This window comes from uncultured Peptoniphilus sp., from assembly GCF_946998875.1.
Taxonomy (GTDB): Bacteria; Bacillota; Clostridia; order Tissierellales; family Peptoniphilaceae; genus Peptoniphilus_A.
On record NZ_CAMQAY010000005.1, the window covers coordinates 1 to 57,671 of the forward strand.

Below are 57,671 nucleotides of genomic sequence, written 5' to 3' on the forward strand. Positions count from 1 at the left end.
GTAGCAACAATTTCAAATTCCATGGGATTATTTTTCAGCGCCTTATAGTCAAGGGGATACTCGCCCCTGGAAGAGCTTAAATCAGAATAAATATAATCAAGGTCAATGTAAGAGCCAGTCCTTAAATAATTTTTAAAGCTCATGTATTCACTTCTAAAGGCATATTTGTTGTAGAAGACAAAATTTCTCCTTGGCTGCTTTGCCAAAAAAGAAGCACCATTAGCAGCTCCAGCAGAGACTCCAATAAAGTAGTCGCCACTAATATTTTCTTCCATCAAGTAATCAAAAACTCCTGCACCATAAATGCCACGAGTGCCACCGCCAACATCTACAAATCCTAATTTCATAAGTCATCTTCCTTCTCTATATATAAAACCTATTATTATCCACCTTAATTATAGTATATAAAAAATTTTTAAAATTTCCTATGGACAAAAGTGTCAAAGTGTTTACCTTTCATTTAATTTCCTTACAAACTTTTAAAATAAAAGATAAATATTTTTCCAAAAAATTCGAAAAAAAATGCTACAAAAAACTCGTAGCATTAAAATTCTAATTAAATCAACCTGGTGGCCAATTTAGGCTTCTTCCGCCAAGTACATGGAAGTGAAGGTGATCAACGCTTTGACCTCCATCTTCTTTGCAATTATTTACAATTCTGTAGCCCTTAGTAAGTCCTGCCTCAGCACAAAGTTTTTTGGCAACTAAAAATACATGGCCAATTAAATCCTTGTGGCTATCATCAAGGTCATCTGCTGATGCAATATGTTCCTTTGGCACAATTAAAAAATGTACTGGCGCTTGTGGGTCTATATCCTTAAAGGCATAGACAAGTTCGTCTTCATAAATTTTGTCTGAAGGGATTTCTCCACTAATTATTTTACAAAATAAACAGTCCATTCTTACCTCCTTTTTGCTTCAACTTCTTTGCAAAGCTCATTCCACTGACAAGCTCTGCAAATTTCATCTCGCCTATCTTTACTAAATATTATATCACAGCTTAAAGCCCTAAGATCCTCCCAAAAATATTTTTCATCATCCCTTAAATTTAAAAGCTTTAAAACTTTTTCGTCGTAGGATTTTACTTTCTCCTCACTCTCACAAACTTCTCCAAGATTTTCTGGGCAGTATCTGCAAATATCATCCAAATCTTTTAGAAGCCTTACCTCTGGATTTTCTCTAAGTTTTTTTATAACTTCAGTCATATTTTTTGAAAAGTCATCGTTATATCCCTCGCCCACAAAATTTTCTGTGCACAAGAGATGATGTGCTCTTATCTTTAACATTTAATCACCAATAATTTCGCAGTTGGCAATTTCGCCTGTATCTAAAATTTTTACACTCTTAATTTTATTTTTAAGGTCAATCTCACTTTTTGCCTTAACTCTAATGTAGTTTGTAGTGTAGCCGTAATACTCGCCCTCATGTTCTTCTTCAAATAAAACGGACTGAGGGGTCTTCATATTTTCTCTTTCAAAAATTTCTTGGTATTCTTCTCCAAGGGCAATTAATTTTTCTGACCTTTCCTTTTTAACCTTGCCGTCAATTTGATTTTTCATGACAGCAGCCTTAGTATTCTTTCTCTTGGAATACTTAAAGACATGAATCCTTGAAAAGCCAACTTCTCTTACAATGCTCATTGAATCATGAAAGTCTTCCTCACTTTCGCCAGGAAATCCAACTATAATGTCCGTTGTAAGGCCTGCATGAGGCATATACTTTCTTATAATATTTGCCTTTTCAATGTATTCTTCACGAGTGTATCTTCTATTCATTGCCTTTAAAATGTTATTGGATCCAGATTGTAGGGACAGGTGGAAGTGGTCGCAGAGCTTTCCAGTTTTCACTGCTCTCTCCATAAAATCATCTGTAATAATTATTGGCTCAACGGAAGAAAGTCTTATCCTCTCAATGCCATCAACTTCTGCAATACTTTCTATGAGATCAATTAGTCTCATGTCGCCCATGTCCATGCCAAAAGACCCTATGTGAATGCCCGTCAAAACTATTTCTTTAAAGCCACGATCTGCAAGAGTTCTTGCCTCTCTCACTGAATCTTCAATGGTCCTTGACCTAATTGGTCCCCTGGCAAAGGGAATTATGCAGTAGGTACAAAATCTGTTGCAGCCATCTTGAACCTTCATATAGGCACGAGTTCTGTTATTGCTGTCAAAATTTGTGGTGTTGGCAAACTCACGAACATTTTTTAAGTCCTTAACAATATTTATTTTTTCGTGAGACTCTTTTGACTCTTCAATTAAGTCCACGATTTTATTTCTCTCAGTGGTTCCAATTACAACATCCACACCCTCAATTTTTTTAACTTCATCGGGACTCACTTGTGAGTAACAACCTACAACTGCCACCACAGAATCTGGGTTTTTCTTTTTTGATTTTCTAATAAACTGTCTTGATTTTCTATCTGATAAATTTGTAACTGTGCAAGTATTTACTATATAAACATCGCTAAATTCATCATTTCCAACTTCTCTATAGCCTCTCTTTTCAAAAATTTCGCTCATGGCTTCTGATTCGTATTGGTTGACCTTGCAGCCAAGAGTTAAAATTGAAAAAGTTTTTTCCATTACTCACACTCCTTTCCATGTATTATATAAAAAGACGCAGTGATTGCTGCAGTCTCGGCTCTTAATATTCTTTTGCCGAGGCCAACTTTTTTTGCATCCTTTAAAATTTCAAGTTCCCTTTCTGATATGCCGCCTTCAGGTCCAATTATAAGACCAATATTATCGCCAAGCTCATGAATAATTTCTCCAAGCTGAGTCTTGTCTTCATCTTCATAGCAGAGGACCAGGTCGCCCTTAAATTTTAAAATGTCATCGGTCTTAATTATGTCGTGAACCATGGGGATTACGTCCCTCTTAGACTGTTTTGCAGCAGACTCAACAATTTTTTGGTATCTTTCCTTCTTCTTGTCCTTTTTCTTTGAAATGTCAGAAATCGTCCTATCCATTAAAACTGGGTAAAAGTCGCTGACACCAATTTCTGTGGCGTGCCTTAAGACATCTTCTGACTTATTATTTTTTAGGACTCCAAAAAATAGGGATAGCCTAACCCTTGATTCGTTAGATTCATCTACCTCTCCCATTTTTTTAAGCTTGTCGTCATAAAAAGCAAAGGAAAAAATCCCATCATAAAAGACAACTTGAAAGACTTCTCCATCTTCTATCCTAATTACATTTTTTAAGTGATGGATTGTCTCTTCCTTTAAATTTGTATTTCCCTTAAATTCTCTGTCTTCAAAAAATCTATACATTTAATTTTCCCACTATTGCTAGCCAATTATTTTTTTCTATTTCGTCAATTATTTCAAAATTATTTTCCACTAAGGCATCCATTACCATTTCTCTTCTCTCTTTAATAATTCCTGAAGTGATAAAAATTCCGCCAGGATCCATGTGATTTTTTAGATTTTTTATTTCATCAACGATTATTTCTGCAATGATGTTGGAAACAATTAGATCTGCCCTTCCCTTTACTACATCTAAGAGATTTCCCTTTTTGATTTCCATCTTGTCTTCTACATCATTTAATTTTGCATTTTCATGAGATGCGTCAATGCACTTGTCGTCGATGTCAATGGCAAGAGCCCTCTTTGCACCAAGCTTTAAGGCAGCAATGGCAAGTATACCTGAGCCGCAGCCAATGTCAAAAATTTCGTCGCCTTCATTTACATATTTTTCTAAAAGTTCAAGGCACATGTAAGTTGACTCGTGAGTTCCAGTTCCAAAAGCCATACCTGGATTTATTTTTATAATTTTTCTATTGCTCTCATATTCTTCCCATTCAGGAACAATGGCAAGACTATCTCCAATTTCAAGGGGCTTGTAATATTTTTTCCAATTGTTAGCCCAGTCCTCGTCGTCCTTTTCTTCAATGCTTGCCTGACCCAAGGATTTTTCTTCAAGTTCAGCCTTTATTTTTTTTGCATCATCTGTATTTTCTGGATAAACTTTTATTTCAAAAATTTCTTTATCAGAATTTAAAAGAGGATAATCTATAAAGTCCCAGTCCTTTTCGTCTTGGTCCAGTTCCTCCACTAAGTGGCTGGAAACTTCTTCTGTTGTATAAATTCCATAGTCAAAAAGAATTCCCTCAATTAAATCTTTTTTGTCCTTTGAAGTATTTATTGTCATTTCAATGTATTTCATCTAATCACCTGACTTCATTATATATTACCACAAATCTTTATACAATTTAAAAAATGCGAATCAGTGATCCGCATTAATCAAATAAATCTTTTAACTTGTCTAAAAATGATTTTTTATTTTCTTCAACTTCTGGCTCAGTCTCTCTCAATTCTTCCAAAAGTTTTCTTTGGTCATCAGAAACTTTTTTAGGAATAATTATGTCGACTTTAAAGAAGAGATCTCCCCTTTGATTTTCACGATTTACATAGGGAACTCCTTCTCCCTTTAGTCTAAAGACTGTACCGCCAGTGGTGCCCTTAGGTATATCGTAGTCCACAAGTTTTTTTAGGGTTGGCACTTTTATCTTTGCGCCAAGAACTGCATCGGGATAGGAAATTGGAATATTTAGATAGATATCATTGCCCTCTCTTTTAAAGACTGCATCAGACCTAACTCTAATATAGACAAATATGTCTCCATTTTCTCCACCATTTTCACCAACAGATCCTTGACCCTTTAGTGAAATAATATTTCCAGTGTCCACGCCTTTAGGAATATTTACTTTTAATTTTTTGCTCTTTAGGACAGCTCCTCTGCCACCACATTTTTTGCAGGGCTCATCAATTACTTCGCCACTACCGTGACACTTGTCACAAGAAGAAGTTCTGACAAACCTCCCAAAAGGTGTGTTTTGCTCTGTTGTCACTTGACCAGATCCATGGCACTTGTCGCATTCATGTTTTTCTGTTCCAGGCTCCATTTTGCTGCCGTGACAATGGCTACACTCTTCCTTGACCTTTACAGAAATTTCTTTCTCCACACCAAAAATTGCTTCAAAGAAATCAAGAGTTACATCAACTCTAGTGTCAGGTCCCTTCTTTGGCATGTCCTTTCTATTTGCATATTCGTATCTATTTGATCTTGAGCCGCCAAAAATATCAAAGATGTCATCAAAAATATCAGAAAAGCCTCCAAAGCCGCTGCCAGCAGAACCGCCCATGTTGCCCTTAAGACCTTCTTCGCCATAGACATCGTAGACTTGTCTCTTTTCATCGTCTGATAAGACTTCATAGGCATAGGAAATTTCCTTAAACTTTGCCTCTGCCACTTCGTCTCCTGGATTTAAGTCAGGATGATACTTTTTCGCAAGCTTTTTATAAGATCTCTTTAATTCTTCTTTGGTTACATTTTTTTCAACTTCAAGAATTTCATAAAAATTTCTCATCTTCCACCTCAATAGTTTTATATTCTAATATAAAGTCTTGGAAAAATAAAGCTTATTTTGTAATTTCAAATTTTCTCTCAAAATTTTTTCAAGAAAATCAAAATAATTTTAAGCATAAAAAAAGTTGCAGCCGAAACTGCAACAATTTTATTTAATTATTATTCTTCGTCATCATCAACAACTTCATAATCAGCGTCAACTACATCGTCATCTTGTTTAGCATCATTAGCGCCTGCTTGACCAGATCCAGCTTGTGCTCCTTGTTGTTTATAAATTTCTTCAGAAATTGCGTAGAAAGCTTGAGTCAATTCTTCAGTCTTAGACTTAATAGCTTCAAGGTCTTCGCCATCTTTTACATCCTTTAGAGCCTTAATTGCATCTTCAATCTTAGTCTTGTCTGCATCAGAAATTTTTCCTTCCACATCTTTTAATGTGTTTTCAGATTGATAAATAATTGAGTCAGCATTGTTCTTTGCTTCAATTAAATCTTTCTTCTTAGCATCTTCTTGTGCATACATTTCAGCTTCTTTAACTTTCTTTTCAATTTCTTCTTCATTTAAGTTAGTAGAAGATGTAATTGTGATGTGTTGTTCCTTGCCTGTGCCTAAATCTTTTGCACTTACATTTACAATACCATTAGCATCAATGTCAAATGTTACTTCAATTTGTGGCACTCCTCTTCTTGCTGGAGCAATTCCATCAAGTGTGAATCTGCCAAGAGTTACATTGTCCTTAGCCATTTGTCTTTCACCTTGAAGTACGTGAATTTCTACAGAAGTTTGGTTATCAGCTGCAGTTGTAAATACTTGTGACTTCTTAGTTGGAATAGTTGTATTTCTTTCAATAAGTCTTGTTGTGATGTTACCCATTGTTTCAATTCCTAGAGAAAGTGGTGTTACATCAAGTAGTAACAAGTCTTTTACATCACCTGAAAGAACTCCACCTTGAATAGCTGCACCAAGGGCAACACATTCATCTGGGTTGATGTCCTTTTGAGGTTGTTTGCCAGTTAATTTTTTAATACATTCTTGAACTGCTGGAATTCTTGTTGAACCACCAACTAAAAGAACTTTGTCAATGTCATTTGCAGAAAGTCCTGCATCAGAAAGTGCATCCTTAACAGGTCCTTCAGTCATCTTTACAAGGTCTGCTGTAAGTTCATCAAATTTAGCACGAGTTAAATCCATATTTAAGTGAAGTGGACCAGCTTGTGATGCTGTGATAAATGGAAGGTTGATATTAGTTGACATTGTAGAAGAAAGTTCCTTCTTAGCTTTTTCAGCAGCTTCCTTAAGTCTTTGAAGACTCATCTTGTCAGCCTTTAAATCAATTCCATTTTCCTTCTTAAATTCTTCAGCAATATAATCGATAACTCTGTTGTCAAAGTCATCTCCACCAAGTTTGTTGTTACCACGAGTTGCGTGTACTTCAAATACTCCATCAGATAGTTCAAGGATTGATACGTCGAAAGTACCACCGCCAAGGTCGTAAACCATAACTGTCTGTGCATCCTTGTCCTTGTCTTCTCCATAAGCAAGAGCTGCTGCAGTTGGTTCGTTTACGATTCTCTTTACATCAAGTCCTGCTATTCTTCCTGCGTCCTTAGTTGCTTGTCTTTGAGCATCTGTAAAATATGCTGGAACAGTTATTACTGCTTCAGTAATTTTTTCGCCAAGATAAGATTCTGCATCAGATTTTAATTTTTGTAAAATCATAGCTGAAATATCTTGTGGTGTATAAGTCTTTGAATCTATTTTTACATTAAAGTCAGAACCCATGTGTCTCTTAATAGATGAAACAGTTCTATCAGGATTTGTGATAGCTTGTCTCTTAGCAGTTTCTCCTACTAATCTTTCTCCATCCTTTGTAAAAGCTACAACTGAAGGTGTAGTTCTATTACCTTCGATGTTTGGAATTATTACAGCGTCTCCGCCTTCCATTACTGCTACTGCAGAGTTAGTTGTTCCTAAATCAATACCAATTATTTTTCCCATATAAATTACCTCCTAAATAATTCACTTATTGTGAAACTTTGACCATTGCAGGTCTTAACGTTTTATCATTAATTAAATAACCCTTTTGTAAAACTTCAATTACATAGCCACTGTCGTATTCGTCAGAATCTTCAGTTAATACTGCGTGGTGATAAGTTGGGTCGAACTCTTCACCTAGTGCCTTCATCTCAACTATACCTTCCTTTTTAAGGACATCAGTAAGTTGATTTTTTATCATCAATATCCCGTCATAAGTTGAGTCCTTTTCTCCAATAGAATCTAGGGCTCTCTCAAAATTGTCAAGAACGGGAAGTAAGTCATTTACTATTTTTTTAACTCCAAGCTCAACATATTCAGTCTTTTGAGCTTCAGTTCTTCTCTTGTAGTTAGCAAAGTCTGCTTGAAGTCTCATGAACTTGTCCATTAAATCTTGGTACTTTTCATCATCAGATGAGTCACTAGTAACTTCTTGACTTTCATCTTGAACTTCTTCTTTAACTACATCTTCTATATTTTCATTTTCTAAATCTTTATTTTCATCTAAATTTTCTTTTTTTATATCATCATTTGTCATGTACTCCCTCACATTTCTTTTAATCCTCTCGTCAAAGCGTCGCTAAAAGTTTTAACGACCTTAACCAATCTCGTGTAATCAATTCTAACTGGTCCAATTAGTCCAATGCTGCCATAGATACCAAAGTCCTTGGCAAAGGGTGCCCGAATGATTGTGTTTTCTTTCATTAGACTTGCACTGTTTTCTGAACCAATAATCACTTCAACATCTCCTGTGAAGTTATCATTATTTAAGATTTGAAATAAACTGTCTCTGTCCTCAACTAAACTCATAAAATCTTTAGCCTTGTCAAGATCCCTATATTCGTCAAAATTTAAAATATTAGTGAGGCCGTCATAATAAATTTCAATGGATGAGACCTTTTTATTAAACTTGCTTGCAATTTTTACAACATTGGAAATAAAATTCCCATGCCTAATCATGTCATCGGAAAGAGAAATTTTTAGTGACTCAATTTTGTCAAAATCAATTCCCGACATCTTTTCATTTAAAACCTTCTCTATATAATAAAAATCTTCGTCAGGAATATTTTCTATTTCTAAAAAATATCTCTCAATAACTCCCTTGTCCCCTATTAGAACTAAGAGAGCTGTTTTTTCGTCGATCTTTACTAGAGTTAGTCTTTTTATCTTTGTGTCAGCCTTTTGCGGTGTAATAAGATATGCCGTACAGTTGCTGACGCTGGCAAGTAAGTTTACAGCATTTTTATAAAAGTCTTCAATATTTCTTGAAGTGTATAAAAGTCTGTCCTTGATTTTTTCTGAAGCATCCATGTCGTGAAAGTCACTAAAACTTTTAAAAAATTCATCAACATAGAACCTATAAGCCTTGTCAGAAGGAATCCTTCCCGCTGATTGATGAGGCTTATTTAAAAAACCAAGGTCTTCAAGATCTGCCATTTCATTTCTTATTGTCGCTGAACTAACTCCAAGGTCGTAATCTTTGGAGAGAGTTCGTGACCCGACGGGAGTGGGCATATCAATGTATGCCTCAATTATGGCATTTAAAATATTTATTTTTCTAGTATCCATAATTTCCTCCTTTGTTAGCACTCATTAATGTCGAGTGCTAATCTATTTATATAGTACCCTCTTCTCATAGCTTTGTCAAGGATATTTAAAAAAATTTTTTGAAAATTTCAATATTTTCTAAAATTTTTTATTTTATTATTTTTTTACTTCTAATCTAGTTCAATTAGGCCTCACTTAATATTTATTTTTTTCTTATTTTAAATAAATATTCATATAGTATTTCCATCTACAAAATAAAAATAATTTTTGTCTTAAATTTTGTTTTAAAATTTTTCAGACTTCAACAGAGATTCTATAGACAAAAAAATTTATTTGCACTCTATCTATCCTTTTAAGTTAAAAAATTTCTATTAAAAAATCTTTAAGATCTGTGACAAATTAAAATTATTCCAATCTTCAAGCTATTTATGTTAAAATTAGTAATTGGAGATGATTTAATTGAAAAAAAGTGAAACTACATCTTTTATTATCACAATTGTAGCTGCAGTTTTAATTGCACTTTTTGTGAGAAATTTTATTTTTAATATAGCTGTCGTAAATGGAGAGTCAATGCACCCAACCTTAAATGAAAGGGACAAGTTGATCTGTCTTTCCTATAAGAGATTCACTGACATACCTCGCGGCGAAATTGTCGTAATTGATGCACCAAATGACAAGAGAAACTACATCAAAAGACTTATTGGAAAGCCTGGCGACACCATAGAATTTATAGATGGAAAAGTTTATTTAAATGGAAAAGTTTTAGAAGAAGCTTATACTTCAAGTGATTATACAGAGTCTGATGAAGAAAAATTTGTTTTAAAGGATGATGAATATTTTGTCATGGGTGACAACAGACTCCCTGGCATGAGTGTGGACTCCAGATACTTTGGACCAATTGAAAAGAAGAGAATAAAATCAGCAGCAGTTTACAGAATTTTACCTCTTAAGGATAGAGGAAAAATTGAAACTTTTATAAAATAAAAATCCCCTAGAACGGAGGTAAAAATTTGAGAAATCAAAATAATATAAGAAATTTTTCAATAATAGCACATATTGACCACGGCAAATCCACTCTTGCCGACAGGCTCATTGAGTCAACGGGCATGCTCACAAAAAGAGAAATGGATGAGCAAGTTTTAGACTCCATGGATCTTGAACGCGAGAGAGGAATTACAATTAAATTAAAGGCAATTAGACTTATCTACAAGGACGACAGAGACGGCAAGGAATACATTTTAAACTTAATCGACACTCCAGGTCATGTTGACTTCAACTACGAAGTATCTCGTTCCCTTGCAGCTTGCGAAGGCGCCATTGTAGTTGTAGATGCAGCCCAAGGTGTTGAGGCGCAAACTCTTGCCAATGTCTATCTTGCCGTTGACCAAGACCTTGAACTTGTGCCTGTAATAAATAAAATAGATCTTCCAAGTGCAAGACCTGACGAGATAAAGGAAGAGATTGAAGATATTATTGGCATTGACACTGAAGGCATTCCACTTATTTCTGCCAAGGAAGGCATTGGCATTGATGACGTCCTTCACGCAATTGTTGATAAAATTCCTGCACCAAGTGGCGATAACAAGGCTCCACTTAAGGCTCTTATCTTTGACTCAATTTACGACTCCTACAGAGGAGTAATTTGTCATGTGAGAATTATTGACGGACAAGTAAAACCTGGCGATGAAATCCTCATGATGGCAACTGGAAAATCCTTTGAAGTTGTTGAAGTTGGAGTAATAGCCAATGGTCACATAAATCTTGATTCTTTAAGTGCAGGCGAAGTTGGTTACATAACTGCTTCCATTAAAAATGTAAAGGACGCAAGAGTGGGGGACACTATTACTCACAAAAATAATAGAACAAGTGAACCAATGCCTGGCTACAAAAAAGTTCTACCTATGGTATTTTGCGGTGTCTACCCTGGCGAAGGCGAAGAGTACAACAGTGTTCGTGAAGCCCTAGAAAAGTTACAGGTAAATGATGCTGCCCTTGACTTTGAGGCAGAAACTTCTGTTGCCCTTGGCTTCGGCTTTAGGTGTGGCTTCTTGGGTCTTCTTCACATGGAAATAATCCAAGAAAGACTAGAAAGAGAATTTGACTTAAATATTGTCACAACTGCTCCTTCTGTTATTTACAATGTAATGAAAAAAAATGGTGAGATGATTTCCATTCAAAACCCATCAAACTTACCTGACCCAACAGAAATTGAGTACATGGAAGAGCCAATTGTAAAGGCAGAAATTATGACGCCAACTGATTTCGTAGGTCAAGTTATGGAGCTTTGCCAAAATAGGCGTGGCGTCTTTAAGGACATGCAGTACCTTGAAGAGACAAGAGCCCTAATAACTTATCACATGCCCCTAAATGAAGTTATCTACGACTTCTTTGATGCCTTAAAATCAAAAACTCGCGGCTACGCTTCCTATGACTATGAATTAATTGGCTACGAAGAGTCCGACCTTGTTAAACTTGATATTTTAATCAACGAAGAACTTGTAGATGCCTTCTCACTTATTGTTCACGAGTCCAATGCCTACACTCGTGCAAGAAAAATCTGTGAAAAGCTAAAGGATGTAATACCTAGACACCAATTTGCAGTGCCAATTCAAGCTGCCATTGGAAATAAAATTATTGCCAGAGAAACAATTCGTGCTCTTAGAAAAGATGTACTTGCAAAATGTTACGGCGGCGATATAACGAGAAAGAGAAAACTTCTTGAAAAACAAAAGGAAGGAAAGAAGAGAATGCGTACTGTTGGTAATGTTGACATTCCACAAGATGCCTTCTTGTCTGTATTAAAATACGATGAAGAAAAATAAAATTTCAATTTATATTCATATACCCTTTTGCGAGAGTAGATGTCACTATTGTGACTTCTGCTCTTCTCTTTTAAATAGAGAAAATGTGGAAAAATATTTTTCTTATTTGGAGAGAGAAATAAATTTATATAGAAATTTTTTAAGTGAAAAAATTATTGACACAGTTTTTATTGGCGGCGGTACTCCCTCTTCTGTTGACGAGAAATTTATTGAGAGAATTTTAAAAGCCTTAAGTGATTTTGAATTTTCTGAAGATCCAGAAATATCAATAGAGTCAAACCCCAATTCTCTCACAAGAGAAAAGGCTGAAACTTATTTTTCTTCTGGCATCAATAGAATCTCCATAGGCGCCCAGTCCTTTAACGATAAAATTTTAAAAAAAATTGGAAGGATTCACAAGTCCGAAGACATTTTTAGGGCTGTGGAAAATGCAAGGTCTGCTGGTTTTACAAATATAAATCTAGACCTAATGCTTGCCCTTCCCTCACAAAAATTTTCTGACATAGAAAAATCTCTTGGTGAGATAAAAAAATTAGACATCCCTCACCTTTCTTACTACTCACTTATCTTAGAAGAAGGCACAAGGCTTTATGAAGCTCATAAAAAAAGTCCCCTAGATTTTCCCGATGAAGATGAGGACAGAAAAATGTATCACTATGTAGTAAGGGAGCTTGAAAAAATTGGTCTTCACCAATATGAAATATCAAACTTTTCGAAAAAAGGCTTTGAATGTCGCCACAATTTGACTTATTGGAAGCTGAGAGATTACCTTTCCTTCGGTCTCTCTGCCTCATCAAATATAAAAAATTTGCGTTACAGAAATTTTTCTGACTTTAAAAATTATTACGAGACTCTTGATAAAAAAGAAAAACCCATAGAATTTTCTGAGACCTTGAATAAGACCGACCGGACCAATGAATTTATAATGATGGGACTAAGGCTCAAATCTGGCATTGATTTAGGTGAATTTAAGGATAGATTTGAAGAAGATTTTTTAAAGCTTTATGAAAGTGAAATAGAAAAAAATATTAGGCTAGAATTAATTGAAGAAAAAGATAATAAAATTTATCTAACAGAAAGAGGCAGGGACCTATCAAACCAAGTAGAGCTAGACTTTTTCCGCTAATTAAAAAAAGACAAGAGCAAAAAAATAAGAGGTAGAAATTTATCTACCTCTTTCTTTTTATTTGTGAAAAATAAAAAGAGAAACTTTCCCGGGAAAATTTCTCTTAACCAGCGATCTTGCTGTTAAGTTCCTTAGCTAGTCGACTTAGCTTTCTGGAAGCTTGTTTTTTGTGAATTATATTTTTATTAGCAGCTTTCTTTAATTTTCTGTCTGCAACAATTAAAAGTTCCTTAGCATCGTCAAGTCTGTTTTCATCAAGAGCGAGTCTAAAGTTTTTAACTGCATTTTTCATTTCAGTTCTAATAGGTTTATTGTGATCAGAATTTCTTCTAGCTACATCAATTCTCTTAATAGCTGATTTAATATTTGCCATTATTTCACCTCCAATATTTAACGCTTTTGCTATTTTACCACGAATTTACATTGATTGCAAGGAATTTTTATAATAGAAAATTTAACTAATTCTTTTGGCAATATTTTATAATAAGAGTCTCAAAAATTATTATCTCGTCTACTGATGAAGTTTTAAAAAATTCATCTGCCCTTATTAATTCTTCATAAAAATCTGTCAAAAACTTTTTAGAAAAGTTTCTCTCATAGACCCTTATTTTTTTTTCAAATTCAAACTTTGACAATCCCATTTTATTCATCATTTCTGCCTGACTAATATTTTTTTCAGACAAAATTTTGTAGGACAAAAGATTTTTCACTTGCCTAATTATATGGTAAAAGATTATAGGATACTCTTCCCCTAATTTTACTATATTGTGAAATTCAACTAAGGCTATCTCGCTATTTCTTTGGAGCATGGCATCTGTAAACTTAAAAATACTTGTGTCAATATTTTCTGTAATTAAACTTCTTATGTCACTTTCACTTATAAGATTACTCTTTGCAGCTGCCGCAATTTTATCCATTTCGCTTATTAGGTCTAGTAGGACAAGGTCTTCATTTTTTGATGTGTAGCCACTTTCTTTAACAAAGAGAGCTGCCTCTCTATCATTGATTTTCTTGCCCTTTCTCAAAAAATAAGATTTTACAAATCTATTTGCATCTACTGGACTGAGCTTGCCAAAATCTATATCCCTATTATTTTTTTTGAAGTATTTGTAAAATTTTGTTGTCTTTTTTATATTCCCAGTGTCCCAAAAAATTAAAATTACAAAATCCGATAACTTGTCTAAAAATTCATAAAAGGAATCCTTTAATTCATAGAGGGCAAGAAAGTCGCCTACATCTCTTACTAATACAACTTTTTTGTCATTCATGACAGGATAGGTCTCACAGGCAGAAATAATGTCCTCTGGCTTGACATCACCGCCCTTAAATTTTGTATAGTTAAAGGCTTCGCTTCCCTTTACATATTTATTTAATAAATATCCAACAGCATTTTCCATTAAATATTTTTCCTTGCCGAAAAATAAATAAGCTCCGCTGTGAGTCTCATCTTTATAAATTTTCTTGTAGTTCATAATTTTTCCTCGCCGTAATATAAAGTAAAGTCGTATTTAAAAATATAAGTAAAATATAAAATTTATAGTCCGCTTCCTGGTTTTTCCTATCAATCCTAAGCTTGTCGCCATAAATTTTAAAGTCCACTTGACCATCTCTTGCCGTAACATAGTATATGATACCATGTTTTTCCAAGTTTTGTAGCACTTCTTCATGTGGATGACCATAGGAATTATTGACGCCAGCAGAAATTAGGGCAAATTTTGGCGAAGTATTTTCCAAAAACTCCTTAGAAGTGGAAGTCTTTGACCCATGATGAGCGACCTTTAAGATGTCTATGTCCCTATTTATTATTCCCTCAACATTTTCGGAAATGTCGCCAGTAAAAAGTGTCTTAAAGCCCCTGTGATTTATGAGAAGAACCATGGAATTGTCATTTTCTTCCTCGCTGTTTTCACTGTCGGAGAGGACTTCTGCCACTGTGTCCCCTAAAATTTTTACCTTGTCGCCTTTTTTTAGCATTACAATATTAGAAAATTTTTCTGCCTTTTCTAAAATTTCTGGATCTTCTGGCAAGTGACTTATAAAAATATTATCCACCCTATATTTTTTTAAGATTTTATTTAAATTTCCCACATGGTCTTCGTCAAAGTGGGAAATAAAAATTCCGTCAATTTTTGAAAGACCTCTGACCTTTAAAGTTGGAAATAAAAATTTTTCAGAAGTTTTATTTTCCTGCCTTGCACCACCAGTGTCAATTAAATAATTTTTGCCACTAAAACTAATAAGTGTGCAGTCACCCTGACCAACATATAGATGGCTCTCCTTGTAAGTGTTTAAATCTTTAAAAATTCCAAGAGATGTAAAAACAAAAAAGACTGCCATATAAATTTCGATAATTTTTAAATTTGGCTCAATAATTTCTTTTAAATTGTGCCTGTCTAAAACTAATATTAGTAAAATGTAGTAGATAAAAATATATTCAAACTTAAAAGCTTTTAGGGTGAGAAAAATACTTCCCTTTGCTGCAAAAAGACTTTCCAAACCATAAGTAGCATTCATTAAAATATTTAAGACTTTTCCAAGAATACCAGGTAAAATTCCAAGACCCATGATAAAACCAAGAGTAATGATTAGAGAATAAATTGGCACAATTAATAGGTTTGCAAGAAAAACCAAAAGTGAAAAACCATCAAAATAATAATTTATTAGAGGAAAAAGTGAAATTATTATTGAACTTGTCCCCAGGAGTGATTTTTTTACAAGACCACTACCTGCTATCTCGCTATCTAGAACTGGATAGACAAAGACTAGACCGAAAATTGCACCATAGGACATGAGAAGTGATATTGAATAAATTGCCATGGGATTTATAAATAAAATTATGCTAAGGCTCAAGAAATAAATTTTTTTCAAATCTAAATCTTTTTTGAGATAAATATTTCCCTTGTAGAGAAGGTAAAACAAAAATGCTCTTAGGGCGGAAATTGGCTTGCCAATTGTCACTATGTAAAAGAAAATAAGAGCAGTCACAAGAATATCTGTTAGCTTTTTATTTTTAGTAAGTCCTTTTATTATGCCCTCTAAAAAAATAAGGAGAACTCCAATGTGAAGACCTGACACTGCCAAGATGTGGCTCATGCCAAGAGTATTGAACCTATCCTTTTCACCCTCTTCCATAAGAGTTCTGTCGGCAAGTATAATTGAGGACATGAGTTTAGAATTTCTTTCATCTAAGTTTTCTCTATAAAAATTTTTTGCCCTATCTATTAAAGCATTGGAAAATTTATAAAAAATATTTGGCTGGGAAATTTTTTGAAAGCTTTTAATATTACCAAGGGCATAAATTCCCTGAGCCTTGTGGTTTTTCTCGTAGTCAAAATTCCCCTCATTCATAGCAGGAAGAGGTGGAGCAAATTCTCCAATAATTTTATAAGATGCCCCCCTATCTAGCTTTTCGTAAAATAAAATTTTTGTCACAAATTTTTTTCCATTTATGGAAGATGTCTTAAGGACAGACTTATTTTCACTTGAAGAAAGGACTTTTCCAGTGACTTCTCCAGTGAAATCTTTTAACTTGTAGTCTCTAAGGGAAAAATTTATGTAAACTGCAAAAATAAGAAGAGGAAAAATAATTAATTTGGCATTTTTCTTTTGTGCAAGAATAATAATTGATAGCAAGAGAAAAATTCCCGCAATTAATAAACTTGCTTTTGTAAAAATTGAAAGCAAAATTCCAAAAATAATTTCTGCAAATAAATACATAGGCACCCCCTCCTATTATATATCTTTTTAAAGCGCCAAGTCACGAAATATGATAATATATTAGAGGAGGTAGTTATGAATTCAAAATACAAAAACCCTTACAAAAAGAATTACAAATTAGAAATAATTGATAAAATAAATCGCGACGGCATTACTTATGGAAAGTTAGAAAATTCACCCTTCTTCACTGGCAGTGAAAATCTTTTAGCTGACGAAATAAAAATAAATGGAGAAGAACCAGTATTTTTATCTGGCAACAAAGACTATTTTAAAATTGATGAAAATAAAAATGAAATTGAAATAGAAATAAATTGGAAAAATAGACTTTTAATGATGCAGGAAAATCTTGGCAATGCCTTGGTGAGATATTTTTTATCAACAAATACAAATTCAGAAATTTTAAATTATAAGGTGGAAAAAAATTCATCCTACATTGACATTTACGCCAAGGATTTTAAATTTATGACTGTTAAAAATATTGAGTCTCTTGTAAATTATGCCATCTTTTCAAATTTATCCATTGAAAATTTTGAAGGCCACATAAAAATTGAAAGGCTGGCAGAAATTTCCTACCAGGGTCCTGCCCTAAAAAGGACTGGAGAAATTGGAATGGTCTTTATCTCTTCAGTTGATAAAATAAATTCTGCCATTAGGCTAACTCTTGTTTCAGGAGAAAATGCCTATAAGCTTGCCAGAAATTCTCTAAATCTTTTGGATAATATGAAGATGTACTTAAATAGCGACAGCATAGAAAGTGTATTTTCTGATGTAAAAAAGTTAAAAGCAAAAAATTTCCCTGACAGAGAAAAAATCCTTGTTAAAGAAAAAAATCTTCATGAAGAAAAACTTCCTAAAGAGGATAAAAAAGATGAAGCCCCCAAAAATTCTGAGTTAGAAAAAGTTAAGGAAAAAGAAAAGGCTAAAGAAAAAGAAATAATTTCTGATCCTGAAAAAGTCCTTGAAGAAGTAAAAAATTCTGAAATAAAAAATTCTTCTGACTTAGAAAAAGATTTTGTCACTGATAAAAATTTAAAAGATTCTGAAAAAAATAAAGAATCAGAAAAAGTTTCTCAGCCACAAAAAATTATTGAAAAGGCAAAAAAAGAAAAATACGATTCTAAATTCTTCCACGAAAAATATAAGCTTGAATCCTTTAAGGACTTGAATAAAAAAACTCAAGATAAAAAGGATGACGGTGAGAATAATATAGAAGCTCCTCAAAAAAATATTGAAATAAAAGATGATAAGACAAGTAAAAATAATCTTAGCCCAATTAAGACTAAGGACTCCCAAGAAAAATCACCCCTCTTTTATCAAGCTGTGGATTCCTTTAAGCGTTTTTCCACAGAATTCTCTGGCATAAATTACATTTACAAGGTTCTTGAAGATGTAAATTTAAAGGAGCTTCGTGAAATATCAAATTATATCCTAAAAGAAGACAACTTCATCCAAATTTATGGACTTAAAAATGGCAAGAGGTCAAAAATAATCTTGCTTCGCTCCATGAATTTAAACTTTGACTTAAAGAAGATTTATAAAAAATTGCAGGACCACTTCGACTTCACAGGCACAGGCAATATGTACACCTTGGACTTGGAGTGTAGAGAAGAAGACCTTACAAGAATTATGGAAAGCTTTTTAATTGAAATAAGAAGAGATGCAAAATAAAATTTTATAAAATCAAAAAAATTGGCTGCTAGATAAAACTAGCAGCCTTATTTTAATAATATTTTTCATTGATATAGTGATCTATTATAGATGTCTTCATTTTACTTTCAAAAATATTTTCTTCTTTTAAAATTCTTAAAAGCCAAGGCGCCTTTGAGTGAAAGATAGCCTCTTTCTTGTCCTCTAGGACAATTTCATAGAGTTCATTTCTAAGTGCCTTTGACTGACACTTAATGTAATAAGCCTTAGTGTTTCTAAAATCTTGTATTCTTAAAATATTTAAGACAGATCTGTCTTTTAGTTCGTAATATTTGTTTGTTAAATTTAAATAATAGTTGTAGTACTTTGAATGTTTTTTTGTATTCCTAACATCTTTTGAAAGTGCTCTATAGTACTTTGCCATTACATTGTAGTATTGGTAGTTGTACATTCCCTTTTCGTAGGAATCCACCTTGATGTAAGGTCTGGCATTTCTCATTTGAAAATAGTCGAAATTTTTTTGCAAAAATTCTCTCTTGGAGAGGTCGCCATTTGTGTATTGCATTATGAGAAAAGACCTATGCTCAAAAAAATCTTCAAAGAGTCCCTTCTTTTTCTTAAGTTCCACAAAACACCATTAAATCACACTTAGAATTATTGGAACTACCATTGCAATAACAAGTAGTATGGCAATAATTCTTACCATTGTTCTTCTATCCACTTATAACACCTTATTTTCCAGTTACTTCTAGACAGTGATCTTTTAGAGATTCAGGCATATCTTCCTTTAGATAATCAACATTAATGTAAATTTCCTTATTGTCTGCATCAGGAATTTTTGCAACCTTGTTGTATAGATGTTCTAAGTCTTCAATATTAAGTGTCAATACTTTGTAAATTCCGTCAACATAAATCTTGTGCAAGTCATAATCCATTGCAAGAAGTCCACAGATAAATCCGTAGAAACTTTCAATAGAGTTTAGTCTGTATTCAGTTGCATTAATAAGTCTTACATTGTAGTCTAAACTAAAGATGTGATCGTCATCAACTTCTACGAAAGCAATATTTCCATCGCCCTTTTTCATGTCGTCATTTGCGTTGTCGATTAACCATCTTGTCTTTCCAGAGCCTTTGCTCCCTAAAATATACTTTATCATAGTATTTCTCCTTTCACTAGATCACCTTGAGTGTATCCATTTTCATGCATAACTCCTATAATATCGTCTCTAATTTTCCACCAGGAAGTATTCCAATTGCAAAAAAGAGAATTTTCATAAGGTGCTCTTCCTATTATTCTTTCCACTATTATATCATCTTTAAGATTTCTTAAAAAGAGTATAACTTTTTCCTTGTAGTCATCTAAAGAAATTGTTTCAATTTCTCCTCTTTCATACATCTTTCCAAGAACAGTATCTTTTAAGATGTAAAGGGCGTGAATCTTAACTTCATCGATATGAAGAACATTTAAAATTTTCGCACACTCAACAATGTCTAAATCGTCATCCCAAGGAAGTCCAATAATAATGTGAGTGCATACATTTAAATTTCTCCTCTTTAGCTCTAAGGCTGCCTCGATAAATTCAGAAAGACCATGTCCTCTATTTAATTTTTTCAGGCTGTGATAATTTGGCGTCTGAAGACCAATTTCAACTGTCACAAAATAATTTTTGTTTAACTCTTCCAAGTAGTCTAAATGCCTCTTTGGAAGGTAGTCTGGTCTTGTGGATATGCTTATGCCAACTACACCATCTATAAGGGACTCTTCTATTACTCTCTTGAAGTCCTCAAAGGGCATGTAGGTGTTGGTAAAATTTTGAAAGTAGGCAATATATTTGTTGGCCTTGTATTTATTTTTTATCAGCTCTTTATTTTTTAAGAGTTGCTCTCTTACGCTTCCAAAATTATTTTCGAAAGAGCCACCTTCTTCGCCGCAAAAAATACAGCCGCCTACTCCACAAGTTCCATCTCTATTGGGACAAGTTAAATCAAGTTTGACGGGCAGTTTGTAGACTTTTTCGCCAAACTTTTCCCTGAGAAAATCAGAATATTTTCTATAAACCATTTAGAAAATTATTCTTCTTCCTCGTCGTCAAAAATTTCTTCAAAAGTCTTTGAAACTTTTTCAAATTCTTCTTCTGATTCAATGACATCAAGTTCTACTTCGTCATCGTCAACTTCATTGTACTTGTAAATAAATACATCTTCGCCATCTTCTTCATCTTCAGGAAGAAGTGCAATGTAGTCATTTCCTTCACATTCAAAGATTCCAAGTACTATGCACACCATTTCACTGTCATCATCAAGTGTAAGTGTAATAGTTTCATAGCCTTCTTCTTCGTGATCGTGTTCACAACCGCAATCACAGTTTTCGTCGTGTTCATGTAATTTTTTTTCTTCGTTACTCATAATATCCTCCAAATTTTATTTTAAATTTTCTAGTATCTTTATTAAGAAATCAAACACTCTTTCAGTTGATGAAATAGAAAGGTGCTCGCCAGGTGCGTGAACTCCCTTCATGTTTGGTCCAATTGAAAGCATATCGATATCGCCAATTGTTTCCACAAAGATTCCACATTCAAGACCTGCGTGAATTGCTTCAAGTTTAAATTCTTTGCCGCTTACTTCCTTGTAAGCCTTCTTTGCAACTTCTCTAAGTGGTGAATGTTCCTTGTATTCCCAAGCAGGGTATTTTGTAATAATTTCAATATCTGCGCCAAAATTTTCTGCTGCAATTTTATTTACAAGTCCAATATATTCCTTAGAAGACTGAACAGAAGACCTGATGTTAGAAATTATATTTACTGAATCTTCTTTATTTTCAATTACTCCAAGATTTACAGAAGTTTCAACTAAGCCCTCAATGTTTTTACTCATGACAATTACACCATTAGGTAGAACATTTATTAGACCAAGAATTTTATTTTTAAGCTCATCAGTAAAGGCCTTATCGCATTTTTCCTTAGACTTTTCAAAATTTAGTCTAACATCAGGGTCAACTTTTCCAAGTTCTGTGACAAAGTGAGAGTTTAATTCTACGATTACATCTTGAATTTTTTTGATGTCCTCATCCTTTACTGCCACAAGAGCCCTTGCATATCTTGGTATGGCATTAGGTTTTGCTCCGCCTTCTATTTCAACTAGGTCGCCATCAACTTTTTCAAAAATTCTATAAAGACTTCTGCCTAGAATTTTTACTGCATTGCCTAGACCAACTTGAATTTCTTGACCAGAGTGTCCACCCTTTAGTCCATTTACAATTATTTCATAAATATTTTTAAATTTATCTAATTCTTTGTATTCTTTTTGTAATTTTATGAGGTCTCTTTCTGCACCAGCGCAGGAAATACATCCAACGCCTTCAGTTTCAGAGTCAATGTTTAATAGTCTTTTTGAAGTAACCATTCCCTTTTCAAGGTTAGCTGCTCCCGTCATTCCACTTTCTTCGTTGACAGTGAAAAGCGCTTCAATCTTTGGATGCTTGTAGTCATCTGATTCTAAAAGAGCAAGAGTCATGGCAACAGCTATGCCATTATCTGCCCCAAGAGTTGTCTCGCGAGCTATGATAAAGTCGCCATCTATTTCATACTTTATGGCATCCTTAGAAAAATCAATAGTACATTCAGGAGTTTTTTCGCAAACCATGTCCATGTGACCTTGCAAAATTATGCTGTCCACATCTTCATAGCCTTTTGTCGCTTCTTTAATAATGACAATGTTTCCTATTTTGTCAGTTTTATATTCCAAACTGTGTTCTTTGGCAAAGCTAATTAAATAAGCTCTAATTTTTTCTTCTTCAAAGGAACATCTTGGAATTTTTGTCAATTTATCAAAATAATAAAAAATTCTGTTCTCTAATAAGGTATTTATATCTTTCATTTAAACCTCCTACTTACATTATACATGAGTAGAAAAAATATTTATAGCTTAAAAAGTATAATTATCTTCAAATATTTTAATGATTTTTTCCAAGCTTCTGGCATCACTTTTTTCAATTTCACAAAGGACGGAATTAAATTTAGATAGGGACTCCTTTAAAAGAAAATCAATGGATGGACTTTTTTTATATTCATCAATTACCTTAGATAAGAATGTATTTTCTATCTCATCTTGCTCTTCCTTTGAAAGATTTTTCTCTTCAAAAAGTTTTGTCAAAGAGGTCATGTACTCGTATCTCACAAAAATTATAAATTCTGTAAAAATTTCTCCATAGGATTCTTGTGTAATTAGTCTAATAATTTTAAATAAAATATTCCAGTCTAAGTCATTGTTAATAACTCTAGCCAAGACTTCTGTAGCACCCTTGGAGAAGGAATCATAATATTTAGGCTCCTTTTCACAGACAATGTACTCTTCTATGTTTAAGTCCTTACCTGTAACAGAATTTATCTTATTTATTAAATCTATAAAATTTTCTCCATAGCTTAAATCTTTATTTTTTGAAGATTTCATAAAGAGAAAGTCTACGACAACATCAGTAATGGTCTTAATATTAATAAAAAGTCCAAGCTCATCGTGAATCTTTCTCGTAAAGACATCGTGAAGAATTTTTGAAAGTAGAGTCTTTAGCTGACTTTCTGCTGAAATTATTTCTGAAGCATCTTGTTTTTTTACATGGTCGTATAAAATCATAAGTTGCTTATCTATCATCTTCAAGTTGTCATTAATTGAGTTCATTATTTCTCTAAAAAATCCCTCTGTTATTATGTAATTATAATTTTTGTAGAGAAGCTTGTGGTCAATTTCTCCCCAAAAGACATTTACAAAGGATTTAATTTGCAGTTCAAAACAATAGATAAAAGAGCCAGTGTCGTATTCGCCGTCAAGTTTATACATTGTGAAACCATTTGCAAGAGGTTGAGGCTGAGGGTCATCTAGCTTTAGCCTAATCTTTTTATTTTTGTTAGACTTGTAGTAACCTCTGTCAGCTTTAATAGTAAAGTCCTCTATGATTTTTTTATATAGAGCTTCTTCATCTTTTATAAAACGACATTCTACTCTAATACCAACTAGGTCTTGAATATATTTAAAGCCACGAACAGGATCAGGAAACCTCATGAAAAAATTTCTTCTAATTAATTTTTCACGAAGAGATTCCTGAGTCTTTATTCTCGTGGTAATATTTGTTAGTCTGTCGTCATCTAAAAATAAGTCGGAAAAATACTTTTTAAGCTCTTTATTAACTCCTGCAAGTTCAATTTTATGATAATCAAAAAGATCTAGTACATCGTCGATGTAATTAAAAAGCTCAAGTTTCATGTTCCACCTAGATATTCATCTTCACTTGGTATTTTTCTTTAAGTTCAGTAATTTTTTCGTTGTAAAGAGCTTGTTCCTTTTGTCTTCTAACTTGTGCAGCAATTTTGTCCTTCACTTCATCAAATTCAAGATCTCTGCCTTCATTTTTTTCATTGATTTTAATAATGTGGTAGCCAAATTGAGTCTTAACAGGTTCAGTAACTGTGCCAACTTCATTATTAAAGACAGCATCTTCAAATTCCTTTACCATTTGTCCCCTAGTGAAAGTTCCAAGGTCGCCGCCCTTTTCCTTTGATGGACAAGTAGAAAATTCTCTTGCAAGAGCTTCAAAGTCTTCCCCATTTTTAATTTTTTCGTAAATTTCCTTAGCCTTGTCTTCTTCAGCAACTAAGATGTGAGAAGCATTGGCACTTTCATTTTCCTTAAAGACTTCTTTGTTGTCTTCGTAGAATTTTTTGATTTCATCGTCACTTACAGTAACTGTAGCAAGAAGTTTTCCAAGAGCGTAAGTCTTTAGCATGCTTTCCTTAGTCTTTTCCAAAACTTGTGTAAAGTCATCCTCCTTGTCCATGCCCTTTTCTATTGCATCTTCGTATAAAAGTGCTTGGTAGACAAGTTCATTTACTACATCTTTATTCATTTCTTCGCCACCAAAATATTGTTTAAGTTGTGGGTTTAGGGAGTCTAAAAATAAATTGTAGTCCACTCCTGTAATTTTCTTGCCATTTACCTCAGCTAAAAGTTTATCTTTATCCATTATTACCTCCGTAATTAATTTATCTCAAATTATATGTTTTCTATAAGTAATGTTACCATTTGAAAAAACTTTTTTCAACTAATAGGCTTTCAAATTGCCCAGCCTTTGTGAGACAAAAATCTAAATAAAATATAAGTTTTTTGTAAAAAATATTTTATAAATCCTTCCTAAATCCTCAGAACTTCTTTAAAAGTTTACTTTAAATATGCCTTATGTTAAAATCAACTGAAGAGATAAAAATAATTTAAGCGCCTGAGCCCAAGTGGCTGACGAGGGATAGAGTTATCGAAAATCGGCGGATGCTCTAAAGGTTTCACAGCCTAAACATTTTACAAAAAATAAAAGCAATTTTATAACAAAATAAATGTAGTGAATCTCTAATAAATTTGGAGGTAGAAATATGTGCGGAATAGTTGGATATATTGGAAAAAATAATGCAACGAAATTAGTGCTAGAAGGTCTTAAAAAATTAGAATACAGGGGTTATGACTCTGCTGGACTTTCTATGATAAGAGATAATAAGCTTGTGACTTTTAAAAAGAAGGGTCGCATAAAAGTTTTGGAAGATTCCTTTGACCAAAATGAATTTTCTTCAAATATTTGCATTGGTCACACTAGATGGGCAACACATGGGGAGCCCAATGAAATAAATGCTCACCCTCACCTATCAACTGATGAAAAAATTTCTGTAGTTCACAATGGAATTATAGAAAATTACTTAGAACTTAGAAATGATTTGACAAAAAATGGCTACAAGTTCCTTTCACAAACAGATACAGAAGTCATACCAAATGTTATTTCTGACAATTACAGGGGCGACATCCTTGAAGCTGTCTTTAAGTCAACAGAAATTTTAAGGGGAGCCTACAGCCTTGGTATAATAGATGAAAATGAACCCAACAGGCTCATTGCTGTGAGAAATTCTTCCCCTCTACTTTTTGCAATCTGCGAAGATGGATACTTTGTGGCAAGTGATATTACTTCTGTCATTGAACACACAAATAAGATTATCTATCTTGAAGATGGCGATGTAGTTGACATGAGAGATGGCTCTTACACAATTTATGACAAAAACCACAAGGAAATAAAAAGAGAAATTACTGAAGTTGAAATTTCTGCAGCTGATGCATCGAAGGAAGGTTACGACCACTTCCTAATTAAGGAAATTCACGAACAACCTCGCCTACTACGCGAAGTTATTTCAATTAAACACAAGGATTACAAGATAAATCTTCCAGCTGAAGGAAGTCTTTCCCTTGATGAACTAAAAAAGATCAATAAAATTTATGTGACAGCTTGTGGAACTGCCTTTCACGCAGGAGAAGCTGGCAAGTTTGCCATAGAAAATCTTGCAAAAATTCCTGTTATTTCAGAAATTGCATCTGAATTTAGGTACAAGAATATGTTTGTAGACGACAAGTCTCTGGTAATTTTTGTTTCACAATCAGGAGAAACTGCTGACACCCTAGCAGCTCTTAGAGAAGCAAAGGCTCTTGGTGCAAAAACTCTTGCCATTACAAATGTAGTTGGCTCATCAATTTCAAGAGAAGCCGACAAGGTTGTCTATTGCTATGCCGGTCCCGAAATCTCTGTGGCATCAACTAAGGCTTACACAACACAAGTCATTTCACTTTACTTCTTGGCTATGGACATTGCCCTAAAGCTAAATAAAATCACTGAAAATGAAGTAAAAGAAATAATCGAAAACATGGAAAAACTTCCAGGACAAATCGAAGAAATTTTAAAACACAAGGACCAATTCCAAGACATTGCTGAATTAATTAAGGATGCAAAATCAATTTTCTACACTGGAAGAAGTCTTGACTATATAACTGCCAAAGAAGGAGCCCTAAAGCTAAAGGAAATTTCTTATATTCACACAGAATCCTTCCCTTCTGGCGAATTAAAACACGGTTCTATTGCCCTTATAGAAGAAGGCACACCAGTTATATCTGTTGCAACGCAAAGTTCAATTTTAGAAAAAACTATTTCTAATAACCAAGAGCTCATAGCAAGAGGAGCAACAGTAATTTCTATTGCAGAAGAAAAAAATGAATTTGTGAGAGATTCATCTGATGTCATGATTGAAATACCAGACACAATAGATTTACTCACACCCCTTCTTGCAGTAATACCTGAACAGTTAATTGCCTACTACACTTCAGTCCTACTAGGAAATGATGTAGATAAACCAAGAAACTTGGCAAAATCAGTTACAGTTGAATAAAGAAAAGAGCTGCCACGTGCAGCTTTTTTTAGTTTTCATAAAGACTTTTCGGGTATATAATATTTAATGGAGTTGAATTTTATGAATGAGTATATATACCTACTTATATCCATAGTGGCGCTTTACTTTTCCTATTTGTTTACCCTTATAGAAAATGCCTATCTCGCCCTTGGACCTGTAAAAATGTCAAAGCTTGAAGACTTGGAAGTAAAAAATCTGACACTTATAAAAAAACTTGTGAAAAAGGAAAATATTTACTCTTCCACACTAATCCTAGATTATTTTTCCAATTCCCTTGCTGTCATCTTTATGTCACTTTTTTTCTTTTATAAATGGAATCATATAGGAATAATTCTTGGAATAATAATTTCCACAATTATAGTTATAATTTTTGGACAAAGCCTTCCAAGAAATTTAGGCAAAAATAATTATGAAGGCATTGTGCCTAAGTACGCAAAGTTTTTAAATTTTTTAATTATTTTTATGCGTCCCCTTTCCATGCTAATTACCTTTTTGTCTCAAAGCATAATTAAAATAATTATTAAGGACAAAACTTTCAAGGAGCCAATTATTACAGAAGAAGACTTAATTGATGTAATGGACCTTGGCATGGAAGAAGGAATTATAAATAAAAACGAGTCTATGATGATTCAAAATGTAATTGGCTTTAAAGACAATTTTGCCAAGGACATAATGACACCAAGGACTGACATTGTGGCAATTGACATTGATGATTCCTATGAAGACATTATCGAAAAAATATCAGAATTTTCTTATTCACGGATGCCAGTCTATGAAGACAACCTAGACAACATCATTGGCATACTAAATGTAAAAGAAATTTTTCACATGGATAGGACTAAACCCCTTTCTGAAAATAAATCTTATTTCAAAAAGCCCTTCTTCACTTATGAGTACAAACCTACGGGAACACTTTTTTCCGAAATGCGACAAAATAAATTATCCGTCGCCATAGTTACAGACGAGTACGGCGGCACTGAAGGTATGATTACCTTTGAAGACATAATTGAAAAAATCGTTGGACAAATTTCTGACGAGTACGACACAGAAGAAGACGAGGACATAATAAATATTGGTCCTGGAAAATATTTAATCGATGCCTCAGTTAACATTGACGAAATAAATCAAAAATTTGGAACAGAACTTGAGTGCCAAGAATTTGATTCCCTTGGTGGTTTTATAATCGAAAATATTGACAGATTTCCAAAATTAAATGAAGTCTTAAATATCGCTGGCTTAAAATTTACCATAGCAAAGAAGACAAAAAATAGAATCGAAAAAATAATTCTCGAGTTTCCAAAAGATAAATAAAAAAATAAGAGATTCCAGTAAAAAGGAATCTCTTTTCTTTTCTCATTTTATAAATTTTTAATCAACATTCTTGAAGTTCAACGACTCTCATTTTAGAATTTTTCCAGCTTGCATTGTCGCCAAGCCTTTCCACTATATTTATAAGTAACTCGTCATCTTCCAACTCTTCTGTCAGTGGTTTAACTCTTGCATCTAAGTCGTGGGCAATAAAATCAACTTCTGAGCCAAGGTCAACACTTACAATAACTCTACTTTTTAAATGTCTGAGCTCTTCTAGGTCTTCAACCTTTACATACTTTCCATTTTTTCTAGTGTAGAAAAAAATATCTTGTCCATATTTTTCTCTGTAATACATCATGTAAGTCTCACAAGAAAATTGAAAACTTCCAAGTGGACTAATGTCAAAAATTACTTTTTTCATTACCTCACCTTGGAAGTATTATATCACAATTATAAAGTTTTATATACAATTTAGGGACTTTTGTAAATTTTTAATCAAATATGACGTACTATTGAAGAAATAACTTCCTCTCTTTTCATTTGATTCTTTGGATTAAAATTTTTCTTTTCATCTAAATTTAAGAATCCGGAGCTAAGAGCCTTATAAACAGAGTCCTTTGCGTAATCAGAAATCTTTTTGCCGTCCTTAATTTTTATATTTTTGCCCTTTTCTAGCTTAAATAAATTTGAAATTACAACAGCATAATCTTCTCTTGTAATATTTTCTTTTGGAGCAAACTTATCCTTGCCTTTTCCACTCATTATACCAAGGTCACATGCCATGTTAACATACTTATTGTCAGTGTCCTTAAAATGTTTAATTGAGCCTTGAGCACTTCTCTTGTACTTAATTTCGTATGCCTTAACTGTAATTTCTGCAAATTCTTCACGAGTGATTTTTTCTCTAGTGTTTGCTGCAAGATCCTTTGAGAATAGTTTTAAGCTTTCTGCCTTCATTAAATCCTTGTAAGCCCAGTTGCTGTAATTTCTAAAAATTGGCGCCTTGCCAAGATGTAATTCATCTGTAAAATTTGACTTGCCATCCTTTTTTGCAAATCTAAGTCTAAAGGCATAGCCAGTGGATGGTCCCACAAGTGAGTCAAGTTCTGTTTGCGAAATTGAAATATATTTTTTATTATTTTTTACAAAGACATTTTTTGTTATATTTGCTTTTGCATCATTGCCTTCGCTTTTTACTTCAATTTCAACTGCATCCCCATCCTTGGCATTTTTTATTTCAAAGTTGTAAGTTTCACTTTCCTTTACTGCACTGACACTAAGTGGCATGGCTACTTCTTTAGCTGCAAAAACGCTAAAGGGCATTGCAAGTAAAATTATCATCAATATAAATATTTTTTTCATTTTTTCACCTCGAAGTCTTATAATATCAAAAACTTCCGCGAAAATCCTTAAAAATTAAGATTTGTAATAATTTTGTAATCTTTTTGATAACAGGCTAAAGTAAACTAAAGTCCCAATTCTTTCATTAAATTTCTTTTATCTTGTAAAAGTTTTTCTTCTTCCCTTATTCTTTCATCCATTTCTCTTGCAACTTCAAGCTTGACATCTTCTTTGAGACTTTTGTCGGCAAAGGGATACACTGTTTCATTTTCCTTCTTTGCGTGATTTCTCAAAAGTTCCACATAAGCCATGGCATTTGTCAAGATGTGAAGTTTAGGAAGATCTTCCTTAGATTTTTCAAATAAATTTAAATTATTTTCAAGCTCCATAACATAACCCCTTGCCATTTGATGTTCAACGAGCATGCCGCCACGCACAACTTTTTCTGCCACAGGTCCAAGATTTTCAAGCATTGCCGCAAATAAAATGTCCTCTTCCTTTTTGTGGTGAAGACCGTCGGCATACTTTCTTATAAAATCTATGGCCCTTTTAAAAAATTCTGTGTCCACCTTTCCTCTTAAGATTTCCAAGCATTTTTCTTCCATTTTGTCGCAAAATCTTAAAATTTCTTCGTGTTCTTCTTCCAAATAAGAAATAGTATTTTTTAAAGTATCCATTTAATCACTTCCTAATTACATAATTTTCATCTATTTTTTGGTATTTTAAACTAGTGGAGCTTAAACTTCCAAGAATAAGGCTGTCCCTAAGCATCCAATAAATATGAGGCTCTACATAATTTTCCCAAATATTTTTATGCACATCAGATGCAAGTGTAAAGACAAATTCATCCTCAACATTTTTTAAAATAGCAAGAGCATGGTCGCAGGGCATTCCGTCTAAAAATTTTGAAGTAATAAAAGAAAATACTTCCATTGGAGTGTCTCCTGCCTTATAATTTTTTCCTATTTCAAAAAATTTATTTTTTAATTTTTCTAAGTCAAAGTCCCTTAATAGAAATGAAACCACTTTTGCCAGTCTATTTTCGCTTCTTATTACTCTCTCATTGAGCCAGCCGTGAATATTACTTTCATCAATTATATCTTCTAGATTTCCTCTTTCAAGTGGAAATTCTTTATCTATTTCTTTTTTTAATTCAAGACTTTTTTCTTCATCTAACAATTCCATCAACTTATCTAAAATTTCTTCTTGAAATAATATTTTATCATACATAATATAGTGAATGCGTCCCAAAAATAAACTCATCTTATCCCTCTTTTCTCCTAAAATAATATCATCTTTTATAAAAAAATAATGTGACAATTGTCACATTTGTAAAATATTTCTTTAACTTATTGATAATAAAAAAGAGAAGCAAAGAGCTTCTCCTTATCTTTTAACTATTTTAAAAATTATCCTCTTAACTCTTGTCTATTTTCGTTAAGCATTTTAATAATTTCTGATAAGTTAACTTGTGTGTTTTCAAGAAGTTCGTCAGCGTAATCTCTAGCGCCTTCTCTAATTTGAGTAGATTCTTCCTTGGCAGATTTTAAAATTTCCATAGATCTTTCTTCAGCTTCTCTCACAAGTTCATTTTCGTCAATAATTTTTTCTGCGTGAGCTCTTGCTGCTGCAATAATTTTGTCAGCTTCGTCATGGGCTCCATTAATTATGTCGTCCTTGTCCTTTGCAATTCTTTGTGCTTCAGAAACTTCTCCTGGAATTTGCATTTTTACTTCGTTAACAATTTCCAAAAATTCTTCTCTGTCTACCATTACCTTATTTGTAAGTGGTATTTGTGATGATGTTTCAACAAGATCTTCCAATTCTTCAACTAAATCAATTAAATTCATATCTTCCTCCTAAGTAATTTTTTCTTCATAGCTTCTCCTACAACAGGAGGCACGAATAAATCTGTATCTCCGTCAAAGGTTGAAACCTCTTTTGCAAGTGTTGAGCTCACAAATAAATTTTCATTTGATGCCAACAAAAAGACAGTTTCAACGCCGTCTTTGTAATGCATATTTGCCATGGCAAGTGTATATTCATTAAAATAATCAGAGGCTGATCTAAGTCCTCTTACTATTACTTTACAATTTTTTTTCTTTGCGTAATCAACTAAAAGCCCGTCAAAGGAATCTATTTCTATTCCTTCCATGCCATCTAAAACTTTGTGAAGGAGTTCTTTTCTCTCTCCCACTGTAAATAATTCTTTTTTGGAAGTGTTGTCTAATACTGCCACAATTACTTCTCCAAAAATGTCCTTCGCTCTCTTAATAATGTCTAAATGTCCATTAGTCACCGGGTCGAAGCTACCCGCATATATTGCTTTCATCTACATCCCATCCGCATATGGAAATGGAAGTATTTCCATATTTTTTATTTTTTATTTCTTTAAAACCTTCGCCAATTAATAGTGGCACATCTGTATTATACTCCACAATTAATTTTCCATCAGGCTTTAATAATTTATTTTCTCTAATTAGTTTAAAGGCTCTTTTATAAAGGTCTCGCCTATCAAAGGGTGGATCCATGTAAATGTAATCGAATTTCACATCTAAATTTCTTAGGGCCTTGTTTAAATGATCTTCAATAAGAACTGCTTCATCTAAAAATTTTGCCTTGTCTAAATTGTACTTCACGCAGTCCATGGCTTCCTTTGACTTGTCAACAAAGTAAGCTTTCTTTGCCCCTCTTGATATAAATTCAATTCCATTTGCACCGCTGCCACAGAATAAATCTAGGACAAGGTCGTCAAAAAAATTTTGACCTAAAACGTTAAAAACAGATTCCTTTACCCTATCTTCTGTAGGTCTTGTATCAAGACCCTTGGGTGCTTTTAATTTGAGTCCTCGTCTATTTCCTGAAATAATTCTCATAAAGCCTCCAAATTAGTTTTATTTTACCATAAGTCAAGAAATAATTAAAGATATTAGTTCAAATCAGAATAAAAGTCACTTATTTCTCTATTTAAATAAAAATATTTTTTACTCTCTAAGTTTGGGTCAACTTCCAAGATTTCTTTCACATCATCTGCTGCATATTTTAAAATTGTTTCATCTCTAAAGGGGTCTGCAAGTCTAAGGTTTGGCATGCCTGATTGCCTTGTGCCCAAGATATCTCCAAAGCCGCGAAGTTCCAAGTCCTTGTTGGCAATGTAAAATCCGTCATTGGAATCTATCATAATTTTCATTCTCTCCCAAGAAATTTCACTCTTGGAAAGATTGTAAAGTATGCAGTAAGACTGATGAGTGCCTCTTCCAACTCTACCCCTAAGTTGGTGAAGGGTTGAAAGTCCAAAGCGCTCTGCATTATAAATCATAATGACACTGGCGTTAGGCACATTTACCCCAACTTCCACAACAGTTGTTGATACGAGTAAATTTATTTTGTTGTCGGCAAAGTCATTCATTATTTTATTTTTTTCCTCTGCCTTCATCTTTCCATGAAGAAGTCCTACCCTAAATCCTGTAAAATATTTACTCAAATCTTCATAAACTTTTTCCACAGCCTGCAAATTTTCATAGTCTTCATTTTCTTCAATTAAAGAGCAAATTACATAGGCTTGCCTTCCCTTTTCTAGTTCAGATTTAATAAAGGCAAGGGACTTTTCCAACATATTTTCATTTATAGCAATTGTCTTAATTGGCTTTCTGCCCTTTGGCATGGTCTTTATTACAGATATATCTAAGTCTGCATAGAGAACAAGACTTAAACTTCTTGGAATTGGCGTGGCAGACATTACAAGTGTAGCTGCGTCCACATTTTTATTTTGCAGCATGTTTCTTTGGACAACACCAAAGCGGTGTTGCTCGTCAATTACATTTACTCCAAGCCTATGAAAGACTACATTTTCTTCGATTAGGGCGTGAGTTCCTATAAGTATGTCAATAGATCCCATCTCCAGGTTATCTAGGATATCTCTCTTTGCACTTTTTGTAGTTGAGCCAATAAGTAAGGCGACCTTTACTCCAAGAGGCTCTAAAAGCTCTACAAAGGACTCAAAATGTTGCTTGGCTAGAATTTCTGTTGGCGCCATTATAGATGATTGGTAGCCATTTAAGTAGGCAAGATACATTATAATTATGGCAATAATTGTCTTGCCGCTTCCAACATCACCTTGGATGAGCCTATTTATTGCCTTGCCCTTTTTCATGTCATCAAAGATTTCATCTGTGACCTTTTCTTGACCCTCTGTAAGTTTAAAGGGAAGCTTATTTATAAAATCGTAAATTTCATCTTTTATTTCAAATTTTATGGCATCTCGCCTTTGGTTTTGAAATTTATTTTTTAGAATTGAAAGTTCAAATAAAAATAATTCTTCATAAATTAATCTCTGGCGAGCCCCTATGTAATTTTTTCGGGACTTTGGATAGTGAATGGCTCTTATGGCATCATTTTTTCCTATAAAAGAATATTTTTCTAAAATTTCCTCTGGCAGGTTTTCTTCAAAAAGATTTAAATCCATAACTTGGTTAATTAAATTTTCAAAGACAAAATTATTTAAACCCTCCGTTAAATTATAAATTGGAGAAATTTTCCCTAGCTTTTTTAATTTATGTATATCTTCGATTTCTGGACTAGATAGGCTGACCCTCCCCCTGAAAAAATCTGCCTTGCCATAGACTAGATATTCTCCGCCAATTTTTATGAGAGAGTTTAAGTAAAAGGCATTGAAAAAAGAAAGCTCCACTTCTCCACTTTCATCTTCTGCCAGAAAACTTGTGAGAGTAAGACCCCTTCTTATTCTCCTATTTTGAAGTTTTGATAGGATCCTCACCTTGAAGGCATTTTTTTCTCCAATCTTTGCCTGGGAAATCTTTACAATTTTTGAGCTATCTTCATACCTTCTTGGATAGTACAAGAGTAGGTCCTTAACTGAATATATTCCAAGCTTGTGAAAGAGCTTTTCCCTCTTTGGTCCAATTCCCTTTAAATTATTTATAGAATCACTTAACTTAAGCATTTTCTCACCTATTATAAAAGCCCAAAGAAAAACTTCGGGCTCATAAAAATTCTAATTATTCTAATGAAAGGATGTAATAATAAATTGGTTGATCTCCCTCTATTACATCTATGTCAATGTCTGGATATTTTTCTTCAATAGCCTGGCAAGCTTCTTCAGCATCTTCCGCTTTCACATCTTCTCCATAGAAAAGTGTTACAAGAGAAATGTCCTCGTCCATAAGCTTATCCACTGTTTCTGTGACAACATCAAATACAGTCTTGCCGCTTGAGATTATTTCCTTAGCTGCAATACCTATGATGTCATCCTTGTGAATTTCTTTTCCGCCAATAGTAGTGTCTCTTACAGCATAAGTTACTGATGCGTCAATAACATTTCCTATGGCTTCTATCATATTTTCCTTATTTTCATCTTTATCTAATTCACCATTAAAGGCAAGCATAGCTGCAATACCTTGTGGCACAGACTTTGATGGAATTACAATAACATCCCTATCAGAAATGTCTCTTGCTTGTTCTGCTGATAAAATTATGTTGCTGTTATTAGGAATTAGGTAGATGACTTTTCCGCCAACCTTGTCTATGCCCTTTAAGAAGTCTTCTGTTGATGGATTCATAGTTTGTCCACCAGCTACAACATAATCTACACCAAGGGATTTGAAGGTTTCAGTCATTCCATCGCCCATGGAAACAGTTATAAAGGAATAATCCTTTTCTTCAATTTTTTCTTCCTCTTCTTCCTTCTTTTTGGCTTCAAGAACTTCACTGTCGTCAAATAGAACTTCCCTATGTTGGTATCTCATGTTGTCGATTTTAATATCTTGAAGAAGGCCAAGCTCACAAGCGTGTTGCAAAACAATTCCTGGGTCATTAGTGTGAACGTGAACTTTAATTATATGACTTCCGCCACCACCAACTACAAGTAGACAGTCTCCAAGAGGAGCAATTTTTTCTCTAAAAGAATCAATGTCTTCGTAATCAGTATTTATAATAAATTCAGTACAATAGCCATATTTAAGAGATTTGTCAGCTTCAGTAAATTGAATTTCCTTTTGTGCCTTTTTCTTTAAAGTTTCATCATCTGATTGATCAGCTATGTCTTCACCCTTTAAAACTTTAAGAGCACCTTCAAGTAATACAACAAGACCCTTGCCACCAGCGTCAACAACATTAGCTTCCTTTAAAACTTCAAGAAGATTTGGCGTATTGTCAAGTGACTTATTAGCTTCAACAATTACATCTTCCAAAAATTTTATTGGGTCTTCAGCCTTTTTGTAATGTCTTATAGCAAATTCTGCAGTTTCTCTACCAACTGTAAGAATAGTTCCTTCAATTGGCTTCATAACAGCCTTATAAGTTGTCTCACTTGCCTTTTTAAAAGCATGAGCAAGTTCAGCAGTGCCAGCTTCATCTATACCTTCTAAACCTTCTGAGAAACCTCTCAAAAGTTGAGAAAGAATTACACCACTGTTACCTCTAGCTCCCATAAGGGCACCACGAGCTGCAGCAGCAGAAACATCTGCCACTGAAAAATCACCTTCTAAACTATCAATTTGTTTTAAGGCAGATTTTGATGTAAGGCTCATATTTGTACCTGTATCTCCATCGGGAACTGGGAACACATTTAGGGCGTTAACCTCTTCCTTTCTGGATATTAGATAATTTACAGCACCCTTAAAAATTTCTTTTAATTTGGCGCCATTAATTTTTTTTATTTCCAAAATCTTACCTCCACTATTTAAGTCTAATACCTTCTACCAGAACTTCTATATTATCAACTTCAAGTCCTGTCAAATTTTCTATATTAAACTTAACTCTTTCTATAATATTTTCACCCACTGTAGAAATTTTTACTCCATATTCAAGAACAACATGAAGTTCAATAGAAATTTCATTTTCTTCAGTGTTTACAACAATTCCCTTTGATAGATTTTCAAATCTCAAAAGTTCAAAAATTCCATCTGCGGCATTTTTTGATGCCATTCCAACAATTCCGTAGGATTCCATTGCTGAAATTCCTGCTATATTAGCAAGTACGCTATCTTCTATCACAATATTTCCAAGTTCTCTATTTATAATTGCCGGCATGAGGGCACCTCCTTATCTCATCTATTATAACAAATTTTACAAAAGATTACGAGATTTTGAAAAATTCCTTTGTAAAAAAAGTGAAATTAGTGTAAAATAAGAACATATTGAAAAAATTATTTGCACTTAGCAGCATTTTTTGATAAAATACTTGTTGCTTAATGACTAAAGGAGGTGCGTTATGGCTAAAAGATGTGAAATTTGTGGAAAAGAAAAAACATTTGGAAATAAAATATCTTTCTCTCATTCTCGTTCTAACAGAAGCTGGTCTCCTAACATTAGAAGAGTTAAGGCTGTAGTTAATGGAGCAAACAAAAGAATCAATGTATGCACTAGATGTTTAAGATCTGGTAAAGTAGAAAGAGCTATCTAATTAAGGGTCTTAAAAAGATCCTTTTTTTGTGGTCCTTTACATAGTCTCTTGCCCCTTGCAAGAGATTTTTTATTTTTAATAAAATTCATGAAAAAAGTTCCCTAAGTGACAGGGAACTTTTTCTCTTTTCTAAATTTTCTAATTTAATTTTTCTAAAATAATTTTTCTTATGTCCTTAATTAAATATAGGGATCCGCACCACAAAATCATGTCGCCCTCACCTGCAAGAGAGAGAGTTTTTTCCACTGCTTCTTTTCTATTTTTTATTGGGTAAATTTCTTTTTTTGAAAATTTTCTAAATTCAGCTTCAAGCTCTTTTAAATCTGTGTGTCTATCACTATCAATTTCTGTCAAGACAATTTTATCTGCTATGTTTTCTATTTTTTTAAGTATATGGCCGTGGTCCTTGTCCTTTAAGAGGCTAAATCCCAAAATAAGTTTCTTGTACTTAAATTTTTTAACGCTCTCTTCAATTCTTTCTATGGAATCTAAGTTGTGAGAGCCGTCAATAAGGATTAAGGGGTCTTTAGATAGGCACTCAGTCCTTCCAATATTTTTTGCCTTTTTTAATCCCACTTTTATTTTTTCTTCGTCAAGCCCATAGTCCTTCTTTAAAAAATCAAGAACCATGAGGGCGAGGGATGCGTTAAGTGCTTGGTGGTCGCCAATTAAAGAAATTTCCACATTCTTATGATTTCTAAAATTAAAAACATTTCCCTCTTCATTAGAGCTTAAAATTTCAACTTCATCTTGGCTAAATTCATAAAAATCTGAATTTTTTTCACTGCTAAGTTTTTTTAGTTCATTTCTTGCCTCCTCATCTTGAGGGTAAGAGAATACTTGGGAGTTTTCCTTTATAATGCCGCCCTTTTCATGGGCAATCTTTCCTATAGTGTCTCCCAAAATATTTGCGTGGTCAAGAGAAATATGACAAAATACTGGAATTGACTTTTCCATTACATTTGTGGCGTCAACTCTTCCACCCATTCCAACTTCCATTACTGCAAAATCAAGATTATTCCTTGCAAAATAAATGTAAGCAATAGAAGTTAAAATTTCAAAACCACTTACAAAAATTTTTTTCTCGTCAAGTTCTTCTACCTTTTCTCTAACTTCTGTTGCAAGATTTGCAAATTCTTCTTCTGAAATTTCTTCATTATTTATTTCAATTTCTTCGCGAATATTTGTGATGTAAGGCGAAGTAAATTTACCAACTTTATAATTATTTTCCCTTAAGGCATTTTCTATAAAGCTTGCCACAGAGCCCTTGCCATTAGTTCCCGTAATGTGAATGATTTTTAATTTATCTTGTGGCTTATGGAAAATTTTTAATAGGTCTTTAATATTAAAAAGAGTAAATTCTCCTAGAGGTATATTTCTATTTTCAAGCCAAGATACTGCTTCTTTATAATTCATATAATCACCTTAATTGAAATAGTACCAAAATTTTTAACTCTATTCAACATTTTAGTGTACCAAAATATGAGTAATTGTGATAAAATGAAAAAAATAATTAAATGGAGGTAAAAAGATGAACAAAGAAATTCGCGCCAAAGATTTATTTGTAATCGGGTTTGCGCTTTTTGCAATGTTTTTTGGTGCAGGAAATCTAATTTTTCCACCATACTTAGGTTTGATATCGGGCAGTCAATGGTGGGTAGGCTTTTTAGGATTTACAATTACAGACGCTGGTCTTGGACTTCTGGCAATAATAGTTCTTTCTAAATACGATGGCAATTTAAATGTATTGGCATCAAGAGTTAATAAAGTTTTTGCAATTATAATTTCTACGGCTATTATTTTATGTATTGGACCTTTCCTAGCAACTCCAAGAACAGCTGCTACTACTTATGAAATTGGAATCGTACCAATTTTTGGAGAATCCTTTAACAGATATCTATTCTCTATAATTTTCTTTGTAATTGTATGTCTTTTGACTATAAGACCAAATAAAGTTGTAGATATTGTGGGAAAATTTTTGACACCTACACTTATAATTTGTATTGCAATTTTAATTGTAAAGGGCATTGCAAGTCCAATAGGTCAAGTTCAAGATACTACTATGATAGAAAATGTCTTGGAAAAGGGAATAAAAGACGGCTACCAAACTATGGATGCCATTGCTGGTTGTATGTTTGCCCTAGTTGTAATTAATGCCGTAAGGGGAATGAACTATTCCAGTGAAAAAGTTGAAATAAAGGCAACTATTGTATCTGGTATAATTGCAGCTCTTTGCCTTGCCTTTATATATGGCGGTCTTGTTTATATTGGTGCACAAACTTCAAGTCTTGGCACTTACAATGTTGACACAGATAATACTGTCCTACTTGTAGAAATTACTAATAGAATTTTAGGTGGCGTTGGCGTTTACATCTTGTCAATTATAACTGCCCTAGCATGTCTAACAACTGCCATTGGTTTAATTTCAGCTGCAGGTAATTTCTTTAGTGACCTTAGCAAGGGGAAAGTTTCCTATTCACTTGTTGTTGTCATCTGTTCAGTAGTTTCTTGCCTAATATCTATGCTTGGCGTTGGAGAAATCATAAAAATTTCTGCACCTATACTTGAAACACTTTATCCTTGTGCAATGACAATTGTAATTTTAGGAATCTTTAACGAAAAAATAAAAGATGATATTGTCTTTAAGATACCATCAATTGTTTCACTTGTATTTGGATTTTTATTTGTCCTTCAAGAGAAAGAACTTCTTGGAAACTTTGGCGAAACTTTAAAAGCTTTACCACTTTCTAAGTTTGGACTTGGCTGGGTTGTGCCAATGATCCTTGGACTTGTTCTTGCAATGATAATTTCAAGCACAAGAAAGGCAAAAACAGCTTAATAATTTAAAAATTTACAAAAAAAGAAACTCTTCTTACTTTCACAGTAAAAAGAGTTTTTTTCTTGCAAAAATTTATTTATATTTCAAAAACTTTTTGAATAACTTCTAAAATATTTGACATCTTAAGGACCCTTAAGTCCTTATAATTTTCTTCTTTTACGCTGGCATATTTAGAGATGTATGCCTTTTTAAAGCCCATTCTCTCAGCTTCTTTAAGTCTCACATCCAGGCTTGGCACATTTTTTAGTTCGCCAGTTAGTCCCACATCGGCAATGAAAACTGAATTTGCTTCTACGGGCTTATTGAGAGTAGATGAAACAATAGAAATCATTACAGAAAGGTTTGAGGCTTGCTCCTTTACCTTAATGCCACCAGTGGACTTGACTACAATGTTTTTGTCCAAAAATTTTATGCCTGCTCTCTCTTCCAAGATGGAAACCAGTGTGTTTAAGTGCTCTCTTCTTATAGATTCAGAAATCCTTGAAGGATAAGGGAGAAAGGTCTTTGATGCCAATGCCTCTGTTTCTAAAATTATTGGTCTTGTGCCCTCTCTTATAACAGATAGGGATGAACCTGCCACAAGATCATTTGCTGATCTTTTAGTCATAAAATATTCTGAAGGGTTGTCAATGGATATCATGCCCTTTTCAGTCATGGAGAAAAATCCAATCTCGCCAGTAGAGCCATACCTATTTTTTGTCGCCATTAGTGACCTTAAATCTTCTGATGAGTCGCCTTCGATGAGTAAAACTGTGTCCACTAAGTGTTCAAGGCTTCTCACACCTGCAAGTTCGTCTTGCTTAGTCATTTGTCCCACAAGAAAAACCATGCGAGGCTTTTCTATGTCCTTGGCAATTTCAGTCATCTTATAGGCGCATTCCATAGTCTGGGTTGGCGTGCCAGGTCTTTGCGGAAATTCGTCTAGGGTAAAAGTTTGAATTGAATCAATTATAATCATCTGTGGGTCAATTTTTTCAACTTGATCCAAAACCGAGTTAAGGGAAGTCACTGAATAAACCCAAATGTTATCAGAGAGCTTATCTAAAATTCTCTCTGCCCTCATTTTTATTTGCGTCTCAGATTCTTCTCCCGAAGCATAGAGAACTCTCATGCCCTTATTTGCCAAATCATTTGCCACTTGCATTAGTAGAGTTGACTTGCCAGTGCCAGGCTTTGCAGTTAAGATGCTGACAGAATCTCTCACGATTCCGCCGCCCATTACCCTATTAAATTCTTCAATGCCAGTCATAACTCTCTCGTCAGAAGAAATTTCAACTGCCTGAAGTTTTTGTGCATCTTTTTTTATTTTTTTGCCTTTAGAAGGAGTCCTTTCACTAGACTCCTCCTCTTTTTCTTCTAGGGTGTTCCAAGAACCACAGTTGGGACACTTGCCAAAGAAGCCCTGGGAAATATATCCGCACTTACTGCACTGATACACTATTTTCTTTTTCATTTTTCGCCTTTTTAGTCCTCTTAACTTTTTCTATTTGAATTTTTTTGTACTTTACATCAAGATTGATTTCGTCGCCCTCTTTAATCTTTCCGTCTAAAAATTCGTCGGCAATCCTATCTTCAATTAATTTTGTAATAGTCCTTTGAAGGGGTCTTGCACCAAATACCTTGTCATAGCCTTCTTCAACTAAGAAGTTTATGAGTTTATTTGAATAATTTGCCTTTATTCCCATTTCAGAAAGTCTATCACTTAATTTATCAAGCATATTCTTAACAATTTCTTTAATTTCAGTCTTTTCAAGAGTCTTAAAGATTACTACATCGTCAACTCTATTCAAAAATTCAGGCCTAAACTTTTCCTTTAAGGATTCATTTATAATTTTTTTCATATTTTCATATTCGCTCTTCTTAACAGAGCTTTCTGAAGTTGAAAAACCTAAAACTGAATTTTTGGCAAGAAGATTTGCCCCTGCATTAGAAGTCATAATTATAACTGTGTCCTTGAAGTTTACAGTCCTGCCCTTGGAGTCCGTTACTCTTCCTTCGTCTAAAATTTGTAGCAAGATGTTAAAGATGTCTGGGTGAGCCTTTTCAATTTCATCTAAAAGAATTACTGAATAAGGGTGAGTCCTTACAGCTTCAGTTAGCTCGCCACCTTCTTCGTAGCCAACATATCCTGGAGGTGAACCCACAAGTCTTGAGACAGTGAATTTTTCCATGTATTCAGACATGTCAAACCTAATCATATTTTCTTCCTTGCCAAATAAATTTTTTGCAAGGCTCTTAGCTAGGTAAGTCTTACCTACGCCAGTTGGTCCCACAAATATGAAAGAGCCAATTGGCTTGTTAGGGTCCTTAAGGCCAATCCTTGACCTTTTTATTGCCTTGGCAAGAGTTTTTACAGCCTCATCTTGACCCTTCACATCTTCCTTTAATTTTTCGTCTAAGTCTCTTAACTTTTCAGTTTCTTCTGCCGTCATTTCAGTTACAGGAACCTTTGACCAATCAGATACAATCTTTGCAATAAGTTCTGGCGTAACTTCTTTTTTTGCTTCCTCTTTTTGGAATTTTTCTATTTCTTCCTTGTATTTTTCTTCTAGCTTTTTTTGTTCATCGCGAAGATTTGCTGCAAGCTCATAATCTTGATTTTTTACTGCTTCAGATTTTTTATTTTCAATATCTTCAAGTTCCTTTTTGTACTTTTCTTCAAATTCAGGAACCTTGTAGGATTCAATCTTTAACTTTGAACTAGCCTCGTCAATTAAATCAATTGCCTTGTCTGGCAAAAATCTGTCATTTAAATACCTGTCAGAATATTTTACTGCAGCTTCAATAGTTTCATCTGGGATTGTAACATTGTGGTGGTCTTCGTAAATATTTTTAAGTCCCTTTAAAATCTTTATTGAATCCTCAACACTTGGCTCATCTACCATTATTGGCATAAGTCTTCTCTCAAAGGCTGTGTCCTTTTCGATTTTCTTTCTGTATTCAGAAATTGTCGTTGCCCCCATAACTTGAAGAATGGACTTAGTTAAAAGTGGCTTTAAAATATTTGAGGCGTCAAGAGAACCTTCAGCTGATCCTGCACCAATAATCACATGCATTTCGTCAATAAATAAAATAATATTTTTGTTTTTTGCAGCTTCATTAGTTACATTTTTTAGTCTTTCTTCAAAGTCTCCTCTATACTTAGAGCCTGCTATAAGCTGAGAAATATCAAGAGTTAAAATTACCTTATCCTTCATTAATTCTGGCACATTTCCTGCAACAATTTCTGCAGCAAGTCCTTCAGCTATGGCAGTTTTACCAACGCCAGGCTCACCAATTAGGACAGGATTATTTTTTGTCCTACGAGATAGAACTTGAATTACTCTCTTTATTTCCTTTTCTCTACCAATTACTGGGTCGATTTTTCCCTCTTCAGCCTTTTTATTTAAGTTTGTAGTATATTTTTCTAAGGCTTCTGAAGAAATTTCTCTGTCTTCATCATCATAATCCTCATAGTCTTCCATATTGTTTAAAATGTCATTTTCAAGACTCATAATGTCTATTCCAAGTCTTTTTAAAACTAAAATGGCAACACCTTGACCTTCACGCAAAATTCCAAGAAGAAGATGTTCCGTTGACACAGCAACCTCTCCCATTTCTCTTGAAACTTCAAAGGCAAGCTCAAAAATTCTCTTAGTCCTTGGTGTGTAGGCTATGCTTGACACAAGAGGTCCTTGACCGCTACTTACAATGTCAAGTGTTGCTTCCTTTGCCTTCTTATAATCTATGCCAAGCTTTGATAAAATATGAGCACCTGAGTCAGTTCCTTCCCTGATAATTCCCAGTAAAATGTGCTCTGATCCTATATATGAATGCCTTTGCTCTCTGGCTTCTTGCTGAGCAAAGAGAATTGCCTTTTGCGATTTTTCACTAAATTTTCCAAACATACTCATTTGAAAACCTCCTTCATGAGGGCTCTTGCCTTATTAGCCCTTAAAATATCTCGCGACTTAAGGTCTAATATTGCTCCTCTCTCAATTTGCAAATGTCCATTTCTAAGTTTTTTAATCTCTTCATAAAAATCAAAATCTCGATTTGCTTTTAAAATGGAAAGCTCAATTCCGAGATTAATTGTAGACATGGACTGCATCATCTCTTCTTCCGACAACAACCTTGCATGGGCAAGAACTCCAAAGGCTCTGTTTACCATATCCTCAAGAGTCATTATGTTGTCTAAATATAATTTTTTTCTATTTTCCCTTTCAACATCGGCGATTTCTCGCGCAATGATTTTTAATTTTTCTATATAAGACTTTTCCTCTTCGCCAAAGGTTGACTCAAAGGAAAGAGTGTAAATGCTTCCCAGTGCCTTGTTAGAGCTGTCCCTATAAGAAGCAAGGGTGTAACCAAGTCTTGATAGACCTCTTGCAATCTCCTCGATGCCAAAATAATTTAGGGCAGGCAGATATAAAAGTACAATGGGCTTTAAGCCTGTGCCAGAATTTAAAACTCTAGAACTTAAATAACCAAAGCTTGGATCAAAGGAAAAATTAATTTTTTCTTCTAACTTTTCTTCCAAGGAATAAATTTCTTCGTATAAGTCCTCAAGACTTTTTGTCCTTGAAAAAGCTTGCAAATCAAGGTGTTCTCCTGAATTGATTAAAATGTCTGGACTATCTTTTTTTTCGTAAAAGCCAATATTTTCTCTTTCAATAGATTTTTTACCAAGCCTTCCATTTTCCACATATTCAAGTTTTTTTAGAGAAGAAATATTATAAAGGTCTATTTTAGAGTAGCCCAAATCACTTAAAATTGGGTCTAGGAAGTCTAGATTTCCCCTTAATTCTTCATCTGTCATTGTGTTTACAAACTTTTTGCCGTCAATATTTCTATATAATTTTAATTTATATCCTAAAATAATTTTAGACACTGACATCTTCCTTTAACTTCTTTATTTCGTCCCTTATTTCTGCTGCCTTTTCATATTCTTCCAAATTTATGGCAAGGTCAAGCTTCTCCTTTAAATCCTCAAGTTTTCTGTTATAAACTAGATAACTTTCTGCATTTTTTGGAATTTTTCCCCTGTACTTTAAATTTATATTAAGGGCGTTTAAATACTTTTTAATTTCGTCTCCAAAGGAATCATAACATTTTGGGCAGCCTAAAGATCCTGTTGCCTTAAGTTCACGAAAAGATCTACCGCAGTATTCACAGCTTATGTCATCTTCTTCATTGTAGGAATTTGCTGTAAACTGAAAAATATTCTTTAAAGCATTTTCAAGTTGAGGAATAATATTTTGATACCCCTTAAAGTCTCTTTTAAATTTTTCTTCAGCACAAACTTCGCAGAGATGCACTTCTTCTATTCCATCGTCCTTTATCCTTGTATAGGAAATAACTGATTCTCTTTCCTTGCAAATATCACATAGCATGATCTTCCCTCCTAACTAAAAATAACTAGGAGCATATTTTTTAATAAATCTGCCCTAAGTTCATTTTTATTTTCACACTCACTAAGAGCCCTGTCTGAGAGAGCAACTTTCATAAGTTCCATCTCCCTTTCAGTCACTTTATTAAGTCTTAAAAGTTCCTTTAAAAGTTCATCAGAATTATTTTTTGTAATAGAATCTCCTATAAAACTTAAAAAAGTATCAATTGTATCTTCATCATCTTCAAATTTAACCTTTACTATCCTAATGTAGCCTCCACCGCCACGCCTTGACTCCACATAGTAACCCTTAAAGGGTGTGAATCTTGTAGTAAGGACATAATTAATTTGCGAAGGCGCACAGTTAAAGTGGTCTGAAATTTTTGATCTTTGTATCTCAAGAGCTCCACCAGATTCAAAAATAAGTTCATTTAAAAAATCTTCAATGGAGTTAGAAAGCTTTGCCATAGTACACTTCCTTTGACTATCTTTGTCTTTTAAATTATAAAAATCTGACTATCTTTTACTATTTCTAGTATAAAATAAAATATATATTTTGTAAAGTATTTAGTTTCGTAACTTTTTAAGCTTATATATTTTTTGTTGTTTTTAAAGAATCATTACTTTAATTATTTTATTAAAAAATTAAGAAACTGATTCATATAAATAATATATTTTTTCAAATGAAAATATCTGTTGGGATTTTACTCACCAACAGATATTTTAGAGCAATTTAATTTTTTTTTACTTATTTATGACTTTTTCTCGTTCTAGTTCTAAAATAGAAAATGTTCCTTTTGGAATACCACTTTTAGAAGAGAAATCTAAATCTTTTTTTGAATTTTTTGTATCAGTAATAAGTACATAACTACTATGTTTTTTAGAAGTATAAATTCTCAAACTCACATCAGAAACTCTTACTGCAATACGCGCATTCTCATTATCTTCATTAGAAAATATTAATAAATAATCAGAATCCTTATTTGTTGTAAATTTAAAACCCTGTTCTTCCATAATCTTGTTGCTTACTATAACATCTTTTAACTTATATTTGTACAAACTATCATAAGTTAAGTCCTTAATAATTTTTTCATAGTTTGGTTTTTCATCACAAACATCTATGTTAAAATCATAATTTTCTTTTTTTGAATTTAAAAAAGAAAATCCACACATAATTGACACAAGAGCCAAAGATATCAAAATTAATACAATTTTTTTAGTTTTCATTTTTATCCCCTTTCTATAAGATATAATGTTACCTAACTAAATTATAAAACTATCAATGTTGCTTTTCAATATCTTTAATTTTTTTATAATAAAAAAGGTTGAGCACTTAAGCCCAACCTTTAAAAATTTATTTTATTTTTCTGTTTTTCTTTCTTCAATAATTTTTTCTGCAATATTTTGTGGAACTTCTTCGTATCTCACAAATTCCATGCTGAAAGTTCCTCTACCTTGAGTTAAGGATCTTAAATCAATTAGATAAGAGAAGAGTTCAGCTTGTGGAGCTTCTGCAATTAAAATTTGTGTGCCATCATTTTGTTGGTCCATACCAAGGATTCTTCCACGTCTCTTGTTCATGTCGCCCATTACATCTCCAAGATAGTCATCTGGAATTGTAACTTCAACCTTCATTATAGGTTCAAGAAGAACTGGACTTGCTTCTTGCATTCCCTTCTTAAAAGCAAGGTTAGCTGCAAGTTTGAAACTCATTTCGTTGGAGTCAACATCGTGGTAAGATCCATCGTATAGGACAGCCTTGAAGTTAGTTACAGGATAGCCTGCAAGAACTCCTCTTTCCTTTGACTCAATAATTCCCTTTTCAACTGCAGGGAAATAGTTCTTAGGAACTGCTCCACCAAATACTTCTTCATCAAATTCAAATTCTTTATCAGATGGTTCAAACCTAATCCAAACATCACCGTATTGTCCTGCTCCACCAGATTGTTTCTTGTGCTTACCTTGAACGCTGGCAGTCTTTCTAATTGTTTCTCTATAAGGAACAATAAATGGAACAATATTTACTTCAACCCCATAAGTGTTCTTTAATTTGTCTAAGATTACATCAAGTTGAACCTTGCCTTGACCACCAATAGTCATTTGTTTAGTTTCAGGATTTCTTTCAATTACAAATGTTGGGTCTTCGTCCTTGATTTTCTTTAGAGATTGAGAAAGTTTTTCTTCGTCGCCCTTAGTCTTAGGCTCAATTGCGTAATATAGAACTGGAGTAGAATATTTTAATTTTTTGTATTCAACCTTGTGGTCCTTGTCGCAAAGAGTGTCGCCTGTAACAGTATTTGCAAGTTTTGTTGTTGCACCAATATCTCCTGCATAAATTTCATCTATTTCAATTTGTTCCTTACCTCTCATGATGTAAAGTCCGCCAAGTTTTTCACTTGTATCAGCATTTACATTGTAAAGAGCTGTGTTTTTATTAACAATTCCAGAGATTACCTTGAAAATAGAAATTTTGCCAAGGAAGGGGTCAGAAATTGTCTTAAATACAACTGCAGCAAAAGGATCTTTAGCTGAAACTTTTCTTTCTTCTCCATCATTATATCTAAAGCCTTGATTTGCACGCTCATCATCTGGTGCTGGCATATAATTTACAATTGTGTTTAATAAAATGTCAATTCCAATTCCCTTTTCGCCACTTCCTACAAGTAGTGGAACAGCGTCACCTTCAAGAAGAGCTGTTGTAACTCCTCTTAAAAGATCTTCTCTAGTGAATTTTTCTCCAGAGAAATATTTTTCCATTAAAACTTCATCAGAACCAGCAACAACTTCTGCAATTTCTTCATACATTCTTTCAGTTGCCTTAACTTGGTCGTGGTTAAGTTCAGTTTCTTGTGGCGCAGAGTTTACATATTTGTATCCCTTTTGGAAGATAACATCAGTAACACCTACAAAGTGTTCACCTTCGCCAATTGGAACTGAGAAAGGAATAACTTTTTTACCAAAGGAAGCTTCAAGTTCGTCCATTAGCTTTCTAAAGTTTACATTTTCTCCGTCAATTTTATTTATAAAAATAATTCTTGGAAGACCAATTTTTTCTGTGTATTTCCAAGTTCTTTCTGTACCTACTTCAATACCCTTAGTTGCATCAATTACCATGATTGCAGCTTCACTGGCTCTTAGGGCGCAATGAGCTTCTCCCACAAAGTCAAGATAGCCTGGAGTATCTATTACATTTACTTTATAATTTCTCCATTCAATAGGAATAATTGATGTTCCAATGGATGTTCCTCTGTCCTTTTCTTCCTTTGAGAAGTCGGAAACTGTATTCTTGCTAGAAACATTTCCAAGTTTTTGTGTAGCTCCACTTTGGAATAACATAGCCTCTGTTAGGTTTGTCTTTCCGGAGCCAGAATGTCCTACGAGAGCAAGATTTCTTACCTTATCTGTTGTATAAACTTTCATACTTTCCTCCTGTTATGTAAATTTTTTGAAATCGTTTCGATGAATAAATTATAACATAGATTTTGCCATTTGAAAACTGTGTAAAAATATCTATTTAGGGTAATAAAATTTTGAAAATATATTTTTATAAATGAATGAGTGATAAAATGAATTTCAAATTTTTTAAAAAAGATAATCTTCCCTACATAGTTATTATTTGCCTATCTTTAATCATTGGCTACCAGTATTACGATTCTCACAAAGTTCCAGATGAAGCAAATGCCCTACTTAAGATAAAAACTTCAAGCCTTGATTCTAAAGAAGTGGACAAAAAGGATTTGAAGGACCCCCAAATAGAATCGGAGGAAGAAAATAAAGAAGTTATGGTTCACATCTCTGGCGCCGTAAAAAATCCTGGCATTATAAAATTAGATTCATCAAAGAGAGTTGTAGATGCTCTTGAAAAGGCTGGTGGCGCAACAGATGATGCTGACCTTGATAGGATTAATCTTGCCGCAAAGCTTCACGACGAAGAAAAAATTTACATTCCAAAAATTGGTGAGCTCCCAAAAAATGAAATTGCTCCTCTTATGTCTTCTGGTTCAGATTCAAAGGCTTCTGAAAAAATAAATATTAACACTGCCGACTCCGCTGAACTGCAAAAAATTCCTGGCGTTGGAGCAAAAACTGCTGAGAAAATTATAAATTATCGGACACAAAATTCTTTTTCATCAATTGAAGACATAAAAAATGTAGATGGAATTGGCGACAAAAAATTTGAATCAATTAAGGACTACATATCAACTTATTAGATTAAAAATTTTTAAAGGCTCAAAATAAAAAATAAAATCACTGGTAAAGCACAAAAAAAGCTCAAGATAAAAGGATAATCCCATTAATCTTGAGCTTATTATTTTAAAAATTTTATCTTCTTCTTTGATTTTTCTTGTAACGATTCTTTCCTGAACTTGCAATGCCAATTATCAGTGCAAAAATAAGTGAAACTAAGCCAGAGGAGACACCAATTACAAAAATAATTAAATTATCCAAACTATCTGGGTCAAAAAGTTTATTGATTACCATAAAAAGTGAAATAATCCCAATAAAAACCAAGGCAAGTCCTGGTAAATATTTTATAAATTTTAAATCTCTAGCTGCAAAGTTAACTATAAAGGTAAGAACAACTCCAATTAAAATTGCGCCAAAAGTTAGGAGCAAGTAAGTTGAGTTTTCCGTAACCAATTCCATTATTTTATTCATTTTACACCTCATTTATTAGATGACAGCTCTTGTTGCCAAATATTTGAATAACGACCCGTTGCCCACTCTGTCATAATTGTTGTGGCCTCGTTACCTATTTCTCTTTCGAAAATTGCTTCAGGAAGAATATTGCCATCCTCTATATTATATATTTTTACAAAATTATTTTCCAATGTTATTAAAAATTTATTGTCAGGAGATACAAAACCATCCTTAATGCCTGGCTTAAAGTTTTTAATTCGGCTCATAGGAATATTCATCTCGTTGTATTTATTTACATCATAGGGCAAAACTAAATTCAAATCAAAGTCAGAAAACTTACCTTCTTCTGTCTCCATTCTTCCCTTTAATTTCCAAAAACCATTGTCCCTATAAATACCAATATTGTAAGGGTCCTTTTTTAGGGCTTCAAGGTTTTTGCCCTCAGCCTTTAAATCTTCATCGGATAAAAATTCCTTGTAGCTAATTGGATTTTTTTCTTCTAATTTATCTAATTTGTAGATCCTTAAATAACTCTTATTTGTTTCTCCATCTAAACTTTCCAAATTGACATAATTATTGGTGATGAAGTTTATTGTCTTTAAAGTATTTTCTTCTTTAAGCTCCTCTAAGTCATTCTTAATTACATCTTCATCATCTTTTCTAAGTTTAGAATTTTTAAAGTCTTTAATTATTACCTTATCTGTAGTTTCCTCTTCCTTGGATTCTCTTTGAACGCTAATTTCAGAAAAGCTGTCATTTCTTGGGAGAATAATATTGTTCATCTCATAGACATTTTCTAGTTTGGAGTCAGAAAATTTGATGTAGAGAGTTTTGTAGTTCCAAGTTGGAATATTTGAGTCGCTTTTACTTTTAAAGCCAATTAAAAATCCCTTGTCGCCGTTGTAGTCAAACAAGCTTCCCCTTGCCAATACTTCGTCCTTTTTAGCAAGTATTAAATTATTTAAGTCATCATTTTTTATCTTGTCGTCAACAAGTTTAATTTCAAGTATAACTCCATTGTCAAAGAGAAGAGCAGTGTTCTCACTAGTCTTTATAACTTCATAATAAATGCTTCTGCTTGACTTTGAGTCATAGATATAAGTTGTGTAGACATCAGAATCTTCAATGCCCAGGCTCTTATAATCTAAATTAAATTTTTTGTAGAGGTATTGAGATAATTTAACATACTTAGTCTTATACTCAACGCCCTTTATATAATCATTAGCAAGGACAACTTGGTCATTGGAAAAGTAAAGGTCTTCGCCAATAATGTCCTTAAATAAAAAGTTATCCTGATTAATTTTTTTATTGTAAATAAATTTTGTAATAGTCCACTTGCCATAAATTGGCGATTGTCCCATGACTGGGGCTTCAATATTAGTGCCCTGAGATGTCAAAAAGGAGCAGCCAGTCAAGAAAATCAATGAAATTATTAGATATAATTTTTTAATCAATTTTATCACCTACTTCTTTTGGTATCTCAAGAGGTAGACTTACCTTAACTGTAGTGCCAATATTTTCTTCAGAGAAAATTTCCAAGTTGCCCTTGTGAAGTTTTGTAATTTCATCACTTATAGATAGACCAATACCGCTGTGGCTCTTTGAGTGTTTGCCCTTATAAAATTTTTCCTTTACATGGGAAATTTCTTCCTTAGTCATTCCCATGCCATTGTCAGAAATCATCATGTGAACAAAATTATCTTCCTTTGCCATTTGAAATTTAACCCAGCCCTTGTCTGATGTAAATTTAATTGCATTGTCAAGTAAATTTATTAGTAGCTGTTTAATTCTATTTTCATCGGCATAAATAAGGACAGCTTCCTCTGGAAATTCTGTTATAAATTCAATATTATTGGACTTTGCACGAGGTCTCATTTGTTTTGAAACATCGATACAAGTTTGTGAAATGTCAAATACTTCCTTGTCAAGAGTAATTCGTCCAGAAATATATCTTGAGAAGTCCAAAAGCTCTTCAACCATTTTTGCCAGTCTATCGGCTTCATTTTCAATTATATTTAAGCCATCTTCCATGAGGTCCTTTTCATCTTCCTTGGCATCTTTTAAGACAACTGCCCAGCCCTTAATAGATGTAAGTGGCGTCCTAAGTTCGTGAGAGATAGAAGATATAAATTCATTTTTAATCCTATCTTTATTAATAATTTCATCGCTCATGGCATTTAAAGTCTTTGCCAGCTCTCCTATTTCGTCATCCTCATAGACTTTTGCCTTTTCTTCATAGTTTCCCTTTAACATGGTCTTGGCAACTTCTGTAAGCTCAAGTATGGGCTTTACAATTGATTTTGATATAAGAAGTGAGGCCATAGTTGTAACTAGGGCAACAAAAAGTGTAAAGATTAGAAGTGTTATACCAGCCTTTAATATGGCCTTATTTGCTTCTTCCATGGAGGAAATAAATCTTAAATAGCCAATATTTTCTCCATCAACATTTTTTATGGCGCCAGTGACAGACATAATAGACTCGCCAGTTTGTGCATCTTCGCCACGCCATGTTTTTATCTCACCATCTTCTGCTGCTAGGACATCTCCTGTCTCTATGGGATTTGAGGAAAGCTTACCAATGGAATCCAAAAGTAGTTCTCCCTCATTGCCTAAAATTTGCACCTCGGCATTTGTATTTGAGAGGAAGATGTCGCTGTCTTCGTAGATTAAATCTTCAATGGACTTGTCAGAATAATCTCTCCTATAAATTTCAAGAGAAAGTTCCATTCTTGAAATTAATTCCTTAGAAATATTGTCGTAGTAAAAAAAGCTAAAGGCAAAGAGCAAAAATATATCTATAATTGAAATTGTAATTAAAATAACTATTAGAAAACTTCTAACTAATCTTTTTCCAATTTTATTTTTCAATTACAGACACCTCTTATTTCCATCTGTATCCTGTTCCCCAAACTGTTTCAATATAATTTGGCTTGGCAGGGTTAGTCTCAATTTTTGACCTAAGTCTTCTAATGTTTACATCAACAATCTTTGAATCGCCTAAAAAGTCATCGCCCCATACAAGCCTTAGAATTTCATCTCTAGTCATGGCCTTGCCTGGATTTGTCATAAATATTTTTATAATTTGATATTCAGTAGGCGTTAGCTCTAGCTCCACATCTTCCTTATAAAATTTTCTTGAGTAAGAATCTATTTTAAAAGGAGGGTCAATAATTAGATTGCTTTCCTTAACTTCCTCTGGTTCAAGTCTTCTCTCAATAGATTTTATTCTTAGAGTTAATTCTGTAGGATTAAAGGGTTTTGTAAGATAATCGTCTGTGCCATATTGTAGACCCATAATCTTGTCATAGTCCTCTGCCTTAGCAGTTAGCATAATTATTCCAAGACTTTGAAATTCTCCTCTTAGAGTCTTACAAACTTCAAAGCCGTCAATGCCTGGTAGCATAATGTCAAGTACAACGATATCAGGCCTTTCACGCCTTGCCACTTCAATTCCCTCTTCGCCGCTTCCAGCTTCAAAAATTATGTAGCCTTCTCTCTCTAAATTTATTTTTACAAATTTTCTTATTGATTCTTCATCTTCAACAAGCAATACCTTAGTTTTCAAAATATCACCTCTTACTGCTAATTATAAATAAAATCCACTCCAAATTCAATTGAAGTGGATTTATTAATAAATTTTTAATAATTAATAATAGTTAGGAGCTTCTCTAGTAATAGTAATATTGTGTGGATGAGATTCAGCAAGGGAAGCTTGAGTGATTTTAACATACTTAGCTGTAGCTCTTAAAGTTTTTAGATCCTTTGCACCCATATAACCCATGGCAGACTTAACACCACCAACAAGTTGGAAGACAATGTCTCCTACAAGTCCCTTGTAAGGAACTCTACCTTCAACTCCTTCAGGAACATACTTAGTAGTTCCGCTTTGGAAATATCTATCAGATGATCCTGCACTCATAGCTCCAAGAGAACCCATGCCTCTGTAGGCTTTAAATCTTCTACCTTCAACAAAGATTTCTTCTCCTGGTGACTCATCAGTACCAGCAAAAAGTGAACCCATCATAACAACATTGCCGCCAGCTGCAAGAGCCTTAGCAACATCGCCTGAGAATTTGATACCACCATCAGCAATAATTGGCACGCCATATTTTTGAGCAGCCCTGTAAGCTTCCATAATGGCAGTAATTTGTGGAACGCCAATACCAGTTACAACTCTAGTAGTACAAATTGAACCAGGTCCAATACCAATCTTTACGCAGTCAGCACCAGCTTTGATTAAATCTTCAGTTCCTTCATAAGTTGCAACATTACCAGCTATAAGTTGAATGTCTGGGAAGGCATCCTTAATATTTCTTATAGTATTTAAAACATTTTTAGATTGGCCATGAGCTGTGTCAATTACAAAAACATCAGCCTTTGCCTTAACTAGGGCTTCGATTCTGTCAAGAACATCCTTTGTTGCTCCAACAGCAGCACCAGTTATTAGTCTTCCAGATGCATCTCTTGCAGAGTTTGGATATTGTTCGTGTTTTTCTATGTCCTTAATAGTTATAAGTCCCTTTAAGACATTGTCCTTATCAACAAGGGGAAGTTTTTCAATTTTATATTTTTTCAAAACTTTTAAAGCTTCATCAAGGGAAATATCTGGAGCACCAGTAATAAGTTTTTCAGAAGTCATGACTTCGCTAATTTTCTTAGATAAGTCAGTTTCAAACCTAATATCTCTATTAGTAATAATTCCTTCCAAAACTCCCTTTTCAGTTACAACTGGGACACCGCTAATTCTGTATCTTTCCATAAGTTCAGAAGCATCCTTAATTGCGTGTTCCTTAGTAAGTGAAAATGGATCAGTTATTACTCCATGTTCAGATCTCTTAACTCTATCAACTTCAAGAGCTTGGTCTTCAATAGACATATTCTTGTGAATAATACCAATTCCACCCTCTCTTGCCATGGCAATAGACATTCTGTGTTCAGTAACAGTGTCCATACCTGCAGACATAAGTGGTATGTTTAACTTGATTTTTTCTGTCAAGTTTGTAGACAAATCAACTTCGTTAGGCAAAATTTCTGATTTTGCTGGCACAAGTAAGATATCGTCAAATGTTAATCCTTCTCCAAAAAATTCCATATTCCCTCCTGATTATTAAAAATTACTCTACTTCCTTAACTTTTTCTTTCAATTTATAACTAATATTTTCGTCAACTAGTGTAACCTTATCTGGCAAAATCAATCTAACTCTGTTGTCACCCTTTTTAATATTGTTAAAATTAATAGGTCGAGTTTCGATAAAATTAATAGAATCAATTACATCAGAATTTCCTCTAATTGTAACAGAAGCTGGCTCAATTGAAAAGTCATTTATTGCAATATTTTCTGTAGTATTTTCATTGTAAACTAATTTAATAGGAACGGTCTTGCTCTTTAAAATAGGAACATCGACTTTTACAGTGGCAGGTGTCACTGTAACTTCCTTTATAACTTTTCCTGAATCGTCATAGGCATAAATTTCTGCATCTACACTTGTAGTTTCAGTTAATTCTGTAACATCAATGTGAGCTTCCACTTTACTTATTTTACTTATATAAGTGCTTGCTCCCTTTAGGACGACATCAAAGTCCTTATTGATTTCTCCAACAGATAGACCTCTTTCAGGCTTATTTTTTGTAACTATATCAACCTTATGTTTTTCTTCCAAAACTTTATCTATTTTAAAGGGAATCCTTCTAGGAGATGTATTTACCACAGAAATACCAAGGTCAATATAAGAAACATTTATGGGAACAGAATGCTCTCCTTCACCTAACTTGCTTAAATCCACCTTAGCCACAATACCATCTCTTGTCACATTTCTCATATAAGAATTATAGCCTTGAAGTTTGACATCAACAGTAGATTCCTTTGGCGAAATAATCGTCAAATTATTGTCCTTTAAATGAGACAAGCCGTCATAAGTGACTTCGATGTTTTTAAAATTTGATGAAGTTATAAAATTTGCCTCGCTCTTTACATAGGACCATAATATAATGGCAAAGACAAGAGACATAATTTTTATCATTAAACTTTTGTCATTTTTAAAACTTATCTTTTTCATTATTATCACCACGCTTTGCGAAAATAGTTCTCGCCCTGTATTCAGGACTGTAAATCTCAAGAAGTTTCGCTTCAAGAGTTTCAATGTCCAAATATCTTGAGATAACGCCATTTTCTGCAGTAGAAATAGTTCCGTTTTCTTCAGAAACCATAATACTTAGACAGTCAGACTTTTCGGAAATACCAATTCCAGCCCTGTGCCTTGTGCCCAGTTCCTTAGAAATTTTTTGATTGTCAGATAGGGGCAAAAAGCAAGCCGCCGCCTTTACCTTAGACCCCTTAATAATAACTGCCCCATCGTGAAGAGGCGTGTTAGGAATAAAAATATTTATAAGTAGACCACTGCTGACAAGACCATTAATCTCTGTACCAGTTTCAATAACTTCAGTAAGCCCTACTTCCTTTTCAATAATAATAAGGGCGCCAATTTTTTGTCTGGCAAGAGACGCCACAGCAGAAATAATTTCTTCAACAGTTTCTGGGACAACTTCCTTGTTTTGACTAAAATTATTTTTAATACTAGAAGTAAGACCTAAGTATTGTAGACCTCTTCTGATTTCCGGTTGGAATAAAACTATAATGGCGACTATACCATCATTGATGAATCTCGTGAAAATCCAGTTTACAGTGTAAAGTTGGAAAAACTGTGAAATTTTTATAAATAATAAAATTAAAAGAATTCCCTTAAAAACTTGTTCTGCTCTAGTATTTCTAATTAATTTTAAAATGTAATAAATTAACATTGTGACAATTAAAATGTCCACTACATCTCTTAAATTTATCACATTTAATAAATTATTAAATTTATCCATTAGGCACCTTCTTCCTAGTAATTAAAATTATTGCAAAAAATAAACCAAGGGATATTAAAATATCCCCAAGGCTAATGACCTTGGAAGGTCCAATAAATCTCTTTAAGTATATGAAGTCCGACAAGAAATAAAGTTTGGGATTGTCAAAGACTCCGTGGCTTAGGCTTCCGCCCATGTAAATAATTTTTATAACCCTCTCATTGTCTATTTTCATTAGGGCTTTGGCCGCTACTGGCATCTTTCCATTTGCCATTACTGGAAGGGCATTTAAAAAAGTCCCAAGACCACAAATTAAAAGTCCCAAGTTTTTATAATTTGAAAAAAATGAAAGACTAATAAGTAAGAGGGATAGGATATGAAAAATTGTAAAGTTTCTTACGAAAAAATCAGCAAGACTTCCAAAATATCTTCCCGTTATAAAATTTATAAAAATCATTATAAAAATTCCAATAAAGGCAAGATAGAATCTTTTGAATTTAAAATTTATTAAATTATTTAAGTCCTTGTTCTTCGTAAAAAATAAAACAAGAAAAGCTAAAATAATTGCCTCTAAAATCATATCATCACCTTAATTTATAATATCACAAATAAGATTCCTTGACATAAATTCCAAAAATTTTTCCTTCTAAATATTATAACACAAAAGAATTTCCAAGATAAATTTTTGAAGACAATAAAATTTTGTAGTGGAGTTTATTTAAGAGCATTTGTTATTTCTCAAAATTTCAATTATACTCGATATAAGAAATGTGAAAGGATGATAAAAATGTACAAATGCCCAAATTGTGGTTCAGAATATGGCTATAGTGATAATATTGCCTATCATTGTCCAGAATGTGGACATACTTCGACTGATCTTTGCCTGGAAAAGGAAAAAGTCCTAGACTCCAATGGCAACGAATTAAAAACTGGCGACTCCGTAATAACTATTAAGGATTTGAAGTTTGGCAAAGGAACTATGAAGAGAGGGACAAAGATTAATAATATTAGAATCCTGGAAGAAGAAGTAAATGGTCACGACATCGAAGCAAGGGTAAAGGAGTTTGGCGGAATTTATTTAAAATCTTCAGTAGTAAAAAAATCATGACTAGCAGTGAATTATCACTGCTTTTTTTTGTGAAAACTTCCTAGTAAGAAATATTGAATGGGAAAAATTTTCAATTAAAAAATAAATAGGAATTAAGAAAAAATTAGTGGCGAGAAAAAAATTAGGGATCAACAAAAAATTACATATTAGCAAAAAGTTCACTCAAGTTTGAAAAATTAAGAATCAAGAAAAGTTTGGTAATTAGTAAAAAATTATGGCATAGCAAAAGATTTACTCATACATAAAAAATTAGCGATAAACAAAAAATTA

The 57,671-nt window shown here is 33.4% G+C and carries 56 protein-coding genes; 10 read left to right on the plus strand and 46 right to left on the minus strand.

Translation table 11 applies throughout. From position 1 onward, the window contains the following. The 10 genes from Q0U74_RS03095 to hrcA form a co-directional block, all read right to left on the minus strand. The coding region (locus tag Q0U74_RS03095; RefSeq protein WP_297392640.1) for a patatin-like phospholipase family protein at positions 1-347 on the minus strand (347 nt) is incomplete at its 3' end. 214 nt (positions 348-561) lie between these two features. Beyond that, positions 562-900: a histidine triad nucleotide-binding protein gene (locus Q0U74_RS03100; protein ID WP_297392641.1), complete on the minus strand. Its 339-nt coding sequence runs from the start codon at positions 898-900 to the stop codon at positions 562-564. A 2-nt stretch (positions 901-902) separates the two neighbouring features. Beyond that, positions 903-1,286 carry a DUF1284 domain-containing protein gene (locus Q0U74_RS03105; RefSeq protein ID WP_297392642.1) on the minus strand — a complete coding sequence of 128 codons (384 nt, stop codon included), beginning with the start codon at positions 1,284-1,286 and terminating at the stop codon, positions 903-905. Beyond that, positions 1,287-2,585, minus strand: coding sequence for a tRNA (N(6)-L-threonylcarbamoyladenosine(37)-C(2))-methylthiotransferase MtaB (gene mtaB / locus Q0U74_RS03110; protein ID WP_297392643.1), 1,299 nt, complete (start codon positions 2,583-2,585; stop codon positions 1,287-1,289). It abuts the gene before it with no gap. Then, complete coding sequence (locus Q0U74_RS03115) at positions 2,585-3,274, minus strand: 16S rRNA (uracil(1498)-N(3))-methyltransferase (protein ID WP_297392644.1); 690 nt, start codon at positions 3,272-3,274, stop codon at positions 2,585-2,587. The genes mtaB and Q0U74_RS03115 overlap by 1 nt, the downstream gene beginning before the upstream one ends. Beyond that, a complete protein-coding gene (gene prmA, locus Q0U74_RS03120) occupies positions 3,267-4,169 on the minus strand; it encodes a 50S ribosomal protein L11 methyltransferase (RefSeq protein WP_297392645.1) in 903 nt (300 codons plus the stop codon). Before prmA ends, Q0U74_RS03115 begins: the two co-directional genes overlap by 8 nt. A gap of 73 nt (positions 4,170-4,242) precedes the next feature. Next, on the minus strand, positions 4,243-5,373 hold the full coding sequence (gene dnaJ, locus Q0U74_RS03125; RefSeq protein ID WP_297392646.1) for a molecular chaperone DnaJ: 1,131 nt from the start codon (positions 5,371-5,373) through the stop codon (positions 4,243-4,245). A gap of 158 nt (positions 5,374-5,531) precedes the next feature. Continuing rightward, complete coding sequence (dnaK, locus tag Q0U74_RS03130) at positions 5,532-7,367, minus strand: molecular chaperone DnaK (RefSeq protein WP_297392647.1); 1,836 nt, start codon at positions 7,365-7,367, stop codon at positions 5,532-5,534. A 25-nt stretch (positions 7,368-7,392) separates the two neighbouring features. Next, positions 7,393-7,941: a nucleotide exchange factor GrpE gene (grpE, locus tag Q0U74_RS03135; RefSeq protein ID WP_297392648.1), complete on the minus strand. Its 549-nt coding sequence runs from the start codon at positions 7,939-7,941 to the stop codon at positions 7,393-7,395. Positions 7,942-7,949: 8 nt separating this feature from the next. Continuing rightward, a complete protein-coding gene (gene hrcA / locus Q0U74_RS03140) occupies positions 7,950-8,972 on the minus strand; it encodes a heat-inducible transcriptional repressor HrcA (RefSeq protein ID WP_297392649.1) in 1,023 nt (340 codons plus the stop codon). A gap of 438 nt (positions 8,973-9,410) precedes the next feature. Between hrcA and lepB the strand changes: the two genes are divergently transcribed. The 3 genes from lepB to hemW are packed head-to-tail and all read left to right on the plus strand — an operon-like array spanning position 9,411 to position 12,899. Continuing rightward, positions 9,411-9,935, plus strand: a complete 525-nt coding sequence (lepB, locus tag Q0U74_RS03145) for a signal peptidase I (RefSeq protein WP_297392650.1) — start codon at positions 9,411-9,413, stop codon at positions 9,933-9,935. A 26-nt stretch (positions 9,936-9,961) separates the two neighbouring features. Next, complete coding sequence (lepA, locus tag Q0U74_RS03150; RefSeq protein WP_297392651.1) at positions 9,962-11,773, plus strand: translation elongation factor 4; 1,812 nt, start codon at positions 9,962-9,964, stop codon at positions 11,771-11,773. Continuing rightward, positions 11,760-12,899 (plus strand): radical SAM family heme chaperone HemW, encoded by a 1,140-nt coding sequence (hemW, locus tag Q0U74_RS03155; protein ID WP_297392652.1) that lies wholly within the window; start codon positions 11,760-11,762, stop codon positions 12,897-12,899. The genes lepA and hemW overlap by 14 nt, the downstream gene beginning before the upstream one ends. Before the next feature lie 103 nt (positions 12,900-13,002). Here the strand turns inward: hemW and rpsT are convergent, their stop codons facing one another. From rpsT to Q0U74_RS03170, 3 genes are all read right to left on the minus strand, one after another. Then, the gene (rpsT, locus tag Q0U74_RS03160) at positions 13,003-13,272 is read right to left on the minus strand and encodes a 30S ribosomal protein S20 (protein ID WP_297392653.1); all 270 of its coding nucleotides are present in this window, start codon (positions 13,270-13,272) and stop codon (positions 13,003-13,005) included. An 85-nt stretch (positions 13,273-13,357) separates the two neighbouring features. Next, a complete protein-coding gene (gene holA / locus Q0U74_RS03165) occupies positions 13,358-14,371 on the minus strand; it encodes a DNA polymerase III subunit delta (protein WP_297392654.1) in 1,014 nt (337 codons plus the stop codon). After that, positions 14,349-16,616, minus strand: coding sequence for a DNA internalization-related competence protein ComEC/Rec2 (locus Q0U74_RS03170; protein WP_297392655.1), 2,268 nt, complete (start codon positions 16,614-16,616; stop codon positions 14,349-14,351). The genes holA and Q0U74_RS03170 overlap by 23 nt, the downstream gene beginning before the upstream one ends. A gap of 75 nt (positions 16,617-16,691) precedes the next feature. Between Q0U74_RS03170 and Q0U74_RS03175 the strand changes: the two genes are divergently transcribed. Beyond that, complete coding sequence (locus Q0U74_RS03175; protein WP_297392656.1) at positions 16,692-18,284, plus strand: alanyl-tRNS synthetase; 1,593 nt, start codon at positions 16,692-16,694, stop codon at positions 18,282-18,284. Between the two features lie 52 nt (positions 18,285-18,336). Here Q0U74_RS03175 and Q0U74_RS03180 read toward each other — a convergent pair whose 3' ends face one another. From Q0U74_RS03180 to Q0U74_RS03210, 7 genes are all read right to left on the minus strand, one after another. Then, positions 18,337-18,891 carry a DUF6648 family protein gene (locus tag Q0U74_RS03180; RefSeq protein WP_297392657.1) on the minus strand — a complete coding sequence of 185 codons (555 nt, stop codon included), beginning with the start codon at positions 18,889-18,891 and terminating at the stop codon, positions 18,337-18,339. Between the two features lie 103 nt (positions 18,892-18,994). Beyond that, positions 18,995-19,420 (minus strand): hypothetical protein, encoded by a 426-nt coding sequence (locus tag Q0U74_RS03185; RefSeq protein ID WP_297392658.1) that lies wholly within the window; start codon positions 19,418-19,420, stop codon positions 18,995-18,997. Further along, positions 19,417-20,325: a TIGR01212 family radical SAM protein gene (locus Q0U74_RS03190; RefSeq protein WP_297392659.1), complete on the minus strand. Its 909-nt coding sequence runs from the start codon at positions 20,323-20,325 to the stop codon at positions 19,417-19,419. Before Q0U74_RS03190 ends, Q0U74_RS03185 begins: the two co-directional genes overlap by 4 nt. An 8-nt stretch (positions 20,326-20,333) precedes the next feature. Next, positions 20,334-20,669, minus strand: a complete 336-nt coding sequence (locus Q0U74_RS03195; protein ID WP_297392660.1) for a DUF1292 domain-containing protein — start codon at positions 20,667-20,669, stop codon at positions 20,334-20,336. A gap of 15 nt (positions 20,670-20,684) precedes the next feature. Then, positions 20,685-22,139 (minus strand): aminoacyl-histidine dipeptidase, encoded by a 1,455-nt coding sequence (locus Q0U74_RS03200; protein ID WP_297392661.1) that lies wholly within the window; start codon positions 22,137-22,139, stop codon positions 20,685-20,687. A 48-nt stretch (positions 22,140-22,187) separates the two neighbouring features. After that, the gene (locus Q0U74_RS03205; protein ID WP_297392662.1) at positions 22,188-23,519 is read right to left on the minus strand and encodes a GTP pyrophosphokinase family protein; all 1,332 of its coding nucleotides are present in this window, start codon (positions 23,517-23,519) and stop codon (positions 22,188-22,190) included. Between the two features lie 7 nt (positions 23,520-23,526). After that, on the minus strand, positions 23,527-24,276 hold the full coding sequence (locus tag Q0U74_RS03210) for a peptidylprolyl isomerase (protein WP_297392663.1): 750 nt from the start codon (positions 24,274-24,276) through the stop codon (positions 23,527-23,529). Positions 24,277-24,676: 400 nt separating this feature from the next. Here Q0U74_RS03210 and glmS point away from each other — a divergent pair, with 400 nt between their 5' ends. Continuing rightward, positions 24,677-26,503, plus strand: a complete 1,827-nt coding sequence (gene glmS / locus Q0U74_RS03215) for a glutamine--fructose-6-phosphate transaminase (isomerizing) (RefSeq protein WP_297392664.1) — start codon at positions 24,677-24,679, stop codon at positions 26,501-26,503. A gap of 81 nt (positions 26,504-26,584) precedes the next feature. Beyond that, positions 26,585-27,835 (plus strand): hemolysin family protein, encoded by a 1,251-nt coding sequence (locus Q0U74_RS03220; RefSeq protein WP_297392665.1) that lies wholly within the window; start codon positions 26,585-26,587, stop codon positions 27,833-27,835. 61 nt (positions 27,836-27,896) lie between these two features. Here the strand turns inward: Q0U74_RS03220 and Q0U74_RS03225 are convergent, their stop codons facing one another. From Q0U74_RS03225 to Q0U74_RS03270, 10 genes are all read right to left on the minus strand, one after another. After that, positions 27,897-28,256, minus strand: coding sequence for a hypothetical protein (locus Q0U74_RS03225; protein ID WP_297392666.1), 360 nt, complete (start codon positions 28,254-28,256; stop codon positions 27,897-27,899). Between the two features lie 74 nt (positions 28,257-28,330). After that, positions 28,331-29,197, minus strand: a complete 867-nt coding sequence (locus Q0U74_RS03230) for an S-layer homology domain-containing protein (RefSeq protein WP_297392667.1) — start codon at positions 29,195-29,197, stop codon at positions 28,331-28,333. A 104-nt stretch (positions 29,198-29,301) separates the two neighbouring features. Continuing rightward, positions 29,302-29,853: a hemerythrin domain-containing protein gene (locus Q0U74_RS03235; protein WP_297392668.1), complete on the minus strand. Its 552-nt coding sequence runs from the start codon at positions 29,851-29,853 to the stop codon at positions 29,302-29,304. Between the two features lie 4 nt (positions 29,854-29,857). Then, the gene (locus tag Q0U74_RS03240) at positions 29,858-30,439 is read right to left on the minus strand and encodes a hypothetical protein (protein WP_297392669.1); all 582 of its coding nucleotides are present in this window, start codon (positions 30,437-30,439) and stop codon (positions 29,858-29,860) included. Positions 30,440-30,585: 146 nt separating this feature from the next. After that, positions 30,586-31,026: an ATPase gene (locus Q0U74_RS03245; RefSeq protein WP_288166851.1), complete on the minus strand. Its 441-nt coding sequence runs from the start codon at positions 31,024-31,026 to the stop codon at positions 30,586-30,588. After that, entirely contained in the window at positions 31,023-31,508 is a 486-nt protein-coding gene (coaD, locus tag Q0U74_RS03250; RefSeq protein WP_297392670.1) for a pantetheine-phosphate adenylyltransferase, read from the minus strand. The genes Q0U74_RS03245 and coaD overlap by 4 nt, the downstream gene beginning before the upstream one ends. After that, the gene (rsmD, locus tag Q0U74_RS03255) at positions 31,486-32,052 is read right to left on the minus strand and encodes a 16S rRNA (guanine(966)-N(2))-methyltransferase RsmD (RefSeq protein WP_297392671.1); all 567 of its coding nucleotides are present in this window, start codon (positions 32,050-32,052) and stop codon (positions 31,486-31,488) included. The genes coaD and rsmD overlap by 23 nt, the downstream gene beginning before the upstream one ends. A 53-nt stretch (positions 32,053-32,105) precedes the next feature. Further along, positions 32,106-34,139: an ATP-dependent DNA helicase RecG gene (gene recG, locus Q0U74_RS03260; RefSeq protein ID WP_297392672.1), complete on the minus strand. Its 2,034-nt coding sequence runs from the start codon at positions 34,137-34,139 to the stop codon at positions 32,106-32,108. 55 nt (positions 34,140-34,194) lie between these two features. Further along, positions 34,195-35,859: a DAK2 domain-containing protein gene (locus Q0U74_RS03265; RefSeq protein WP_297392673.1), complete on the minus strand. Its 1,665-nt coding sequence runs from the start codon at positions 35,857-35,859 to the stop codon at positions 34,195-34,197. A 13-nt stretch (positions 35,860-35,872) separates the two neighbouring features. Continuing rightward, positions 35,873-36,226, minus strand: coding sequence for an Asp23/Gls24 family envelope stress response protein (locus Q0U74_RS03270; RefSeq protein WP_019106948.1), 354 nt, complete (start codon positions 36,224-36,226; stop codon positions 35,873-35,875). 181 nt (positions 36,227-36,407) lie between these two features. Here Q0U74_RS03270 and rpmB point away from each other — a divergent pair, with 181 nt between their 5' ends. Further along, positions 36,408-36,599 (plus strand): 50S ribosomal protein L28, encoded by a 192-nt coding sequence (rpmB, locus tag Q0U74_RS03275; protein WP_297392674.1) that lies wholly within the window; start codon positions 36,408-36,410, stop codon positions 36,597-36,599. Between the two features lie 138 nt (positions 36,600-36,737). On the opposite strand, the gene Q0U74_RS03280 is transcribed toward rpmB, so the two are convergent. Beyond that, positions 36,738-38,015, minus strand: coding sequence for a folylpolyglutamate synthase/dihydrofolate synthase family protein (locus Q0U74_RS03280; RefSeq protein ID WP_297392675.1), 1,278 nt, complete (start codon positions 38,013-38,015; stop codon positions 36,738-36,740). Between the two features lie 115 nt (positions 38,016-38,130). Here Q0U74_RS03280 and brnQ point away from each other — a divergent pair, with 115 nt between their 5' ends. After that, positions 38,131-39,438, plus strand: a complete 1,308-nt coding sequence (gene brnQ / locus Q0U74_RS03285) for a branched-chain amino acid transport system II carrier protein (protein ID WP_297392676.1) — start codon at positions 38,131-38,133, stop codon at positions 39,436-39,438. 76 nt (positions 39,439-39,514) lie between these two features. Here brnQ and radA read toward each other — a convergent pair whose 3' ends face one another. The 7 genes from radA to fusA all read right to left on the minus strand — a co-directional run bounded on the left by radA (position 39,515) and on the right by fusA (position 48,226). Continuing rightward, a complete protein-coding gene (gene radA, locus Q0U74_RS03290; protein ID WP_297392677.1) occupies positions 39,515-40,891 on the minus strand; it encodes a DNA repair protein RadA in 1,377 nt (458 codons plus the stop codon). Then, complete coding sequence (locus tag Q0U74_RS03295) at positions 40,860-43,331, minus strand: ATP-dependent Clp protease ATP-binding subunit (protein WP_297392678.1); 2,472 nt, start codon at positions 43,329-43,331, stop codon at positions 40,860-40,862. Before Q0U74_RS03295 ends, radA begins: the two co-directional genes overlap by 32 nt. Continuing rightward, the gene (locus Q0U74_RS03300) at positions 43,328-44,308 is read right to left on the minus strand and encodes an ATP--guanido phosphotransferase (RefSeq protein ID WP_297392679.1); all 981 of its coding nucleotides are present in this window, start codon (positions 44,306-44,308) and stop codon (positions 43,328-43,330) included. Before Q0U74_RS03300 ends, Q0U74_RS03295 begins: the two co-directional genes overlap by 4 nt. Next, the gene (locus Q0U74_RS03305) at positions 44,301-44,810 is read right to left on the minus strand and encodes a UvrB/UvrC motif-containing protein (RefSeq protein ID WP_297392680.1); all 510 of its coding nucleotides are present in this window, start codon (positions 44,808-44,810) and stop codon (positions 44,301-44,303) included. The genes Q0U74_RS03300 and Q0U74_RS03305 overlap by 8 nt, the downstream gene beginning before the upstream one ends. Before the next feature lie 11 nt (positions 44,811-44,821). Then, the gene (locus tag Q0U74_RS03310; protein WP_297392681.1) at positions 44,822-45,274 is read right to left on the minus strand and encodes a CtsR family transcriptional regulator; all 453 of its coding nucleotides are present in this window, start codon (positions 45,272-45,274) and stop codon (positions 44,822-44,824) included. 276 nt (positions 45,275-45,550) lie between these two features. After that, positions 45,551-46,033 carry a hypothetical protein gene (locus tag Q0U74_RS03315; RefSeq protein ID WP_297392682.1) on the minus strand — a complete coding sequence of 161 codons (483 nt, stop codon included), beginning with the start codon at positions 46,031-46,033 and terminating at the stop codon, positions 45,551-45,553. Between the two features lie 132 nt (positions 46,034-46,165). Continuing rightward, the gene (gene fusA / locus Q0U74_RS03320; protein ID WP_297392683.1) at positions 46,166-48,226 is read right to left on the minus strand and encodes an elongation factor G; all 2,061 of its coding nucleotides are present in this window, start codon (positions 48,224-48,226) and stop codon (positions 46,166-46,168) included. Positions 48,227-48,372: 146 nt separating this feature from the next. On the opposite strand from fusA, the gene Q0U74_RS03325 reads away from it, so the two are divergent. Next, complete coding sequence (locus Q0U74_RS03325) at positions 48,373-49,017, plus strand: ComEA family DNA-binding protein (RefSeq protein ID WP_297392684.1); 645 nt, start codon at positions 48,373-48,375, stop codon at positions 49,015-49,017. A gap of 112 nt (positions 49,018-49,129) precedes the next feature. On the opposite strand, the gene Q0U74_RS03330 is transcribed toward Q0U74_RS03325, so the two are convergent. The 8 genes from Q0U74_RS03330 to Q0U74_RS03365 form a co-directional block, all read right to left on the minus strand. After that, positions 49,130-49,465 (minus strand): cytochrome C biosynthesis protein, encoded by a 336-nt coding sequence (locus tag Q0U74_RS03330; protein WP_297392685.1) that lies wholly within the window; start codon positions 49,463-49,465, stop codon positions 49,130-49,132. An 8-nt stretch (positions 49,466-49,473) separates the two neighbouring features. After that, positions 49,474-50,901: a hypothetical protein gene (locus Q0U74_RS03335; RefSeq protein WP_297392686.1), complete on the minus strand. Its 1,428-nt coding sequence runs from the start codon at positions 50,899-50,901 to the stop codon at positions 49,474-49,476. Beyond that, the gene (locus Q0U74_RS03340) at positions 50,894-52,315 is read right to left on the minus strand and encodes a cell wall metabolism sensor histidine kinase WalK (RefSeq protein WP_297392687.1); all 1,422 of its coding nucleotides are present in this window, start codon (positions 52,313-52,315) and stop codon (positions 50,894-50,896) included. The genes Q0U74_RS03335 and Q0U74_RS03340 overlap by 8 nt, the downstream gene beginning before the upstream one ends. Positions 52,316-52,328: 13 nt before the next feature. Further along, complete coding sequence (locus Q0U74_RS03345) at positions 52,329-53,012, minus strand: response regulator transcription factor (protein ID WP_297392688.1); 684 nt, start codon at positions 53,010-53,012, stop codon at positions 52,329-52,331. Between the two features lie 81 nt (positions 53,013-53,093). Further along, on the minus strand, positions 53,094-54,539 hold the full coding sequence (guaB, locus tag Q0U74_RS03350; protein ID WP_297392689.1) for an IMP dehydrogenase: 1,446 nt from the start codon (positions 54,537-54,539) through the stop codon (positions 53,094-53,096). 22 nt (positions 54,540-54,561) lie between these two features. Next, positions 54,562-55,503 carry a YbbR-like domain-containing protein gene (locus Q0U74_RS03355; protein ID WP_297392690.1) on the minus strand — a complete coding sequence of 314 codons (942 nt, stop codon included), beginning with the start codon at positions 55,501-55,503 and terminating at the stop codon, positions 54,562-54,564. Then, entirely contained in the window at positions 55,484-56,314 is an 831-nt protein-coding gene (gene cdaA / locus Q0U74_RS03360; protein ID WP_297392691.1) for a diadenylate cyclase CdaA, read from the minus strand. Before cdaA ends, Q0U74_RS03355 begins: the two co-directional genes overlap by 20 nt. Further along, on the minus strand, positions 56,307-56,873 hold the full coding sequence (locus Q0U74_RS03365; RefSeq protein ID WP_297392692.1) for a DUF5317 domain-containing protein: 567 nt from the start codon (positions 56,871-56,873) through the stop codon (positions 56,307-56,309). Before Q0U74_RS03365 ends, cdaA begins: the two co-directional genes overlap by 8 nt. A gap of 207 nt (positions 56,874-57,080) precedes the next feature. Between Q0U74_RS03365 and Q0U74_RS03370 the strand changes: the two genes are divergently transcribed. Continuing rightward, on the plus strand, positions 57,081-57,401 hold the full coding sequence (locus tag Q0U74_RS03370; RefSeq protein WP_297392693.1) for an alkylphosphonate utilization protein: 321 nt from the start codon (positions 57,081-57,083) through the stop codon (positions 57,399-57,401). Positions 57,402-57,671: the final 270 nt, after the last annotated feature.

Coding starts and splice junctions, on each gene's coding strand:
- Q0U74_RS03100 (WP_297392641.1), bottom strand. CDS start 900: ATGGACTGTTTATTTTGTAAAATAATTAGTGGAGAAATCCCTTCAGAC.
- Q0U74_RS03105 (WP_297392642.1), bottom strand. CDS start 1,286: ATGTTAAAGATAAGAGCACATCATCTCTTGTGCACAGAAAATTTTGTG.
- mtaB (WP_297392643.1), bottom strand. CDS start 2,585: ATGGAAAAAACTTTTTCAATTTTAACTCTTGGCTGCAAGGTCAACCAA.
- Q0U74_RS03115 (WP_297392644.1), bottom strand. CDS start 3,274: ATGTATAGATTTTTTGAAGACAGAGAATTTAAGGGAAATACAAATTTA.
- prmA (WP_297392645.1), bottom strand. CDS start 4,169: ATGAAATACATTGAAATGACAATAAATACTTCAAAGGACAAAAAAGAT.
- dnaJ (WP_297392646.1), bottom strand. CDS start 5,373: ATGAGAAATTTTTATGAAATTCTTGAAGTTGAAAAAAATGTAACCAAA.
- dnaK (WP_297392647.1), bottom strand. CDS start 7,367: ATGGGAAAAATAATTGGTATTGATTTAGGAACAACTAACTCTGCAGTA.
- grpE (WP_297392648.1), bottom strand. CDS start 7,941: ATGACAAATGATGATATAAAAAAAGAAAATTTAGATGAAAATAAAGAT.
- hrcA (WP_297392649.1), bottom strand. CDS start 8,972: ATGGATACTAGAAAAATAAATATTTTAAATGCCATAATTGAGGCATAC.
- hemW (WP_297392652.1), top strand. CDS start 11,760: ATGAAGAAAAATAAAATTTCAATTTATATTCATATACCCTTTTGCGAG.
- rpsT (WP_297392653.1), bottom strand. CDS start 13,272: ATGGCAAATATTAAATCAGCTATTAAGAGAATTGATGTAGCTAGAAGA.
- holA (WP_297392654.1), bottom strand. CDS start 14,371: ATGAACTACAAGAAAATTTATAAAGATGAGACTCACAGCGGAGCTTAT.
- Q0U74_RS03170 (WP_297392655.1), bottom strand. CDS start 16,616: ATGTATTTATTTGCAGAAATTATTTTTGGAATTTTGCTTTCAATTTTT.
- Q0U74_RS03175 (WP_297392656.1), top strand. CDS start 16,692: ATGAATTCAAAATACAAAAACCCTTACAAAAAGAATTACAAATTAGAA.
- Q0U74_RS03185 (WP_297392658.1), bottom strand. CDS start 19,420: ATGATAAAGTATATTTTAGGGAGCAAAGGCTCTGGAAAGACAAGATGG.
- Q0U74_RS03190 (WP_297392659.1), bottom strand. CDS start 20,325: ATGGTTTATAGAAAATATTCTGATTTTCTCAGGGAAAAGTTTGGCGAA.
- Q0U74_RS03195 (WP_297392660.1), bottom strand. CDS start 20,669: ATGAGTAACGAAGAAAAAAAATTACATGAACACGACGAAAACTGTGAT.
- Q0U74_RS03200 (WP_297392661.1), bottom strand. CDS start 22,139: ATGAAAGATATAAATACCTTATTAGAGAACAGAATTTTTTATTATTTT.
- Q0U74_RS03205 (WP_297392662.1), bottom strand. CDS start 23,519: ATGAAACTTGAGCTTTTTAATTACATCGACGATGTACTAGATCTTTTT.
- Q0U74_RS03210 (WP_297392663.1), bottom strand. CDS start 24,276: ATGGATAAAGATAAACTTTTAGCTGAGGTAAATGGCAAGAAAATTACA.
- glmS (WP_297392664.1), top strand. CDS start 24,677: ATGTGCGGAATAGTTGGATATATTGGAAAAAATAATGCAACGAAATTA.
- Q0U74_RS03220 (WP_297392665.1), top strand. CDS start 26,585: ATGAATGAGTATATATACCTACTTATATCCATAGTGGCGCTTTACTTT.
- Q0U74_RS03225 (WP_297392666.1), bottom strand. CDS start 28,256: ATGAAAAAAGTAATTTTTGACATTAGTCCACTTGGAAGTTTTCAATTT.
- Q0U74_RS03230 (WP_297392667.1), bottom strand. CDS start 29,197: ATGAAAAAAATATTTATATTGATGATAATTTTACTTGCAATGCCCTTT.
- Q0U74_RS03235 (WP_297392668.1), bottom strand. CDS start 29,853: ATGGATACTTTAAAAAATACTATTTCTTATTTGGAAGAAGAACACGAA.
- Q0U74_RS03240 (WP_297392669.1), bottom strand. CDS start 30,439: ATGAGTTTATTTTTGGGACGCATTCACTATATTATGTATGATAAAATA.
- Q0U74_RS03245 (WP_288166851.1), bottom strand. CDS start 31,026: ATGAATTTAATTGATTTAGTTGAAGAATTGGAAGATCTTGTTGAAACA.
- coaD (WP_297392670.1), bottom strand. CDS start 31,508: ATGAAAGCAATATATGCGGGTAGCTTCGACCCGGTGACTAATGGACAT.
- rsmD (WP_297392671.1), bottom strand. CDS start 32,052: ATGAGAATTATTTCAGGAAATAGACGAGGACTCAAATTAAAAGCACCC.
- recG (WP_297392672.1), bottom strand. CDS start 34,139: ATGCTTAAGTTAAGTGATTCTATAAATAATTTAAAGGGAATTGGACCA.
- Q0U74_RS03270 (WP_019106948.1), bottom strand. CDS start 36,226: ATGCCGGCAATTATAAATAGAGAACTTGGAAATATTGTGATAGAAGAT.
- rpmB (WP_297392674.1), top strand. CDS start 36,408: ATGGCTAAAAGATGTGAAATTTGTGGAAAAGAAAAAACATTTGGAAAT.
- Q0U74_RS03280 (WP_297392675.1), bottom strand. CDS start 38,015: ATGAATTATAAAGAAGCAGTATCTTGGCTTGAAAATAGAAATATACCT.
- brnQ (WP_297392676.1), top strand. CDS start 38,131: ATGAACAAAGAAATTCGCGCCAAAGATTTATTTGTAATCGGGTTTGCG.
- radA (WP_297392677.1), bottom strand. CDS start 40,891: ATGAAAAAGAAAATAGTGTATCAGTGCAGTAAGTGCGGATATATTTCC.
- Q0U74_RS03295 (WP_297392678.1), bottom strand. CDS start 43,331: ATGAGTATGTTTGGAAAATTTAGTGAAAAATCGCAAAAGGCAATTCTC.
- Q0U74_RS03305 (WP_297392680.1), bottom strand. CDS start 44,810: ATGCTATGTGATATTTGCAAGGAAAGAGAATCAGTTATTTCCTATACA.
- Q0U74_RS03310 (WP_297392681.1), bottom strand. CDS start 45,274: ATGGCAAAGCTTTCTAACTCCATTGAAGATTTTTTAAATGAACTTATT.
- Q0U74_RS03315 (WP_297392682.1), bottom strand. CDS start 46,033: ATGAAAACTAAAAAAATTGTATTAATTTTGATATCTTTGGCTCTTGTG.
- fusA (WP_297392683.1), bottom strand. CDS start 48,226: ATGAAAGTTTATACAACAGATAAGGTAAGAAATCTTGCTCTCGTAGGA.
- Q0U74_RS03325 (WP_297392684.1), top strand. CDS start 48,373: ATGAATTTCAAATTTTTTAAAAAAGATAATCTTCCCTACATAGTTATT.
- Q0U74_RS03330 (WP_297392685.1), bottom strand. CDS start 49,465: ATGAATAAAATAATGGAATTGGTTACGGAAAACTCAACTTACTTGCTC.
- guaB (WP_297392689.1), bottom strand. CDS start 54,539: ATGGAATTTTTTGGAGAAGGATTAACATTTGACGATATCTTACTTGTG.
- Q0U74_RS03355 (WP_297392690.1), bottom strand. CDS start 55,503: ATGAAAAAGATAAGTTTTAAAAATGACAAAAGTTTAATGATAAAAATT.
- cdaA (WP_297392691.1), bottom strand. CDS start 56,314: ATGGATAAATTTAATAATTTATTAAATGTGATAAATTTAAGAGATGTA.
- Q0U74_RS03365 (WP_297392692.1), bottom strand. CDS start 56,873: ATGATTTTAGAGGCAATTATTTTAGCTTTTCTTGTTTTATTTTTTACG.
- Q0U74_RS03370 (WP_297392693.1), top strand. CDS start 57,081: ATGTACAAATGCCCAAATTGTGGTTCAGAATATGGCTATAGTGATAAT.